At 43.0% G+C, this 57,671-nt stretch carries 44 protein-coding genes; 29 read left to right on the forward strand and 15 right to left on the reverse strand.

The genetic code is table 11. The annotated features are described in order from the left end of the window. Positions 1–409 precede the first annotated feature (409 nt). Positions 410–1,402 (forward strand): family 43 glycosylhydrolase, encoded by a 993-nt coding sequence (locus V7R42_RS12645; protein ID WP_334020625.1) that lies wholly within the window; start codon positions 410–412, stop codon positions 1,400–1,402. A 163-nt stretch (positions 1,403–1,565) separates the two neighbouring features. On the opposite strand, the gene V7R42_RS12650 is transcribed toward V7R42_RS12645, so the two are convergent. The 4 genes from V7R42_RS12650 to V7R42_RS12665 form a co-directional block, all read right to left on the reverse strand. Beyond that, entirely contained in the window at positions 1,566–2,330 is a 765-nt protein-coding gene (locus tag V7R42_RS12650; protein WP_334020626.1) for a transporter substrate-binding domain-containing protein, read from the reverse strand. Between the two features lie 593 nt (positions 2,331–2,923). Beyond that, on the reverse strand, positions 2,924–3,712 hold the full coding sequence (locus tag V7R42_RS12655) for a TIGR03915 family putative DNA repair protein (RefSeq protein WP_334020627.1): 789 nt from the start codon (positions 3,710–3,712) through the stop codon (positions 2,924–2,926). A 51-nt stretch (positions 3,713–3,763) separates the two neighbouring features. Beyond that, entirely contained in the window at positions 3,764–5,005 is a 1,242-nt protein-coding gene (locus tag V7R42_RS12660; RefSeq protein WP_334020628.1) for a putative DNA modification/repair radical SAM protein, read from the reverse strand. Between the two features lie 338 nt (positions 5,006–5,343). Then, the gene (locus V7R42_RS12665; RefSeq protein ID WP_334020629.1) at positions 5,344–6,984 is read right to left on the reverse strand and encodes a response regulator; all 1,641 of its coding nucleotides are present in this window, start codon (positions 6,982–6,984) and stop codon (positions 5,344–5,346) included. Between the two features lie 120 nt (positions 6,985–7,104). Between V7R42_RS12665 and V7R42_RS12670 the strand changes: the two genes are divergently transcribed. The 3 genes from V7R42_RS12670 to V7R42_RS12680 all read left to right on the forward strand — a co-directional run bounded on the left by V7R42_RS12670 (position 7,105) and on the right by V7R42_RS12680 (position 9,085). Continuing rightward, positions 7,105–7,659 (forward strand): VC2046/SO_2500 family protein, encoded by a 555-nt coding sequence (locus tag V7R42_RS12670; protein WP_334020630.1) that lies wholly within the window; start codon positions 7,105–7,107, stop codon positions 7,657–7,659. A 129-nt stretch (positions 7,660–7,788) separates the two neighbouring features. Continuing rightward, a complete protein-coding gene (trhO, locus tag V7R42_RS12675; RefSeq protein ID WP_334020631.1) occupies positions 7,789–8,784 on the forward strand; it encodes an oxygen-dependent tRNA uridine(34) hydroxylase TrhO in 996 nt (331 codons plus the stop codon). Between the two features lie 52 nt (positions 8,785–8,836). Then, positions 8,837–9,085 (forward strand): EF-hand domain-containing protein, encoded by a 249-nt coding sequence (locus tag V7R42_RS12680; RefSeq protein ID WP_334020632.1) that lies wholly within the window; start codon positions 8,837–8,839, stop codon positions 9,083–9,085. A gap of 174 nt (positions 9,086–9,259) precedes the next feature. Here V7R42_RS12680 and V7R42_RS12685 read toward each other — a convergent pair whose 3' ends face one another. The 5 genes from V7R42_RS12685 to V7R42_RS12705 form a co-directional block, all read right to left on the reverse strand. Beyond that, on the reverse strand, positions 9,260–10,819 hold the full coding sequence (locus V7R42_RS12685) for a hypothetical protein (RefSeq protein WP_334020633.1): 1,560 nt from the start codon (positions 10,817–10,819) through the stop codon (positions 9,260–9,262). Positions 10,820–11,118: 299 nt separating this feature from the next. Then, positions 11,119–11,652 (reverse strand): hypothetical protein, encoded by a 534-nt coding sequence (locus V7R42_RS12690; RefSeq protein ID WP_334020634.1) that lies wholly within the window; start codon positions 11,650–11,652, stop codon positions 11,119–11,121. Between the two features lie 231 nt (positions 11,653–11,883). Continuing rightward, positions 11,884–13,209, reverse strand: a complete 1,326-nt coding sequence (locus tag V7R42_RS12695) for a DEAD/DEAH box helicase (protein WP_334020635.1) — start codon at positions 13,207–13,209, stop codon at positions 11,884–11,886. 246 nt (positions 13,210–13,455) lie between these two features. After that, the gene (locus tag V7R42_RS12700; RefSeq protein WP_334020636.1) at positions 13,456–14,109 is read right to left on the reverse strand and encodes a CoA transferase subunit B; all 654 of its coding nucleotides are present in this window, start codon (positions 14,107–14,109) and stop codon (positions 13,456–13,458) included. Further along, positions 14,109–14,816 carry a CoA transferase subunit A gene (locus V7R42_RS12705; RefSeq protein ID WP_334020637.1) on the reverse strand — a complete coding sequence of 236 codons (708 nt, stop codon included), beginning with the start codon at positions 14,814–14,816 and terminating at the stop codon, positions 14,109–14,111. Before V7R42_RS12705 ends, V7R42_RS12700 begins: the two co-directional genes overlap by 1 nt. A 123-nt stretch (positions 14,817–14,939) precedes the next feature. On the opposite strand from V7R42_RS12705, the gene V7R42_RS12710 reads away from it, so the two are divergent. Continuing rightward, positions 14,940–15,824, forward strand: coding sequence for a LysR family transcriptional regulator (locus V7R42_RS12710; protein WP_334020638.1), 885 nt, complete (start codon positions 14,940–14,942; stop codon positions 15,822–15,824). A gap of 34 nt (positions 15,825–15,858) precedes the next feature. On the opposite strand, the gene V7R42_RS12715 is transcribed toward V7R42_RS12710, so the two are convergent. Both V7R42_RS12715 and V7R42_RS12720 read right to left on the reverse strand, forming a co-directional pair. Beyond that, complete coding sequence (locus V7R42_RS12715; RefSeq protein ID WP_334020639.1) at positions 15,859–16,617, reverse strand: hypothetical protein; 759 nt, start codon at positions 16,615–16,617, stop codon at positions 15,859–15,861. 95 nt (positions 16,618–16,712) lie between these two features. Further along, positions 16,713–17,417 carry a sensor histidine kinase gene (locus V7R42_RS12720; protein WP_334020640.1) on the reverse strand — a complete coding sequence of 235 codons (705 nt, stop codon included), beginning with the start codon at positions 17,415–17,417 and terminating at the stop codon, positions 16,713–16,715. A gap of 208 nt (positions 17,418–17,625) precedes the next feature. On the opposite strand from V7R42_RS12720, the gene cysB reads away from it, so the two are divergent. Continuing rightward, positions 17,626–18,600 carry an HTH-type transcriptional regulator CysB gene (cysB, locus tag V7R42_RS12725; protein ID WP_014949524.1) on the forward strand — a complete coding sequence of 325 codons (975 nt, stop codon included), beginning with the start codon at positions 17,626–17,628 and terminating at the stop codon, positions 18,598–18,600. A 114-nt stretch (positions 18,601–18,714) separates the two neighbouring features. Here the strand turns inward: cysB and V7R42_RS12730 are convergent, their stop codons facing one another. The 3 genes from V7R42_RS12730 to pabB form a co-directional block, all read right to left on the reverse strand. Further along, positions 18,715–20,088, reverse strand: coding sequence for an L-serine ammonia-lyase (locus tag V7R42_RS12730; protein ID WP_334020641.1), 1,374 nt, complete (start codon positions 20,086–20,088; stop codon positions 18,715–18,717). A gap of 160 nt (positions 20,089–20,248) precedes the next feature. Then, entirely contained in the window at positions 20,249–20,821 is a 573-nt protein-coding gene (locus tag V7R42_RS12735) for a CoA pyrophosphatase (protein WP_334020642.1), read from the reverse strand. Between the two features lie 54 nt (positions 20,822–20,875). Continuing rightward, positions 20,876–22,315, reverse strand: coding sequence for an aminodeoxychorismate synthase component I (gene pabB / locus V7R42_RS12740; protein WP_334020643.1), 1,440 nt, complete (start codon positions 22,313–22,315; stop codon positions 20,876–20,878). 268 nt (positions 22,316–22,583) lie between these two features. On the opposite strand from pabB, the gene V7R42_RS12745 reads away from it, so the two are divergent. Then, a complete protein-coding gene (locus V7R42_RS12745; RefSeq protein WP_334020644.1) occupies positions 22,584–24,113 on the forward strand; it encodes a fumarate hydratase in 1,530 nt (509 codons plus the stop codon). Positions 24,114–24,322: 209 nt separating this feature from the next. Continuing rightward, positions 24,323–25,612 (forward strand): DNA recombination protein RmuC, encoded by a 1,290-nt coding sequence (gene rmuC / locus V7R42_RS12750; RefSeq protein ID WP_334020645.1) that lies wholly within the window; start codon positions 24,323–24,325, stop codon positions 25,610–25,612. 42 nt (positions 25,613–25,654) lie between these two features. Here rmuC and V7R42_RS12755 read toward each other — a convergent pair whose 3' ends face one another. Beyond that, on the reverse strand, positions 25,655–29,632 hold the full coding sequence (locus tag V7R42_RS12755) for a S8 family serine peptidase (protein ID WP_334020647.1): 3,978 nt from the start codon (positions 29,630–29,632) through the stop codon (positions 25,655–25,657). A 518-nt stretch (positions 29,633–30,150) separates the two neighbouring features. On the opposite strand from V7R42_RS12755, the gene V7R42_RS12760 reads away from it, so the two are divergent. From V7R42_RS12760 to V7R42_RS12860, 21 genes are all read left to right on the forward strand, one after another. After that, the gene (locus V7R42_RS12760) at positions 30,151–31,338 is read left to right on the forward strand and encodes a thiamine pyrophosphate-dependent dehydrogenase E1 component subunit alpha (RefSeq protein WP_334020648.1); all 1,188 of its coding nucleotides are present in this window, start codon (positions 30,151–30,153) and stop codon (positions 31,336–31,338) included. Beyond that, the gene (locus V7R42_RS12765) at positions 31,338–32,315 is read left to right on the forward strand and encodes an alpha-ketoacid dehydrogenase subunit beta (RefSeq protein WP_334020649.1); all 978 of its coding nucleotides are present in this window, start codon (positions 31,338–31,340) and stop codon (positions 32,313–32,315) included. The genes V7R42_RS12760 and V7R42_RS12765 overlap by 1 nt, the downstream gene beginning before the upstream one ends. Before the next feature lie 16 nt (positions 32,316–32,331). Beyond that, positions 32,332–34,032: a dihydrolipoyllysine-residue acetyltransferase gene (locus tag V7R42_RS12770; RefSeq protein WP_334020650.1), complete on the forward strand. Its 1,701-nt coding sequence runs from the start codon at positions 32,332–32,334 to the stop codon at positions 34,030–34,032. Between the two features lie 146 nt (positions 34,033–34,178). Then, entirely contained in the window at positions 34,179–35,057 is an 879-nt protein-coding gene (locus tag V7R42_RS12775; RefSeq protein ID WP_334020651.1) for a 23S rRNA (adenine(2030)-N(6))-methyltransferase RlmJ, read from the forward strand. Between the two features lie 84 nt (positions 35,058–35,141). After that, entirely contained in the window at positions 35,142–37,022 is a 1,881-nt protein-coding gene (locus V7R42_RS12780) for a protein kinase domain-containing protein (RefSeq protein WP_334020652.1), read from the forward strand. Continuing rightward, on the forward strand, positions 37,015–37,875 hold the full coding sequence (gene tesB, locus V7R42_RS12785) for an acyl-CoA thioesterase II (RefSeq protein ID WP_334020653.1): 861 nt from the start codon (positions 37,015–37,017) through the stop codon (positions 37,873–37,875). The genes V7R42_RS12780 and tesB overlap by 8 nt, the downstream gene beginning before the upstream one ends. Before the next feature lie 10 nt (positions 37,876–37,885). After that, the gene (locus tag V7R42_RS12790) at positions 37,886–38,410 is read left to right on the forward strand and encodes a gamma carbonic anhydrase family protein (RefSeq protein ID WP_334020654.1); all 525 of its coding nucleotides are present in this window, start codon (positions 37,886–37,888) and stop codon (positions 38,408–38,410) included. Between the two features lie 520 nt (positions 38,411–38,930). Beyond that, positions 38,931–40,052, forward strand: a complete 1,122-nt coding sequence (locus tag V7R42_RS12795; protein WP_334020655.1) for a pyridoxal-phosphate-dependent aminotransferase family protein — start codon at positions 38,931–38,933, stop codon at positions 40,050–40,052. Between the two features lie 274 nt (positions 40,053–40,326). Further along, a complete protein-coding gene (locus tag V7R42_RS12800) occupies positions 40,327–41,058 on the forward strand; it encodes an SIMPL domain-containing protein (RefSeq protein ID WP_334020656.1) in 732 nt (243 codons plus the stop codon). Positions 41,059–41,070: 12 nt separating this feature from the next. Beyond that, entirely contained in the window at positions 41,071–41,526 is a 456-nt protein-coding gene (locus V7R42_RS12805) for a GAF domain-containing protein (RefSeq protein ID WP_334020657.1), read from the forward strand. A 2-nt stretch (positions 41,527–41,528) separates the two neighbouring features. Then, on the forward strand, positions 41,529–41,819 hold the full coding sequence (locus V7R42_RS12810) for a hypothetical protein (RefSeq protein WP_014949541.1): 291 nt from the start codon (positions 41,529–41,531) through the stop codon (positions 41,817–41,819). Positions 41,820–41,835: 16 nt separating this feature from the next. Then, on the forward strand, positions 41,836–42,504 hold the full coding sequence (gene proQ / locus V7R42_RS12815; RefSeq protein WP_334020659.1) for an RNA chaperone ProQ: 669 nt from the start codon (positions 41,836–41,838) through the stop codon (positions 42,502–42,504). Between the two features lie 3 nt (positions 42,505–42,507). Beyond that, positions 42,508–44,550, forward strand: coding sequence for a carboxy terminal-processing peptidase (gene prc, locus V7R42_RS12820; RefSeq protein ID WP_334020660.1), 2,043 nt, complete (start codon positions 42,508–42,510; stop codon positions 44,548–44,550). A gap of 82 nt (positions 44,551–44,632) precedes the next feature. Further along, positions 44,633–45,967, forward strand: coding sequence for a sodium-dependent transporter (locus V7R42_RS12825; RefSeq protein WP_334020661.1), 1,335 nt, complete (start codon positions 44,633–44,635; stop codon positions 45,965–45,967). 71 nt (positions 45,968–46,038) lie between these two features. Further along, on the forward strand, positions 46,039–47,514 hold the full coding sequence (gene nhaC, locus V7R42_RS12830) for a Na+/H+ antiporter NhaC (protein ID WP_334020662.1): 1,476 nt from the start codon (positions 46,039–46,041) through the stop codon (positions 47,512–47,514). A gap of 47 nt (positions 47,515–47,561) precedes the next feature. Next, positions 47,562–50,171 carry an aminopeptidase N gene (pepN, locus tag V7R42_RS12835; protein ID WP_334020664.1) on the forward strand — a complete coding sequence of 870 codons (2,610 nt, stop codon included), beginning with the start codon at positions 47,562–47,564 and terminating at the stop codon, positions 50,169–50,171. After that, entirely contained in the window at positions 50,158–50,400 is a 243-nt protein-coding gene (locus V7R42_RS12840) for a DUF2835 family protein (RefSeq protein ID WP_334020665.1), read from the forward strand. The genes pepN and V7R42_RS12840 overlap by 14 nt, the downstream gene beginning before the upstream one ends. A 327-nt stretch (positions 50,401–50,727) precedes the next feature. After that, the gene (locus V7R42_RS12845; protein WP_334020666.1) at positions 50,728–52,800 is read left to right on the forward strand and encodes a DUF1302 domain-containing protein; all 2,073 of its coding nucleotides are present in this window, start codon (positions 50,728–50,730) and stop codon (positions 52,798–52,800) included. 11 nt (positions 52,801–52,811) lie between these two features. Next, complete coding sequence (locus V7R42_RS12850; RefSeq protein ID WP_334020667.1) at positions 52,812–54,179, forward strand: DUF1329 domain-containing protein; 1,368 nt, start codon at positions 52,812–52,814, stop codon at positions 54,177–54,179. Positions 54,180–54,258: 79 nt separating this feature from the next. Beyond that, positions 54,259–55,305: a WD40/YVTN/BNR-like repeat-containing protein gene (locus V7R42_RS12855; RefSeq protein WP_334020668.1), complete on the forward strand. Its 1,047-nt coding sequence runs from the start codon at positions 54,259–54,261 to the stop codon at positions 55,303–55,305. A 15-nt stretch (positions 55,306–55,320) separates the two neighbouring features. Further along, on the forward strand, positions 55,321–57,639 hold the full coding sequence (locus V7R42_RS12860) for an efflux RND transporter permease subunit (RefSeq protein ID WP_334020669.1): 2,319 nt from the start codon (positions 55,321–55,323) through the stop codon (positions 57,637–57,639). Positions 57,640–57,671 lie beyond the last annotated feature (32 nt).

Genomic DNA, 57,671 nt, shown 5'->3' on the forward strand with positions numbered 1-57,671 from the left:
TCAATGCATTAAAACAAGCGAACAGTAAAATTAAACTACCCGCAAATATTTGGGCTTACGAACAGTCCCGCCCACAGTGGGCAAAAGAGGTGAGGAAAAAAATGGGCCTTGACGAATGAATGTGATATGTGTTGTTGTCTTGCAGTAAACAGGCTAAGCACAAGTGGTTTATGCGTGTTTGACACTATAACGAGCAGATTTAGACAACCCCAGGCAGGCGGCAATTCACCGTTTAACTGATACCCTATGAAAATAGATTTCACTATCATTTTAACCCCATCAATGTTGTAACCTAGCGCGCTCTAATATTCTTATTTGAATATTTTTGAAAGAATTTCTAGAAAATATAGCTGTTTAGTTAGCAAGTTGTTAGCGTAAAAATTCTCTATATCGTTAGGAGTCTCGCAGCGTGTTCAGGAAATTCTGTTTCGGGTTGCTCATTGCTACTTCATTTATTACTTTCGCTAAAAATCCACTTCAATTAGGTAAAGGCTTAAGAACCGCAGATCCGTCCGGTCATGTGTGGGAAGATGGAAGAATGTATCTGTACACGTCTCATGACCTTGAGTGCCAAGAAGATTTCTGGATGAAGGATTGGTACACCTTTTCGTCTGACGATTTAGTAAATTGGACCAATCATGGGCCGAGCTTGTCAGTTGATGATATTTCATGGGCAGATAACTATGCGTGGGCTCCTGATGCGGCATATAAGAATGGGAAGTATTATTTGGTTTTTCCCGCTGGTACAGGTCACAAAGACAGAGTAAACCCAGAAAACAGCACAAAGTGGATGGGAATTGGTATAGCTGAAAGTGATTCGCCTACAGGACCTTTCAAAGACGAAATAGGCAAGCCATTATGGAGTGAGCCCTATGCTAATGATCCTAGTTTATTTATTGACGACGACGGAAAGGCGTATTTGTATGTTCATGCCCAAGGCTTCGATTATCACGTGGTAGAAATGTCTGATGACATGCGCGGTATTAAAGGAACGCTAGAAAAAATGGACATGGGGGGATACGAGCCAAAAATGGAAGGTCCTTGGGTATTTAAGCGCAATGATCTTTACTACTTTACCATGCCTGAAAACAACCGCGTGCTTACCTACTATACGAGTACATCTCCAAAAGGCCCTTGGACATATCAGGGTAAATTTATGGAGCAAGAAGCTAACAGTAATAATCACCACTCTATTGTTCAATATAAAGGACAATGGATTTTATTTTATCATCGATGGCTGGATATAGATTCGGCATGTGGGCGACAGCGGCATGTCGCAGCCGAATACCTTTTCTTTAACAGTGATGGCAGAATAAAGCCAGCTATCAGAACACAAGATGATGTTGCCGATTTTGCTGAAAGGGCAGAAAACAATCAACCGGTGTCACCAAAACCAAACTAAAAAAGACCTATTTGAAAAATCGTAATCGAGTTCTTCGTTACTCATCCACATCCAGGTCATCAACGAGTATCGCGGCGATTTAAATTAGAACGTAAACATCGACATCGCGGGCAGTGGTTACCGTAATGTCTGACTAAGAGAAAATTTGAATACAATGACCTTTTCAGAGCGTATTTTCAACAATACGCTTGAGCTGAGCCCACTCGTCTTCTGACATGTACTTTTTCGCGAAATTGACGAACTCACCAGATTGATAAAGTGACGCTAGAACATCATTAAAAGCGTTGAGAAAAGCGCGGCTCCCTTCTAAATCATTACACATTAAATGGCCTGCTTCATAAGCGGGGATACCGGCAATTCCATAGCTGCGTAAGTTTTCCATCTCCGTGATACTCCTCATAATGCTGGGGTAAGATAGATAAAAGTCTACTCGGCCTTTGGACAACATTTCGAGCATTGAGAAATAAGGATCGATACCGTGTCTGATATACAGGCTATCGCGAGGAATATTCGCGATAATATCATCTAAGAAATCTCCGTATGAATGGTCAGCGCCTAGAAGTAAAGTGTATTCTGATGAAGATACCAACATGTCCACTAAATCTATGACGTTTCCACTGCTGTCGAGAAATTTTTGATTAAGAGGCTTACTACTTTTGTGCTGATAAAGTCGTCGGTTGAAAAAGAAATCTGTGGGGTGACTAAACACATAAACCTTTTTTCTGACCGCTGTCTTTAACCTTTGCGGAACGCACATAGGATCTTCTCCAGACATTAGCGTAGCGATACGTTCATGAGGAGCAAACAGCAATTTGTCTACGGATAATTGAGTAAGAACCTTGTTGTAGACTTCTTCGGGAAAATTTCTAGGGGGGGTATTATGCGCAATGACATCGAACATATTTTTAGTGTCGGTTACAATGGTCACTGCTAAACTCAGGGGCGAACAACCGAGTGTTATTAGTAGCCAAGCCCAAAAGAACAACTTAAGCATCATCCTTTTTTACCACTCAAATTTGGAAACCAAAATAGCACCGTCTCTAAGCATTTTTACTTCTCGCTAATTTAACATTAAATAGAGGCTCAAAGTGCCCAACGTCTTGCGTATTGCATCCTGACAATTTTATGTTTTTTAAAAGTTTATTATACCTTATGTGAACTTGACTAACTTCTCAAATATAAATTACCAAATATCACTTTATGCTTATTCAACAGCTTTTGGGGCAAAAAATATGGTCGCTATAGGCTAGTTAATAGTACAGCTTTTTATTAGCCGCGCCATTAATAAGTAGGGGGCTATTGACACTGACGGCGTTTTCAAGCCTGAGTATTTAAGCGTGAATATAGGGAGTTCAATAATCTGCTGCTTTTCAGGTGGAAAAACGCTTTACAGGAAGTAATCGCAGTACCTAACACGAAATAGCCAGCATTGATTTAGCTATGTAATTAAATATATAAGAGCAAATGATGACAAGCACAGCTTAGTCGCAAAAGTGCTTATAGCATGAATTGCCATCAGTATTAATCTTCGTTACTGATCATTTTTCGCACCCGAGCGTCTGATTGTTTAATCATATCGCCTATTAACGACGTTTCAGGCATATTTTTCCAATACTTCTTAGGCATTTGATTAAGCATTGCATTTGTCTTAATGCGAGCGGGGTTAAATATATTTGCATAATAGGTCAACCAGTACTTTTCAATTCGGTCTTCATCGGGAGCTGCACTTGAATCTGGATTATCTTCTAGTACAAGGGTTTCAGTATCCCAATGAGCAGCACGATAGGGAGTCAAAATGGACCACCGCATGTTCTTAAAGCGGGTTTGGAAGAAACTGAGGTTAATCTCTAAACTAAAGTGCTCTGGTTCATACCATGCAACGAAATGCTCTTGGCCCGCCAATTTTACTTCTCTAAATCTCAAAAACGCACTCATTTTATATGCATCACGTTTGACTGCTTTCGCCATGGCATAGAGCTGAATTACATCTCCGTCAGTTTTCAACTGAATTAGTTTTTTGTTTTCGTAAACAACACGCCACAACACCCGGTAACACAGTGAAAATTTACTATCATCTGTATGACACAATGCGTATTTTATAAGCGTTAAGACTGGTTTAGGGATAGTATGGTTACGTTGTACCTTTTTTTTCTCAGCGTTTTCTCCCATGTCACCAAAAAGGTCTTCTTGTAAGGTATGTACGCTTTTCCAAATAATATCTTCAGGCGCTATGTGTTGAGATAAGCATTCGCGAGATGCTTCTCGCCATTCATCAAAACCAGGTACCGAAGTAATTGCAATAGATTTCATTTTAATACCGCTTTTACACTACTTTTAATACAACCTATGCGATTAGCACATTTACGCGCTGAATAACTCGAACTGTTTAGGCTCCTTAAACTGAAGTTCGAAATTATTGCTATCGAGTAAATGTATATCGGGGAAGTAATCTCCCACTTTGACAAATGGCTTTAACTTCTTGAGTGGAAGGCGCATCTTTGTGAGGTCAACCCAATTTAATTTTGTATTGCGTCTGATAGACAAGATTTTTTGTACCGTGCGCGCTCCAAGGCCGGGCACGCGCAATAGAAGCTGCTTATCCGCTGTATTGAGATCAATCGGAAATATGTGACGATTTCGCAAAGCCCATGAGAGCTTAGGGTCGTAGTCCATGTCTAACATGTCATCTTGCAAGATTTCATCCAAGCCGAAACCATAGAAACGCAAAAGCCAATCAGCCTGATAAAGACGGTGCTCCCTTAGTAATGGCGCAGGTTTAAGTGGCAAAACGTCTGAAGCATCAGGAATAGGGGAAAAAGCAGAATAGTAAACTCGGCGTAGCTTTTGTTGGCTATATAACTTAACGCTTGTTCCTAATATCGTTTTATCGTTCGAACCATCGGCTCCAATGATCATCTGCGTAGATTGGCCGCCTGGTGCAAAACGAGGAGGGCGTTTTCCCGAATATGTTTGATCAACTTTATGTTCTGCAATTTTGTCTTTTAGCACATTCATCGAGTCGTGAATATTGCTAAGATCTTTTTCAGGTGCATACCTGTTTAACGAAGACTGAGTTGGCATCTCTACGTTAATACTGAGCCTATCTGCATACAAGCCAGCTTCGGCTTGTAATTCTGATGACGCGTTCGGAATGGTTTTTAGGTGTATATATCCTTTAAACCCGTGGTCTAGCCTTAAGGATTTCGCAATACGAACCATGCTTTCCATGGTTATATCGGGAGAACCAACAATACCTGAGCTTAAAAACAAACCTTCAATGTAATTACGTTTATAAAAATTCAGGGTTAAATCTATCGTTTCCTTCACAGTAAACCGAGCACGTTGAACGTTGCTGGATACTCTATTGATGCAATAATGACAATCGTAAATACAATAGTTGGTCATCAGAATCTTTAACAAAGAAACGCATCGACCATCAGGTGTGAAGCTATGGCATATTCCCGAGCCACCGGTAAGAGAACCTATACCGCTTTTATCGGTTTTACCCGGTTGACGTTTTCCTGCTGAACCACTTGCGCATGAAGCGTCATATTTTGCTGCATCGGACAGGATTTCGAGTTTTTGTATCAGTCTATCATGCATCGCAGATGATAATTTCCTATAAGCAATCACAATCAAACAGCTCATTAGAACCCCCATTCTTTTTAAACGGAAGTAACAAACTACGTTAAAGCATGTATAAATATACAGTTGTAAGGGTGAAGTTGCAAAAGGGGGGGAGCGAAATTTTAATGTAAAAAAACTATAGAGAGAAAACACCGCGTCTTAGCATAAACACATAGAGGTTGCAGGCGGTGTTGTTCCGCTTATTATTTGGAGTCGTTGTTTAAATAGATCGAGAAGTATTGCGGTTTGAAAAGCTGAGCCTAAAGGTACATTATAAAAAGCTCTCTGGTTAGAAAAATGCAAAAGATAAAATTTTAAAACCCTATATATTTAGAGAGCTCCTCTCTTAAGCTAGTGTATTTCTCTTTATAAGGTTGCTTGAGTGTCATGTCGTCAATCAATTTGAACAATCGCTTACATTCGTTGACGAGTTTCATTTCTGATTTACCTTCCTTAATTGCAATTTGCAGAAGACATTGAAGCAAATTGAGTGCAACGCCCGTATTTACAGGGGCAAAACCTTGAGCTAGGGCAAACGAGGCTTTTGCTCGCTCGTAATCTTGATTTTGATAGTGCTGTATGCCTTCCCGGTTAAACTGTTGATAACTTGCTAAACTCTTTCGAGTGTTTAACGCCTGTGCATTGAGCATGTTTAAACTGTTTTGGTCGAGTTCCTCTTGTCTTGAGGTTAAAAGTTCACCTAACTGTAATGCATCATCAAATTCTCCTAACTTGTACATAACGTTTATGCTGTCAGGAATAAATGCAGTAGGAACCTCGGTGTACTTTTCGTTAAGAAGCGTTTGTGACGTAGTTAGGTGACGTTTAGCATCAATCAGTTTACCGTCAATAGCGCTAATTCTAGCATTCACGATTGTACCAAAAATATCTACGTCAAAATCTCGGTCTATTTTTTGAAGGTGCTCATCAAACTTTCCTCGTTGCAACGTAAGTAATGCTTCTTGTTGAAACTTATTGCGTTGCCGTTTATCGTCTGCAAACTCTGCAACGTCTAACAGGCTGCGAATAATACCGCACCAGTGCAAACTGGTTTGATGAACGGTTCGTTTAGATAAATCCCAAATCGCATGGCTTGAGTTGGCCGCGAGCACTAAATCACCGTTCTGTCTACCTATATCACAAGCTTTAAAATGCCTGGGTATAGAGTAGGGGGAGAGCTTAATTGCTTCTTTTATTGAATCTAAGGCTTCCTCGCCTGCCGACATGGCCTGATGAGCTTGTGCAAGAATATCGTGTGCATCAGCATTGAATCGGTTGCGCTTTAGTGTCCTTTTGGCAATTGATATCGCTTTTTCATGTTCCTTTAAAAGCAAGTAGGTTTTTCCAATTGCTATTTGTGCCCACAGCACCGGTTGTTTATCAATATAATCACTTAGCACATCTAACGCTTTATGTGGCTGCTCAATGCGCCAATAGAGTTCCACTAATAGCTGTTCACAGTGCCCTTTATAATGGGAAGGTGCGTCTAGTAACGCTTCAATATGATCGATAGCACTATTTAATTCACCCTGTTCAATAAAATTCAACGCTTTTTGAAGAAACTGTCGTTTTTGCCATGCGCGAACAATACGAGACTTCAGCTGTACTTGAGAAAAGGGTTTAATGAGAAAATCGTCTGGTCGGCGCTCAATACTGCCTAAAACTACAGGCCGAGCACTGTCGGCACTAATTAGTATGAACACTGAAGTTGGACTGATGAGCCTGCGAATGCGCAACTCTTCAATGAGCTCATAGCCGGTTTTATTGTCAGCCCCTAAGTGTAAATCACAAATAACAATATCGAACTTGTGTTTTCTACACAGCGATACCGCTTGTTCGGCAGACGACTTTGTGACTACGTCAGACGCGCCCATTGAATGCATTAACCCTTTTAGAAGAAGAAGGAAAGGACGTTGATCTTCAACAATCAGTACTTGTTTGTTGCTAAATTGCATTTCACATCCATGAGTAAGCGCGCGAATATTGTATAAGAGTATATCTAATTTTTAATAATAAGCTTAAGAAAAACATTGTCTTGCCGAAAACATAATATGGAAAGATATAAATAACAATGAATGTCATCTGATACAGCTATAGTGAACGAACAGACACCTATTGACCCCAGTATTTACTGGGAGCGTAGTGGTGTGCTTGCTCGCGCTTCGGCACAGGGCGCGATATTCTCTTTGTACCTGGCCATGCAGCAACACAGTGTGGCTGAGCCGTTCGAAATTGAAGCGATAACTTCAGATACTGAAAATAAGAATAGCATTGAAGAGCAGCTAGCATCGTTAAATCATTATAGGCGCCCATCGTTAGCGATAAATGAAGGCGATTGGGACAGGATACATGTTTTGTCTACGTTAGTCTCTCAAGACTATACAACGGCTAGGTTATACTTAAGCATGAATCCCACACCGCTATCACAGACTGATAATGCAAAACGATTACCTAATGAGGTGCTAGATAACTGTAGCTTGGCAACACAAAAGCGGTTAAAAAAACACTATGCAAACACCGTAAAGGAAGACAATACGCTGTTTTATGATATTCTCGCGTCGCGAGACGAAAATAGAAATAGAGAACAAAATAACCCACAAGGCTCCACATCCTTTGAAAATACTGCCTAGCGCGTGTTAATAGTCCTATTGGCGTGCCCTCGTTAATTATATCCACCCTAGTTTTTACCACTCTTTTTTGTTATATTGCGCGCCGCATTTTTGCACTGGTCTTACGCTCCAATCAGCAAAGGTTAAAATATGTCTAAATATATTGTATGCGCAATGTATAAGTTCGTTGCGCTTGAAAACTTCAAAGAAATTCGCCAGCCGCTTCTAGAAACCATGGAAGCTAATGGTATCAAAGGTACACTTCTTCTTGCCCACGAAGGCATCAACGGTACCGTTTCTGGCACTCGAGAGGGCATCGACGCGTTGCTCGCGTACTTAAATAGCGATGAACGCATCAATCCTATTTCTTATAAAGAGTCGCTTCACGATGAACAGCCGTTCTATCGCACTAAGGTGAAACTTAAAAAAGAAATTGTGACAATGGGCGTAGAAGGTATCGACCCGCGCAAAACCGTAGGTACCTATGTTAAACCTAAAGACTGGAATGCATTGATTAGCGACCCAGACGTGACGGTAATTGATACACGCAACGGTTATGAAATTGAAATTGGTACGTTCAAAAATGCTATCGACCCTAAAACGGACACGTTTCGCGAGTTTCCTGAATACGTAGCGAAAGAGCTTGACCCGTCAAAAAACAAAAAGGTAGCGATGTTCTGTACAGGTGGAATACGCTGTGAAAAGTCTACAGCTTATTTGAAAGAGCAGGGGTTTGACGAGGTTTATCACTTAGAAGGCGGCATACTGCAGTATCTCGAAGATGTACCGAAAGAAGAGTCATTGTGGGAAGGCGATTGCTTTGTATTTGATAATCGCGTTGCAGTAAACCATGACTTAGAGAAGAGTCAATACGAGCAGTGTTATGCCTGCAGACTTCCTATTACTGAAGAAGATAAGCAAAGCGATAAGTATGAGCCTGGCGTAAGCTGTCCACACTGCTTTGGTACGCATACTGAAGAGCAAATAGCACGCTTTAGAGAACGTGAAAAGCAAGTTCAATTGGCCAAAGAGCGCCAACAAGAGCACGTAGGCACCGAAGCGCGTTTGACTATGGAACAAAAGCGTAAAGAAAAAGCAGAAGCTCAACGTTTACGCGCACTTAAAGCAAAAGAAAATCAAGCGTAGACAGCTAGAAAGAAGGGCGTTACACTCGTGTTTATTGCAGTTGAAAAAAGGAATGCGAGTGAGCACTCAACTTTCAGAATCTAAAATTGAAGAAATTAGAAAAGACTTCAGCTTTTTTGATCGTGATGGTAACGGCCAAATCGATTTGCCGGAGTTCATTGAGCTTCTAACCGTTATTTCACCAAAAACGAAAGCGAGCCACGTACATGAAGGTTTTAAGCTTATCGATAGTAACGACGACGGTTACATTGACTTTGAAGAGTTTTTGGAGTGGTGGCAAGAAGGATGGTGGGAATACTAATTTTATAATTGGTAAAACGCATCGATCATTGAATTTTTTCTACGCTTTGCTAAGTGTATGAGTTTATAACTAAGCCGCGCGAAAGAATAAGTGAAAACGAGTGCCTCCAGGCACTCGTTTTTTTATGTCTTGAATGGCGCTTAAGGCTTCACTGAATCTTGTCGCCTAGTCTTTCTAATAAGAATTTGAATGAAATACGCCATTATATCGGCGTTTATCATCTCGCTTCCAAAACTCTATGGCAGGAACTTGGTTTTCCCATACATCAGTTGCATTCCATGTGTACTCGTTCTTATATCGCAATAGGAAAAGCTCGGAGTCGTAATGGCTGTCTTCTCTGCATTCTTCAAAGAAGAGATTGGACTTTTTAGAAATGATTAATTCAGTTTGGCTTAAAAACTGAATTTGTCTGCGCGTGATAATTTTGCATATTGGTTCATCAACATTATCAGGATATAAAGACGACACAATTGCTTTCTCTATTTGCCCTGATTCTTGTTGAATGACATATAAACCAGAGCCTAAAGGAAAACGGCCTACCATGTTCAAAAATGCAGTCACATGTTCTGCACGGTAATGCTTGTCGACTCGACCCTGATCTAAAATATCGTAGGCTCGATAAATTTGTTGATAATCAAAATCTTCCTTTGTAGAAAGCAAAAATGATGCGTAGGTCATAGGAATTCGCAGTAAATCGCCTAATTCATGACGCTCTGCTTTCAGCGATTCCAGTATTTGAAGCATGAAATCGAGCTGTCTTCTTTCATGGCTATCGAACACATCTTTGTGCGCTCTACTGACGTATTTAATGGTTGGGACGCCCACACCTAGCTTAATGTAATCAGCCGTTTTCTTTTCGATGATAGCTAATAGTTTTGTTCGTTCTTTATGATTGAGTTTGCGATAGCGATCATCACCCAGTAGTTGGCTAGCTTCAGGACTATGCATGCCTATTGATTGCAGCAATGCCGCTTTTGCGATGGGCTTCAATACGTTTTCACGATAAGCCATTTTAATGTCGGCAGGCATTGGGTTAAATGTGAGATTACTTGCACCATTCAAACCTTTATCGACCATCAGACTAAAACGCTCACCTTTGGGAAATAGCTTGTCGAGTTCCTCTTTTAAATACTGTGTTACAAAAGTGGACTTTAGGCGCAACTCTTCAAACAAAGCAATGGTTAACGCCGTAATATAAATCGGCTTGTAACGCTCATTTCTGATGTGCCTCACTTTTTCTTTTGGCGACGGTGTTGAAAGTGCAATGGTACCTAAAAATTGGCTAAACGTTCTTTCACCGTTAAGTAGGTTGAGCATGTAATCAGTAAGTTGGTCTAGATGCTCATAGCGCTCGTTACTTTTCACGCGCAGCTCGTCTTCTAACGCGCGCAGTTCGTTGTCACATTGTGTTTGCTGAGCTACCAAACGCGCCATGTAACGCTGAACAGAAGGTTGGCCTTTTATCGAAGGGTATTTTCCTTTATCCTTTCGATAATTCTCTATGTACTCAATTTGACCTTGGTAAGTTTTCACCTTCCGTTTGAGCGCGTTAAGTTGACGGTAGTTCTGTGGGTAGTCCTCGAAAAACACTTCTGCATCTTTAACGAGCTCAAGATAACTTTTTCGATACTCTGATATTTTGCGTGAAATGTCACTCACCATAGTGGGAATTTGAGACAGTTTTTCCTCCGCCCACGAAGGTTTATTGTTTTTTGATTTGCTATCAATCAACATCTATATTCACACTTTTAATTCAGTGATCGTTTCCGTCACTCGTTATTATTGGCAGTCTACGATATTAATGTTCACTATTAGTAAGCACGTGAAGTATCCAAGTAAGACTAAAGCTCTTCATCGTTCAGAATAAACACAATATTTGGATAATTCAATAGGTTAGGTGAATACAATATTGTTCGCTTGTATAGCATCGCTTGTTTTGACAGGTGGGCTCTAACTTCCGTTCCTGTATAGAGTCTTCTTATGCGAGAATACAAAATTGGTATCTATTAAAAGCAAACGAAGCTGTATGTGGTTTACCAATCGGCCCTGTATCTTTTATTAGCTTTAGCAGCTTCCACTTCTAACGGTGCGTCATCGTATCCATACTGTGCCATATCGAAAAAATGTTGGGTAACAACTTCACCTAAACTGGCTCGCTCAATTTGTAACACATGTACTAATTCATGGGCTAATTTAGGTCTATTGAGCTTAAAATCTTTGCGAGCGTAAATTGAATAGCCAAAAACTTGTGCGTTGTTTATGATGCCTTCGCCAACAAGACCCACGGTCTCGCCAAAAACTTTCAAGGCAAAATTTTCGTAGGGGTAGGGTACTTCATCGACATAAACAACTCTAACTTTTGCTGGGTATTTGATGCCTATCTTTGCTGCTAGCGCCATTTCTTTTTCGTTCAACGGCGTACCTATTTCCAAACCTTTTTTATCTGTTTCATGCGCCCAGTTTATATATTGTGGTAGCAAAACACTGGCTATTACTTTTTCATAAAAAAATACCAGAAATATAATCATGACAACCAGTGTTAAAGAAACAAGCTTAAACAATTTCATGTTTTTAAAATCCATTTTAAAAAGGCTTAGATAGTCTTGAAAACTATCGGGATAAATCCATAAATCAGAAGGTTAACTGCTTCTTATATCTACACATTAAAGCACATACCGAAGAGTATAAAAAGAACTTGAACGTAAGAAAATGAGCATTAAAACGGAGGGGGCCGTTGTTTACCGCTAAACAAAGCATAGATTAGCGGCAACAAAGGTTACTCACCGAACAATAATTATCTACTCGTCATCATTCGACGGCGTCTGTCTCGGTTTTCGTTTTATAGGAGCCATGCCAACATCCTCACCAGACATCGTATCTACACGTTTATTTGCGCCATGTTTTGCTGGCTTTACTACACGCTTCTTACCATTTTGAGCGTTTGCTTTTTTGGCCACTTTTTTCTTCGGCGTAAACCCTTTAAATGATGCCGAAAATTCGTTGTGCGCCGAACATTCTAGAGCATATTGAAGGTGGTTCTTTAGCCCTTCGAAACTGTTCCAATCGCGAGGACCAATTAGCGAGAAAGCTTCACCTTTTTGACCTGCTCGTCCTGTACGACCAATGCGATGAATATATTCATCTGCATTTTTGGGAAGGTCGAAGTTAACGACTAACCCCACCTTAGACAGATCCAGTCCGCGAGATGCAAGATCTGTGGTAACCAGAATACTGTGTTGACCGCGTGCGAATGCACTCATAACCGCCGCACGTTGATTCTGTAACATATCACCACGAAGGGCAATGGCTTCTAAGTTCTGTGCGTTCAATAGGGTTGCAATTCTGTCAGTGTCTTCACGGGTGGCTGTAAAAACAATAGCTTGGTTGTATGTACGATTGATCAGTTCATACTGCAAAATTTGGTCTTTGTTATCAACGTTGTCAGCAAAAAAACAGTGTTGAACGATGTCACCATGTTCTGCCGTCGAATCACCTACAGCCACACGCACTGCGCTTTTGGTGAGCTGGGTCGTCATATGCTTAAGCTCAATGTTATCGAGCGTGGCAGAAAACAGCATGGTTTGGCGTTTTCTGTGATCAGCATAATCATTAATCATTTTAAGCTGCGCAGAAAAACCCAAATCTAACATACGGTCGGCTTCATCAAAAATAAGCAACTCTAAACCGTTTAAATATACACTTTTATCTAAAAGGTGGTCAGCTACACGACCTGCGGTACCTACAATAATATGTGGGTTCCTACGAAGGGCTTTAACCTGGTCGTTATAGTTCTCACCACCGACGATGAGTGAGCAAGTAAGATTCAAACCCGTACACATTGATTTTGCTTCAATGAAAACTTGTTTGGCTAGTTCGCGGGTTGGTGCAAGAATAAGTGCACGTGGGTCTTGTCGGCTAAGCGCTTTTTGCGACATTAGCCTATTAATAGCTGGCACTAAAAAGGCGAAGGTTTTACCTGACCCAGTTTTTGATGACGCAATAATATCCTTGCCCTGAATTGCAGGCAGCATAGTGCGCTCTTGAATTTCGGTTAGCGTCGAAATGTTTTTTGTTTCGAGCTTTGAAATAATTTTGTGGTGAACTGGTAAATCAGTAACTAGCAAGAACGGGTAACCTTATTAAAATAACATTCGGGCGCATTATCCCTTAATGCACGTTTCATTTAAAGGTTTATTGGGACAGGCTTAAATATTTGCGAACTGAACGCATGTGCTTATGGCGCTAGCGACTAACAAGCAAAAAACAACGTTAAAGTTTAAGCGTGAGGAGACTAAACCACTCGCGCCTACCCCAAAATAGCGTTGGCAACGGGTAAGCGCGACTCGACTAAGCATAATTAAACGTGATGGCTAAAGACGCATTTCTGTAACATCTTCCGGAATGACAAGCTTTCCTCCGGTTTTCTCTTTTATTTCGTCCACGCTTACACCTGGTGCACGCTCTTGCAGAACAAAAGCGCCACCTTCAACACATAGTACTGCTAAGTCAGTAATTATGCGTGTGATACAGTTCACACCGGTTAACGGTAATGAGCATTTGCTAAGCAGCTTAGGGTTACCATGTTTGTCGGTATGGGTCATGGTAACGATTATGTTTTTTGCGCCGGCAACTAAGTCCATGGCGCCGCCCATACCTTTAACTAATTTACCTGGTATCATCCAAGAAGCAATATTGCCCGATACATCAACTTCAAATGCACCAAGTACAGTGAAATCTACGTGACCGCCTCGGATCATAGCGAAGCTTTCAGCGCTGCTAAAGATTGACGCACCCGTTATGGCCGTTACTGTCTCTTTACCTGCGTTTATCATGTCAGCGTCAATTTCACTTTCAGTCGGGTAACGCCCCATACCCAACAGGCCATTTTCTGACTGCAACATTACGCTAATATCATCGGGTACATAATTAGCCGCCAGGGTAGGGATGCCTATGCCCAAATTTACGTAGTCACCATCTTTGAATTCTTGTGCTACGCGCATTGCTATTTGTTCTCTACTAAGCATTACACTGATTCCTTGCTAACGACTCGACGCTCAATACGTTTTTCGAATGAACCTTGAATGACTCTGTTTACATAGATGCCTGGAGTATGGATTTCGCTCGGGTTCAACTCGCCAGGCGCTACAATTTCTTCCGCTTCTACAACAGTGATTTTGCCAGCCGTAGCCGCCATAGGATTGAAGTTTTGCGCGGTATAGCGATAAATACAGTTTCCGAAAGTATCTGCTTTCCATGCTTTGACAATGGCAAAGTCTCCAGTGATGGCGTGTTCAAGAATGTACGGGCGACCGTTGAATTCTTTTACCTCTTTACCTTCGCCGACCGGCGTGCCGTAACCTGTTGCGGTATAAAATGCGGGGATACCGGCACCACCAGCACGCATCTTTTCGGCCAGCGTACCTTGTGGCGTAAGCTCCACTTCTAGTTCGCCATCAAGCAACTGCTTTTCAAATAGCGCATTTTCGCCAACATAAGAAGACACCATTTTCACTATTTGTTTGTCTTCAAGTAAAAGCCCTAAGCCAAAACCATCTACGCCACAATTATTTGAAACGACAGTAAGGCCGGTCGTCCCCATTTTTTTTATTTGTGCTATAAGACCTTCTGGTATTCCGCATAAGCCAAATCCTCCCGCAATGACTGTCATACCATCTTCTAGTCCAGCCATGGCTTCGTTGTACGAGGATACAACTTTGTTAAACCCTGCCATTCTTTATCTCCAATGATTTTGTTAAAAATAAGTATCAAGGTTGTTGTGTTATTTGTAAAATCGAATTAATCTTCCAATTAATAAATAATGTTTATCAATAGTTGGAGCCATACACATAAGCTTATGGATGTTTCTTATCGTCAAATAAAGGCATTTGTAGAAGTGGCCAAATCTTCAACTTTTGCTGAAGCCGCGGTTAACTTACACTTAACTCAGCCAGCACTTTCATCTGCTATTAAGAAAATGGAAGAGCAATTGGGCGGTAAACTGTTTCAACGTAACACACGCAATGTAAGCTTAACGCCAGAGGGCGAGGTTTTATTTCCAAATGCTTTAAGGCTGCTACATGATTGGGACAACACTTTCTCTGACATTCAAAATCTATTTGCTATGGCGAAGGGAAAGCTTACGGTATGCGCTATGCCGTCATTTGCAGAGTCTCACCTACCGGATATCTTGTCAGTTTTTCACCAACGTATTCCAAACGTAAACTTACGAATAGTCGATGTAGTGATGGAGCAGGTCATCCATGAAGTGACGACTGGTCGCAGCGAAATCGGCTTTTCATTTGAACCAGAGCGTAAAGATGGTTTAGTGTTTAAAAGTTTGTTTGCTGATGAATTTGTTGCGGTGGCCAACCAAACGCTATCATCTCACTTTGTTAACGATTTACATTGGAAAGACTGCCAACAACTTCCGTTAGTAATGATGAATAGGGGATCTGCAGTGCGCCAATGGACCCAATCGAAGCTGGCACAGTATGGCGAGCTAAATATTATTGCTGAAACGGGCCAACTCTCTACGATCGGCAAGCTTATTCAAAATGGTTTAGGCATATCTATCATGCCAGCTATTTGTAAGGCTCAAATGGAAAGCTTGGGGCTAGTGGCCAAAGAAATTTGTGATGAGCCACTTGTAAAAAATATTGGAATAATCAGACATGCGCGAAAAGGTCTGTCGTTACCCGCTCAGTCCATGTGGGACTTGGCGGTTGCGCATTATGCGTGAGCCACAATGCGCACTGTTTAATAACCGTTGCGACTTACCACTTTTTCTTCGGCGCGAATAACTCGTCCAACTCGTCTCTCTCTTCCTCCTGTTTCTTAGCACGATCTTTTTCGTTCACGCTCTTAAGATTACTTTGTATTTCGTGTAGCAATTCATTGAGGTAAGCGAGTTTTGACGTAGAATAATCGTCTTGTTGGTTTTGATTTTCTAGTGCGTTTTTTGCTTTCTCAAAGTACTGCCTTGCTGATCCAAGCATATTCGTTTGAAGAGCAGCGCGGCCACGTTTTATCAGTGTTTCTACGTTCACTTTTACCTGCAAACGTTCAAGCTGTTTATCTTCTTCCATGAACACTTTTGAATCGATTTGCCCTTTGCTATATTCAGAACGAAGAATAATGCGTAATTTTTTAACGGCCTGAATATACTGAATAATCATCTTATCGCTGTCAGGTAGCGAAAAGTCACTAACAGTGCCGCTGTTGTCTGAAAGCGCTGCGGCCGTCGCTTGTTCACAGCTTGAAATCCGTTGCTTTAAATCCGCTGTACTAGATAACTCATTCATTACTTTCAAGGCATTGAGAATGCGGTTGTGAAGTATTCCCATAATGCGAGATGAAACCGGCATGTTTACACAGGCGCTGATAACGTTTTCAGTTTCGTCAACAATCGTACGTTGCTTGGCGAGTTCTGTTCTGCGCTCAGCTTCCTGCTTTTGACGATGTTGTTGCATTGCATTGATGAAGATAGCTGCGATTAGCAACACAACAATTAATATAATAATAATCACGTACATGCGTGTGTTTCCGTCTGTTTTTTATTTTTTATAACGTTAACGTATTACTACGTGCGAGCGTTACTTTATGTATTACCCAATGTTATCGGTCAATCTTACGGTATTTTCACTTCAAATACACTTCCACCGAGACTTCCACCATTTGAAAGAGCGATTGAGCCAAATTTTCCCCCTTGCGAATGTGCGTTTGCTATTAACTTAGCAAAAAATAATCCCAGGCCAGTTCGCCCTTGACTCAATTCAAAGTCACGAAGTTTTTCGTGGCTTTTTAATAGCATAGCTTGGGGGTAGCCATGACCGTCATCTTCGACTTGGATCGTCATGAATTCATTTTCGTCGACATTCGCGCTTACAAGTATTTTAGATGTGCCATAACGCATAGCGTTAATAATTACATCGTTCAATAACAAATAAATTAATTCACTGTCTAAATACCAATTGAGGTCATCGTCAATAGCTACACTGATCTCAATATTCTTTTGAGATACGTATAACGCATTAGAGCCCACAACATCCTCAACCAGGTCTTTAATGAAACTTTCATCGACAGTAATTGGCAAACTTTCTAGTTCTGCTCGGTATAAAGAGAGTATTTGGACCAGGTTTGTATTGAGCCTAGATGCTTCATAATGGACACTTGCGACCTGTTCTCTGGCCTTCTCGTCTTGAGGGGAAAGTGTATCGCTTAGCGTTTCAATAGATTGAATAAGCAAAAACAGTGAGTTTTTCATGTCGTGTACTGCGGCTGCTAATACCGAAGAAAAATCGATTGTAGATGTTACTTGTTTACTGCTACTCATTGTCTATTAAACACCGTGCTTTTTAACCACCTATCCATAATGTAGAAGAAAACGGACAAAGGCGAATAATTACCACTCGAAAATATAAAAATTCAATTATTTTCAACTTTATAATGCCAATTTAGTAATAGCAACTAGTAAAAAGAGGTGGTTTTGGTTATAACGAACAAAGTATAGTGTCAGTCTATCGCATAAATCGGTGTAAAATATGAAGCTACAGCAACTACGGTATATTGTAGAAGTCCTTAACAACAATTTGAATGTGTCGGCAACAGCAGAAAGTTTATATACCTCACAGCCAGGTATTAGTAAACAAGTTCGTATGTTGGAAGATGAACTAGGCGTTCAGATTTTTGGCCGTAGTGGCAAGCATTTAACCCATGTCACAGACGCGGGTAACGATGTAATTAATATCGCCCGGGAAATTCTGGCGAAAGTAGAAAGCATAAAAGCGGTAGCTAGGGAACATACGCTTCCAGACCAAGGTAAGCTCAATATCGCGACTACCCATACGCAAGCCCGCTATGCGTTACCCGATGTGATTCAAGGATTTATGAGCAAATACCCAAAAGTTTCTCTACACATGCACCAGGGTACGCCTTCTCAAATTAGTGACTTAGCTGCTAAAGGTGAAGCTGATTTTGCTATCGCCACCGAAGCGCTTCACCTTTACAACGATTTGGTCATGCTTCCATGCTATCACTGGAACCGAAGCGTCATCGTAAATAAGGACCATCCACTGTCGAAAAAGGGCACCATTGATATTTCAGATATTGCTAAATATCCATTAGTCACCTACGTTTTCGGTTTTACAGGGCGCTCTGAGTTAGATCAAGCGTTCGAAAGAGCAGGACTAACGCCCAAAATTGTGTTTACAGCAACAGATGCAGACGTTATAAAAACCTATGTTCGCCTAGGTGTAGGTATTGGCGTTATAGCGTCGATGGCGGTAAGTGAAGAGTTAGATGATGATCTTGTTAAAATAGATGCAAGCCACCTGTTCGATTACAGCACCACAAAAATTGGTTTCAGAAAAGGGTCGTTCTTAAGAAGTTATATGTACGACTTTATTGAGCGTTTTGCACCTCACCTGACTAAGGACAAGGTTGAGAAGGCTATGATGCTGAAAAATAATGAAGAGGTGGAAAAAATGTTTAAAGGCGTAACGCTTCCTGTAAAGTAAACGCGGCGCTCAATGAAACCCTTGATGAGTTCTGGTATACGCTGACACTTTTTTGTTAAAAAGGGGTTATCAGCCCCTTTTTAACTTAACACCATGTCAATTACGAATGAGCCGCTAACATTCGATAATATTTACTGCGAGTCCGCCTCTCGCCGTCTCTTTATATTTCGTTTTCATATCATTACCAGTATCACGCATGGTCTTAATGACCTTATCAAGCGATACTTTTTGATCACCAGTTCCGCGTAGCGCGAGTCGCGATGCATTAATAGCTTTAATGGCGCCCATGGCATTACGCTCAATACATGGAACCTGAACAAGACCACCTACAGGATCGCAAGTAAGACCAAGATTGTGCTCCATACCGATTTCAGCGGCATTTTCAACCGATGCAGCTGTACCCCCCATAATTTCTGCAAGGGCACCTGCTGCCATTGAACAAGCAACGCCAACTTCACCTTGGCAACCTACTTCAGCACCAGAAATCGACGCATTTTCTTTATAAAGAATACCGATAGCACCTGCGGTGAGAAGGAAACGGCTCGCTACCTCTTCATCAACAGGTCGAATAAATTTATCTACGTACTGAAGAACAGCCGGAATAATCCCCGCTGCACCATTTGTCGGCGCGGTAACAACACGGCCGCCAGCCGCGTTTTCTTCATTTACGGCTAAAGCAAACAAGTTTACCCAATCCATAGTTTGCATTGGGTCGTTGGTATGCTCAGTTTGAAGGCGGCGGTATAAGCCTGGTGCGCGTCGAACAACTTTCAAACCGCCGGGTAAAATGCCTTCGCTTTCAATACCGCGCTGTATACAAGCTTTCATTACCATCCAAATGCTGTGAAGCTGTTGCTTCACTTCGTGTTTAGGTCTGAATGTTGATTCATTACGTAACATCAAAGAACTGATGCTTAAGCCGTTCGTTTTACACAACGTAAGAAGGTCACCTGCTGTTTTGAAAGGGAAGGGCACTGAAGCCTGAAGACTAGCAGCATGCGCTTTGGTCGCATCGAAGTCTTCGTCTTTAATAATGAAGCCACCACCAATACTGTAGTAGGTTTGCTGTTTAACAATCTCATCTCTTGCGTACGCATAGAACGTTAAAGCATTTGCATGCTTTGGAAGCGTTTTACGGCGGTGAAACACAATGGCATTTTTGTTGGGAAAGCGCACCAATTTCTGATTGTTGAGGCTGAGCTTTTCAGTGTTATGTATTTCCTCAAGTTTTGCCTCGATACTGTCTACGTCAATAGCATCTGGCAACTCTCCCAGTAGGCCAAGAATAACGGCTTTTCCAGTGCCGTGGCCAATACCTGTTTGGCCAAGTGAGCCAAACAACTCAACCTTTACGCTATCTACAGATTCGAAAAGCGCAGTATCCTCAGCAAGTTCAGAAACAAACTCGGCGCCCGCTTTCATGGGACCTACGGTGTGCGAACTTGATGGACCGATGCCCACGCTGAACATATCAAATACACTAATCATAAACTTTCAAAATTAAAACAAAATAATAATGTGATCATGCATCCGCCATGTGAAAACCACAATACAGAAAAGCTAATATAGGGATTAGTTTTGCTAATATGCTGTAAAGTTTACTTTATAGTGAAGGCAAAAGTGGTTTGGTAGAAAATAATAATAAGGATTAAGGGTGAATATGATGGGAAAGGTTTCGCAACATCGCCGCCGTTGCTCCCCAAATCATGCGGCTTTTCCACGGTATAAAATAAATAGGAAAGGCTTTTTTGTCACGATGTGTGGTATGAACTAAGTGATTTTTTCTATTTAATACGTGCGCTAGCGGCACTTCAAAAGCACTCTCTACTTCATTTTTATCAATAACCGGCGTAAAGTCAGGGGCCACGAAGCCAACAACAGGCGCAATTTCATAACCACTAATTGTTCGGTATTTTGGCAGCATTCCCACTACTTCAACGTAACTGGCGGGCAACCCAACTTCTTCCTCCGCTTCGCGAAGCGCAGCATCGAAAAAGGAATTGTCAGTATCATCAACCGCACCGCCAGGAAAACTTATTTGGCCAGGGTGGTGCTTGAGGTGGTGAGCTCGCTCTGTAAGCAATAATTGAAGCGAATTGCCATAATCTATCAGTGGAATCAGAACCGCAGCGGGCCTGCCTGTTTTCCTCAAAGGAAAATCTGGCTCGATGAGCGGCTGCCTTAAATGATGAAACTGTGATAGAAATTCGTTCTTTGTCATTACTGTATATTCACAACCGAATTGATTACCCTGTCAGTGACCTTACTGCAAATGCTATTGATTAATAGATTCAAGTACCGGAAGTATTTTAGACACTTTATCAAGGGTCTCTTGATACTCCTCGCTTGGAACCGAATCTAGCACAATACCACCACCTGCCCAGCAATGTAACTTATGGTTTTCAGCCAAAACGGTTCTTATACAAATACTCGAATCCATATCTTCACGAAAGCCCATATAAAACACGCTGCCACAGTAAATATTGCGGCGATGTGGCTCAAGTTCATCAATAACTTCCATGGCACGTATTTTAGGTGCTCCAGTTATAGAACCACCGGGAAATGCCGATGCAAGTAATTCTAAGGGCGATGAAGCCTTATTTAATTCGCCCGTTACTGTACTTACTAAATGGTGGACGGCTTCATAGCTTTCAAGCGCAAAAAGTGCAGGTACCTTCACCGAATGTGGCCGACAATGCTTAGAAATGTCGTTGCGTAGAAGATCAACAATCATAAGGTTTTCTGCACGGTCCTTTTCTGCGACAAGCAGACTTTGCGCGCTTTCAGCATCTTTTACTTTGTCTTTGAAACGAGGGCGGGTTCCTTTGATGGGTTTAGTTTCTACAAAGCCATTCTTAACGCGTAAAAACCTTTCTGGCGAAATGGACGCAATACTGCCTTGGGGAAGATTAAAAAAAGCAGAAAACGGCGCTTGGTTTTGATCGCGTAGCTCACAATAAGCTTGCCAAAGGTTACCTTCAAAGCCTGCACTAAAGCGCTGCGCCATGTTCACTTGATAGCAATCGCCTGCGCGCAAGTAGGCGTGTATTCTATCTAAACAAGCTTCATAGGCGTCTTTCGACAAATTTGATTCAAATTGAGATGTTAGCTTAAAAGGAGTTGATGAACTTTGGTTTTCGAATGAAGAGAAAACATGATCTAGTGGGCGGTTATCAGCAGAGCAATAGTAAATATACCCTGTTTGTGTGTCTTCAATAAACGAGCAAAGATAAAGGCCGACTGCGAAATCAGGTGTGTTGTAGTCGTCTTTAGCAATGTTGGGCATTGTTTCATAAAATCGGCCAGTGTCATACCCAGCCATACCTGCTACACCAACAATAAAAGGGAGGTGTGCGGTATCAAAACTGGCGTGCAATTTCACATTTGATACGCGTGCATATAATTTGGCTTGAACCGCCTCAAAGGGGGGTAAAGCAAGCGCTTGACGTGTTGAGTTTTGTACATCTATAAGTTCAACTGTGCCGCCTTTAGCTTCTATAACCATGGTTGGGGAAAAGGCCATAATGTTAAAACGGCCTTCGCTTTTCGACGAGCCTGAAGTATCTAATAAAATCGAATAAGGTAGGGCAGATACGCGTTCAAACAAAGCGTTAAAGACAGGTGCATTTTGCTGCCAGTTTATTGGTATTGCATTGACTAACGCCTCTGGGGTGTAACGGGAAATATGAACGTGAATGGTGTCTGCGTTTGACATAGGTATTTTCTGAACTTCTTTTTATCATGGGCGTTTTGCGCTTGTAATAAGCGAAATTTGCCTTTTATTTCTTACAGGTACTAATAAACAAGGACTATTTGCAGATAGCGTCAGGCTAGCTGTTTAGGTATTCCACTTACATAGTTTCTAAAAATAACTGGAATTATCCTCAAGCACATGGTTTTACTTGGTGCGTTGTCACTAGATGCGCTAGTATACGCTTTTTTAGTTAGCTAAGACCACGAAAGCCAAATAAAAAGAGGATGCCATGACCGTTATCCGTCAACAAGACTTCATTGACAGCATTGAAGATGCCCTGCAATTCATTTCTTATTATCACCCCCTTGATTACGTGAAAGCCGTAGAAGAGGCCTATAAAAAAGAACAAAGCCAAGCCGCAAAAGACGCGATGGCACAAATTCTTATTAATTCGCGTATGTCGGCAGAGGGTAAACGCCCCTTGTGCCAAGACACGGGCATTGTGACGTGTTTTGTTAAAGTTGGTATGGGTGTTACGTGGGACAAGACTGACATGACCGTTCAAGAAATGGTCGATGAAGGTACACGTCGTGCATATCTAAACCCAGATAACCCGCTACGGGCATCAATTGTTGCTGATCCTGCGGGCGCGCGTAAAAACACAAAAGACAATACGCCATCTGTTGTACACATCGACATGGTAGCGGGCGAGAAAATTGAAGTGATGATCGCCGCTAAAGGCGGTGGTTCAGAAAATAAATCTAAAATGGTAATGCTAAACCCAAGTGATGATATTGCGGATTGGGTAGTAAAAACATTGCCGACCATGGGTGCAGGCTGGTGTCCGCCAGGAATGCTGGGTATCGGTATTGGCGGTACTGCTGAAAAAGCAGCGGTACTTGCAAAAGAGAGCCTTATGGACCCTGTCGACATTCAAGAGCTTATTGAACGCGGCCCACAAAACACCGACGAAAAGCTTCGTTTAGAAATTTTTGACCGCGTTAACAAGCTTGGTATCGGTGCCCAAGGGCTAGGTGGTTTAACGACCGTTGTTGACGTTAAAATTAAGTCTCTACCTACTCATGCTGCGTCGAAGCCAGTTGCAATGATCCCTAACTGTGCAGCAACCCGTCATGCGCACTTCTATCTTGATGGTTCGGGCCCAGCGGAGTTAACGCCACCAAAACTAGAAGACTGGCCTGAAGTAACCTGGGAAGTGGGTGAAAACACCCGCCGCGTTAACCTTGATGAAGTAACCAAAGAAGATATCCAAGAGTGGCAAGTTGGAGAAACGGTATTACTTTCAGGAAAAATGCTTACGGGTCGTGATGCGGCGCACAAACGCATTCAAACCATGATGGAAAACGGTGAAGGGTTACCAGAAGGCGTTGACTTAACTAACCGTTTTATCTACTACGTAGGTCCGGTTGATGCGGTCGGTGACGAAGTAGTTGGTCCTGCTGGCCCAACAACGGCTACGCGTATGGATAAGTTTACCGACATGATGCTTGAGAAAACAGGCCTTATTGGCATGATTGGTAAAGCAGAACGTGGGCCAGCTACGGTTGACTCCATTGCTAAGCATAAGGCAGTTTACCTAATGGCAGTGGGTGGTGCAGCCTACCTTGTGTCAAAAGCAATTAAGAAATCTCGCGTTGTTGCGTTTGAAGATTTAGGTATGGAAGCAATTTACGAGTTCGACGTAGAAGATATGCCGGTAACCGTTGCCGTAGACAGCACGGGTGCCAATGCTCATAAAAATGGCCCAGCCATTTGGAAAGCAAAAATTGAAGAACTTGATGCCTCGCTTTCTAAATAAAGTTCAAGAAAGAAGTCTATACATTTAAGCGCTTTATTAAGCTGTTAAAACGGGTGTGAAAGCACCCGTTTCTATTTTTACACTTCAATCAATTTTACGTCTTATCTGCTCACTGCTTCACTTCTTGGTCATTCAACCAAAACACGAATTGGTATCTTTGCTTAATTTTGTTTATAGTGCTGTACAAAATAACAGTATGAATCTGCACTATGTTAACCAACTTCATCACTAGCGAACCCATTGCTTTTTTAGTCACCTTTTTCAGCCTGTGTGCTTTTGCAGTCTTTTTGTTTGTCCGTGGCCAAGTTATTTCAGCAAAGTTGTCGCAAATTACCCATTATAGTAACCAATTAGAAAATGAGCTGAATAACGAACGCATTACAAACGCCAAACTTCAAGCGCAAAATGAAGCTCACCAAGCAAGAATTCAAGCACTTCATGCCGCTCATGAAGATAAGTTGGCATCGATGAACGCATCGGAGCAGCGCCTGCAAACTCAATTTGAGAATCTAGCAAACCGCATATTTGAAGAAAAGCAGCAGCGTTACACTCAACAAACTAAACACAATATAGAAGCGGTGTTAGCACCGTTTAAAAATGAATTGGATGGTTTCAAGCGACAAATATCAGAGCAGCACATACGCGAGGGGCAGGAGCGAGCGTCTCTTAAGACCGAAATATTAAGTTTAAAGGCTCTGAATCAAAAAATAACCGAAGAGGCAACGGCACTAACCAACGCGCTTAAAGGCGACAATAAAAAACAAGGAAATTGGGGAGAAGTAGTGCTTGAACGTATCCTAAAGGAATCAGGTTTACGTGAGGGACACGAATTTGAAACACAAAAGTCAGCAACATCTGAACATGGTAAGCGTTTTCAGCCAGATGTCGTGGTGCACTTGCCGAATGACAAAGATGTGATTATTGATTCAAAGGTAAGTTTGGCCGCCTATGAACGGTATTACAATTGCGATGAAGAAACAGAAAAAGCACAATTTTTAAGTCAGCACGTGGCTTCAATAAAAGGACATATTAAGGGCTTGGGTGCAAAAGATTACCAAACACTAAAAGGCCTAAAAACACTCGATTACGTGTTGCTGTTTATTCCTATCGAGCCAGCCTTCTTGATAGCAATTGAAGAAGAGCCTGATTTAGTCACTATGGCGCTTAACCACAACATTATGCTGGTTAGTCCCACTAACTTGTTAGTCGCGCTTCGAACGATAAACAATATATGGCAGTACGAGTATCAAAATCAAAACGCGCAGCTTATCGCAGAACAAGCGGCCAAGCTGTATGATAAGTTCGTTGGTTTTGTATCTGATATGGAAAAAGTGGGTAAATCAATGGATTCCGCCCACGCTAACTATGAGCAAGCTATGAATAAACTAACCAGTGGGCGAGGAAACCTAGTTAGGCAAATAGAAAAATTCAGAGAATTGGGCGTCCAACCCAGTAAGCGCATGTCGCAGCACCTACAGCAACTTTCTCAAGACGATTAAAAAAAGGCCGCATTTGCGGCCTTTTCTCTTATTGAGACAACGTTATGAACGTTTCATACGTCTACGCAAGTAAACTGCTGGAGCTAGCAATAATGCAATCCAGCCCATTGAACCACTTGACTTATCGTTCACCTGGATAGTTACGTTTTCGGTCGTAGTTTCAATACCATCGGTAGCCGTTACTTGAACCGTTATGCTACTTGATTGCTCATGGCTAGGCGCTTGCGCCGTGATTGACGTTGTTTCTATACCATTGATAGTAATGGTCACATCGTCACCGTCAGCATCGTTAGCGGACGCCGTTACCGTGTATGAGTCTCCCTCGGTTACGCTTGATGGAGCCGATACAGAGATGACGGGCGCATCCTGTATGCCTGCAACTGCTACGGTCACTGTACCTTCGCCAACGATATCACCTTCGACCGGCTGTTGGTTATCATCAGTTGTACCTTGCACACGTACTGTGTACGTGAATGAGTCTTCACCAAAGAAATCTGCATCAGGCGCATAGGTTACGGTGCCGTCGTCGTTTACTGTTACAGTACCGTTTGCAGGATCTGTAGTAACTTCTACGGTTGAAGGATCGACAGGCGCTTTGTCAATGGTTATTGGCGAGAAAGTACGGAAGTTCCCTGAAAGAGAATTCATCGTAAACTTATTTAGGATAGTGTCATCCATTTCGTTTGCGAGAATGTTTGCTGTAATTGAAGCATCTTCGTTTACCGTCAACATATCATCCATGTATTCGCTTGCTGGGATAACCGTTCCACCGTAACTAACAGTTACCTCATCACCAGCACTAGAAGTTAACAGATACTCATCGCCCTCTACTGGAATGATTCCTTGCTCAACTTCATTCATATATGAACCCAATGTAATACCTACGCTACCCGAGATATTTTCAGCACCGATAACGGTATCGTGAATTGGTGCGCTCATTGGACCATAAACAAAACTAACGTTCCCAGTTTCATACTCAAACCAAAGTTGGAAGTTTACGCTTGTACCATCGTTATCCCAAATCTGTGCATTTTCCCACTCAACAACAAAATGGCCGGTTGCTCCAGCAAGATTAGCTGTCCAGATTCGTCCAGTTCCAGTTGCTCCACCTTCTAAATCAAGATCAGTCCAAAATGGTGCGATAACGTTGTTTGGCTCATTAAGATCAGGAAGTATATCTGGGTCGCGAGAAGTAGTACTACCCGAACTTGTACCTAATGACACAAAACCATTCGATGATATTTGCATCGTTGTATACTCACTGCCAAGGTAAGTGATAGGGCGGGGTAAACCTATCTCAATAGAGGTATCATCACAATCAGTTGAACATTCTAGCGGTGAGGTTCCTCCTACAAATTGCATGGAGAGATAACCTGATATATCAAAGCCCGCTAAAGCATCGCTGATAGCCGTGTCAGGCGTCATAGCAAAAGACGCTGTATTCAATGCACCTTCCCAGTGGACTGTTCTGCTATCAGCATCGTAAGTAACCGGTTCCTGATTTCCATTTTTGACTGCGGAAATGGTTGATGGGTCTATCGCATATTTGCGGTCAATTTCACTGGTAATACTAATCATGCCAGTGACTTCAGTATTTGTAGCGTAAGCCTTAGTAACTACAAATTCGCCTTCTTCTGCAATTTGACTGCTGACCTCACTATCAAATAACGTAGGTTCATCGCTGCTAACGGGATAAACAGCAACCGGAATGAAATAGTCTGTGGTTAAATCATCAGTGTCGGCCCAATTAATTCCACCAAATGACCATTGCGCTGAAGTCGCAGTCGTTACATCAAGGGCTAACATGATTTCAGCCGAAGCACCAGCTGGTAGCGTTGCGACCTTAGGTGTCACTTGGGCTACTATTGCAGGATCGTTGAACATCGCAGTAGCATCAACTGTCACTTCCTCGTCGCTAGTGTTTGTAACAGTGATAGACATCTCGCAATTAAGGTAGCAGCTACCATCAACAAGACTCAAATCGCTGTAAGTAAGCTCAACTGTAGTTGCACGTGGTAGATCCAGACGACCAGCACCCATATCGAAGTTATCAGCTGGTGTTGCCGCATCCTCTTTTAACACATCACGAACAGAAGACGTAACTAGCGCGCTTTTTATTTGTTGCGCAGTCCAATCTGGGTGCATTTGCTTAAGCAAAGCAGCCGCACCGGCTACGTGTGGCGAAGCCATCGAAGTTCCGCTTTTAAATGAAAAGCTCTTATCAATATGTCCAGGGGCGTCAGGAGATTCGCCAGAAAAAATGCGTGTTCCCGGCGCCGCGATATTCGGCTTAAGGAACGTCGGATCGCCATTTGGACCTCGCGAGCTACTTTCATTCATAATATCAGCAAGGCCTTCCGATACTACGCGAACAATATCACTGCCTATTGTTACGTTTAGTGGCGCATCGGTTGCCACCGCTAATTCAGCTAGCGCTTGTCCCGATGTCGCAGGAAGCATTAATGATGGAATGGTTTGTGTATCGGATAGCCCTCCCATCGGGATTGGCGCCTCGCCACGGCCGTCAACATTGTGAATCAAAACCGCTGTCGCACCAGCAGCTTCTGCATGTTGTATTTTATCTCTAAAACCGCATGTACCGCGGCTGATAAGTGCAATAGCACCTTCAAATGCGCCGTCAGCAAAAGGATCACACCCCTCAACATTCGCTGTGTCGAGTTCACTCGCGTAAATGATGGGTGATGTAATATCGCTGTCGAATACGATGCCTGGGTTTCCTACAGTGTAAATAGCTGGAATTGCGCCAATTTCAGTATCACCCTCAATTGTAACTTCGTTTGCAAACAGTCGATTTGTTGTCGTGTTAGCAACAGTGAGTACATCATCCGAACAACCGGGACAGCCAATTGTGCTTACGCCTGGGCCATCGTTACCTGCAGCAAATACGGTTACAACGCCAGCATCGTGCATAGCTTCCAATACATCTTCGTAAATAGAGCCATTTGGATTACCGCCAGCGCCACCGCCCCATGAGTTGTTTACGATATCAGCGCCGTCAGTGAGCGCGGCTTCAAGCATCGAAAGAAGCATTGAAGAAGCTCCACTCGAAGAGGTAGGGTCGTCTGTTGTAGCATAGAGTCCCTTGTACACCATCAGGTAAGCAGCAGGGGCAACACCCGAAATTTCGGCTTCTGCACCATCGCGCTCTGCCATTACACCGTAATTACCTACTGCAGTACCTGCAACGTGAGTGCCATGTCCGTTAAACCCTAATGGGCTTTCGTATTCTTCTTCAACTACAGGGAAACCTTCGACGATATCTGCCGCTCGAGCAACAATAAGCTTATTGTTACAAAAGCCTTCTACTTCTGAACAGTAATCGTCAGTAGGTAAGGATTCAGCAGGGAGCGCAGCAAAGTTGTCGCCGCTAAACAAAGGGTTCTCTGGGCGAATACCACTGTCGATGATAGCAACTTTTATTCCTGCCCCTGCGTTTTCTTTACCACCAAATTGCTCCCACGTCTCAATCGCACCGATTAGGTCTAAACTCGCATCCATTTGCGCGTGATGAATTAAATCCGGGTATACCGCTTTAACCGAAGGAATACTCGAAAGCTTGTCTAGTGCACTTTTTGAAACAACACCGGCAAAACCGTTGAAAGCTGCGGTGTACATAAGATCAGCTTTAAAAGACTTGTCAAATGACTTAATAGACTGGATTACAGACTGCTGTTGTGTTTCTAGAAACGATTTGTATTCTTTTGCGGCGTTTGACTTAAAGTTAACCTTTTGCCCTTGGTGGGCAGCCATGCTACTAATTTTGGGGTTTACGGCGCTAAATTGCGCCATTGGCGCATCGTTTAACTGGACAATTACTCGTACACTATCGCTACTTGTTTTAATAGCATTTGCCAGAATGTTTTTCTTGTTATACGTCGCTTCGATAGCATCCTTTTGTTCAACGCTGTACCCAGAAATTGGTGTGGATGTTGCTAGAGCACCGAACGCTGAGCCAGCAAGTGCTGTCGCTACTACCGTACTAATTAGTGTTTTTTTCATAATTATTCTCGTGTGAATATTTCCCTGGAGCCCAACGATTTATTTTGTTTGCGTAAAGGTCATTCGCCTTTATTAGAGTGCAACGTATCGTTGTGACCTGTTTATTGTTAGCACAAAAAAAATGGTTATGTAATGTGTATTTCGAAAATACATAATTTACATATTTTGTAACATTTCAGAAGCCGTAGTGAGTGTTATAAGTCTAGACTTAACCACTGAGAAGTGGGCTTTATTTGCATTTTTTATGATCTGACTAAATAGCTTTTCAGGTTGATGTGAGCAAAGTTGCTCTAATCGTTTACTGTGATGAAAGCTCTATCCTACTGTGTTTTCATTATGTTTACATATGTTTTACTTTTTTAGGAGGATTATCCTTTTTTATCTGGTCATATGAGTATGGCTATTTCTTCCTACTATAAAAAGCGCTTCGAATAAGGAAGACGCTCCTTCATTTTCTCAACTAGCATATTGTCATCACTATCAGTTGCAAATAACCCTCATAATTAAGGGGAACAAACGTGAAAGACAGAAATCATTTGGCCGATGTAAAAACAACAAATAAGGTCGAAATAATCTCTAAAGGGGTTGTAGACATTCCTATGCTACAAATTCTCTCTGCTGAAGGAAAATTGATTGAAAAAGCTGTTGAACCAAATATCGATAAACTCGAAGCATTAAAAATATTTAATACAATGCATTACATTCGTGTATTGGATGAACGCATGGTCGGCGCTCAGCGTCAAGGTCGCATCAGCTTTTACCTAGCGAGTACAGGTGAAGAAGCAGCTTCAGTGGCAAGCGCTGCTGCGTTATCCGACGACGATATGATAATGTCCCAATACCGTGAACAGGGCGCCTTAGCTTACCGCGGATACACCACAGAACAGTTTATGAACCAAATGTTTAGTAATAAGGACGACCCGAACAAAGGACGTCAAATGCCTATCCATTATGGTGACAAGCCACTCAACTTTATGACCATATCATCACCGTTAGGCACACAAATCCCTCAAGCATCTGGTTACGCTTATGGCCAGAAAATGTCGGGTAAAGATGTCGTCACCATCTGTTACTTTGGTGAAGGTGCTGCGTCAGAAGGAGACTTTCATGCAGGGTTGAATATGGCGGCGGTACTCAACTGCCCAGTTATCTTCTTTTGCCGTAATAATGGCTATGCCATTTCAACACCAGCAGAAGAGCAATTCGTGGGTGACGGCATTGCTTCTCGTGGCTTAGGTTACGGTATTAAAACGATCCGTGTTGACGGTAACGATGCGCTAGCTATTTATGCAGCTACAAAGGAAGCCCGTCGTATTGCCATTGAAGAGAAATGTCCTGTACTTATTGAAGCCATGACTTATCGCTTAGCGGCGCACTCCACGTCAGACGACCCAACAGGTTATCGCTCTCGTGAAGAAGAAGATAAGTGGCGTACAAAAGATCCTATTGCTCGTATGGCGAAATGGTTAGAAAGCAAAGGCTGGTTTGACGAAACTGAGAATCAAAAGCGCGTCGATAAAGCAAGACAAGACGTATTAGCAGCAATGAAGAGTTGTGAAAAGACAGACGTATGTGCCATTGAAGACATTGTCGAAGATGTATACGACACACCGCCTTGGCACTTAAAAGAACAACTCAGTGAACTGAAAGCGCATATTAAGAAGTACCCGAAGATGTACCCTAAAACAGCTGGGAGAGTAAAGTAATGGCTAAGATGAATCTACTTCAAGCGATTAACAATGCACTCATCACAGCCATGACCGAAGATGAAAAAGTAATGGTCTTTGGTGAAGACGTAGGTCATTTTGGTGGCGTATTCCGTGCGACCAGTCATCTTCAGGAAAAGTTCGGAAAAGCACGTTGCTTTAACACGCCACTTACTGAGCAAGGCATTATCGGCTTCGCCAACGGGTTGGCATCACAGGGCTCTGTACCTGTTGCTGAAATTCAATTCGGTGATTACATTTTCCCTGCGTTTGACCAAATTGTGAATGAGACGGCTAAATGGCGCTATCGTTCAGGCGGTCAGTTCGATGTAGGTACGCTTACCATTCGTACACCTTACGGAGGAGGTATTGCTGGCGGTCATTATCACAGTCAATCACCAGAGGCGTTTTTCGCTCACTGCCCGGGATTAAAAATTGTTATTCCTCGAGACCCATACCAGGCGAAAGGTCTGTTGCTTGCATCTATTCGCGATAAAAACCCCGTATTATTTATGGAGCCTAAGCGTCTTTACCGCGCTTCGGTGTCGGAAGTTCCTGAAGAAGATTACGAACTACCGTTAGGTAAGGCAGATATTGTTCAAGAAGGTAGCGATATCACGTTACTGGGATGGGGCGCGCAAATAGAAATTCTGCAAAAAGCTTCAGAAATGGCTCTTGAAGATGGCGTGTCGTGTGAAATCATCGATTTACGCAGCATATTACCGTGGGACGTTGAAACGGTTATGCAATCTGTAATGAAAACAGGCCGCCTACTGATAAATCACGAAGCTCCGCTAACGGGTGGCTTTGCGAGTGAAATTGCTGCGAGCATTCAGGAACGTTGTTTCTTATACCTTGAAGCGCCTATTGCTAGAGTGTGTGGTTTAGATACGCCGTATCCTTTGGCGCACGAAAAAGAATATATGCCAGATGAAACGAAGACGTACGAAGCCGTAAAACGTACGCTTCACTATTAAGCCGGGGGACGATGAAATGACAATTGAATTTATCTTACCGGACATTGGTGAAGGTATAGTTGAATGTGAACTTCTGGAATGGTTAGTTTCTGAAGGTGAACATATTGAAGAAGATCAACCTGTCGCGGAAGTAATGACCGACAAAGCTACCGTGCAAATTCCCGCAATGCATGCGGGTGTGGTTAATAAACTGCATTACGCGGTAGGCGATATTGCTAAAGTGCACGCGCCGCTTTTCTCTATGACGCCAGATGATGCCGACGCTAACTCAGATACTCAAGAAGGCGCGCAAGCAGTAGTAAAAGACAATGCGTCTGAAGCAGAGACAGCGAATGACAGTGCCTCTCCAGGCGCTTCAAACGGCAAGCACATCGAAGACTTTATTCTGCCAGATATTGGTGAGGGTATTGTCGAGTGCGAAATTGTGAAATGGAACGTGGCCGAAGGTGATGAAATTAAGGAAGACCAAGCCGTTGTAGAAGTGATGACCGACAAAGCCGTGGTAGAGATCCCTGCTAAAAACGCAGGTACCGTGCATCGTCTTTATTACGCGCAAGGCGATATAGCGAAAGTACATAGTGCATTGTTTGCGCTAGAAGTTGCCGGTGAAGCCACAACTACTAGCGGTTCTAATGACGAATCACCATCGGCAAACAACAGCGCTTCAAGTGTTGCATCTCAAAGCTCGGTGAACACGCAAACAAACGGTTCAAATCAGCAATCAACGCAAGTTGCTCCGTCAAAATTCACCGACGGCGAATACGAGCCACCTGTTGCTATAGAAGGTAAGGTGTTGGCTAGCCCCGCGGTAAGACGTGTTGCAAGAGAAAAGAATATCGACCTTTCTTCTGTGGAAGGCTCTGGTAAAAAAGGGCGGATCCTTAAGTCTGACGTGTTGAATATACAACATTCGAATGTTGACACGTCGTCTCAAAATACGTCATTTTCTGCGCCAAGCTCATCTACCGCAGAAAAAGGTGATTCGAATAGCACAAGCCCTGTGCTTAAAGGCAGCGTTAGAACAGAAAAAGTACGCGGTATTCATGCAGCTATGGCGAAGCAAATGTCGGCTTCGGTCTATACTATCCCGCACTTCACAGTAAGTGACGAGTTGGTAATGGACAACCTGATAGCGCTACGCAAGCTGCTTAAACCTGAATTTGAAGCGAAAAACGTAAAACTCAGCTTTATGCCTTTTTTCGTTAAAGCAATGTCATTGGCACTTAATGAGTTCCCTGTAATTAACAGTCAGCTTAACGAAGACGCCACTGAGATAAGTTACTTCGCAGATCACAATATTGGTTTTGCAGTAGACGCTAAAATTGGTTTGCTTGTACCGAATATTAAGCGTGTACAAGACCTCTCGCTTTTAGATATTGCTGTTCAGATGCAGGATATTATCGAGCAAGCTAGAGCAGGGCGCGTGGCTGGCGAGCATCTAAAAGGCGGTACGATTAGTATCTCTAATATTGGTGCAATAGGCGGTATTACCGCTACGCCAGTAATCAATAAGCCAGAAGCTGCCATTGTTGCTCTCGGTAAAACGCAGAAACTTCCGCGTTTTGATGATGAAGGGAACGTTCGCGCGCAAAGTATCATGGCGGTAAACTGGTCTGGCGACCACCGTATTATTGATGGTGCGACTATGGTGCGATTCAATAATCTATGGATGAGTTACCTAACACAGCCAGAAAAAATGTTAATGCACCTTAAGTAAAACCATTCAAAGCAATTTAAGTTGCACTAGTAATAATTTAAAAGGGCCAATAGTAAAACTATTGGCCTTTTTTGTTTTGTATACCTCAAAGCGCGATGGCGTTATTATATCGCACTATAAACAAACAAGAATTTTACTGAGGTTTTGTGCTTAGTTATCAACACGCCTTTCATGCGGGTAACCACGCTGATGTTATTAAACATCTTTGTTGGGTTGGCGTAATCAACGCATTAAAGAAAAAAGATAAACCTTTCACGCTTTTCGACACGCACGCAGGCGCAGGCGCGTACGATTTAACCGACGCAATGTCGTCAAAAAATAAAGAGTACGAGACAGGTATTTCTCGTTTACTTATAGATGACAAAAGCGCCCAGGAATTGCCAAGCTTGTTGGCCGACTATCTATCGTTGTGTGAACCTTTTTTAGCGCAGCAGCAATACCCGGGCTCACCGGCAATAAGTGCAAAGGCCAAAAGAGATGGTGATAACTTACACCTTATGGAACTTCACCCTGCGGAATTCGATAAATTAGACAACAACGTATCCCGTTTACGCACCCTTAATAGCCACGTACATAAACGAGACGGATATGAAGGGCTTCGTGCACTCACGCCACCTAAACCCAATCGCGGTGCTATTTTAATCGACCCTCCTTATGAGCGCGTGAATGAATATAGCGACCTTGTTAAGGGTGTGGAACAGGTATTTAAACGCTGGCAGCAGGCACAAATCGTAGTGTGGTATCCACTATTGTCAGAGAGGGCTGGCGCCAAAAGTGGTGCAAGTGAAGCTATGTGCGAAAAGCTTGCAGCATTAGGTAAACCCTGTTTTAAAGCAGAAATATGCGTGGCAGAAAATACCGCTGATGCCGGAATGTATGGTTCGGGCGTATTCGTTTTAAACCCGCCTTGGCAATTAGATGCTAATTTAGAGAGCGCGTTAGAAAGCGTTGTTGGTATGTTAGGTGCCGATGAAACGGGTTATCACGCTACAGCGCATGTTACCTGGATAAACGAAGATAATTGATTGCTGTGCAGTTTAACAATGGTAAGCGTATTGTTGCTGATTAATCCGTTTCAAATGAGTCACTAAAAGCGTGAAGTAAAAAACATGTCGCAACTCAAAGGCCTAAAACATTTCTATATCCCTGACGAGCAATCGATATATTTGCTCTCGCACGCGGATGCAAAAAAATTAAAAGACTGGGTAAACCTGTGTATTTCTCAGCTAGAAGGGTTGGGGTACAGTGACATCGAACTTTTAGGGAAAGGGGCCTTTGGTTTTGCGTTCGCAGGAAATGCGCCTAGCGGTGAATCACGGGTATTTAAGTTTTCCCGAATAACGTTGCCGCAGCACGTGCAGGACAGATTAGAAGAGGAAGCGTTTATGCTTTCTCATGTTAATCACGAATTTGTACCCCGATTTATTGAGTATCAACAAATACGTAAACAATCTATCTTAGTCATGGGGCGCGCACCTGGCGAAGACTTAGAAAAAGTCAGCTTGAAAACAGGCCCACTATCGCCCCGCATTATCGTCAAAATTGCAGTGCAGGTCGGCGAACTTTTATCCAGTTTTCGCCAATACAGTGAGAATGGAGAAATTAAACCTATTGTGCACGGAGACATAAAACCCTCGAATCTGGTTTGGGATGCTGAAAAAGAATCGGTAGGGTTGATAGATTGGGGCTCTTCAGTGTTCGCACAAACCGACATTACCGGACAGTATGTGGGTAACAACGTGATGGATTTAATGTCGGGTGAATTGCATCAAACCAACGCGCGACTTGGCGATGTTTATTTTATTGGCGAGGAGCAGCTTAATGGCGCACTTTCCAGCCCGCGTTTCGATGAACAAGGCTTGGCCAGCACATTATATGCATTGGCATCAGGGCAGTCGTGTCGTTACGGAAGCAAAGTTATTACGCCATCATCCCTTGGCCTTCCCAAAATGCTTGCTAATATCCTTGAGCACATGCTCAGTGAGGATGCGGTAAAAAGAAGACAAGGCGGAGATTACCTGTTTAATCACCTGCACGTTTTGAAGAATATGGTTTTCACACAAGACAAGCCAGCACTGTACACACCGTTAATACCTACATGGCTGGCCCACACACAAAACCGTGCTGATATTGAAACCGTTGTTTACAGCTCTCGAAAATCTTACTTACGTCAACAGGCCAGACTGTCTGATTCATTAGATGAGAAAGACGTAGAGGAACTTCGCTATATAGATGATGCGCAATTTGACCGCTATTACAAAAACTATCTACAAGGAATGGGCGATACCGAAAAAGCATTTGTTTCTGCAATAAGCAGACTCGGCCGTTACCCTGTAGTTGGCGGTATGGCCGTGCGCTGGGAGCCAGAAGGTATATATGTCGATTCAAGCTTGAACTTGTATGATGAATCAATGAAAGCTGCGTTTGATTTAGCAGTTAATAATGTCATTAATTTAGCAAGGGCTATTCACAAGCCCGCAGTCTTCAAGTGTTGTATGTTTAACGCCAAAAACACCCTGCATATTGAGCGCGAAAGTGAATATAAAGACTTTAAACCGGTCGGCGGTATGTTTATTCCCTATGAGCTATCACGGATTTCTGCACAAAAAGATGAAAGCCGAACTCACTCATACTTTGAAGATGGCGATGATCCGGATGAATTACTTAAGCTGCCTCAGGAGATAATCGACACCATCGTCCAACTTAATACAATACATCACACTGGTTGTATTATATTTGAAGCATTACCAAGGCATTTGAAAATCCATAACTATTACACCTTGCTTGATCACAACCAAAAAGAGCGCTTCCAAACATTATTAGCGCAACTCGTTCAGAAAATTCCCAAAATAAAAGGGTTAGGCATTTCAGGGTTTATGAAGTTACCCTATAAAGATACGCGCTTTTTTGAACATAAAGCAAAGTTGCCTGAAAAGTATTATCCGCGAAACCCAAAAGCAGTTATTGAAGAGAACGCACAACATGTCTGAAATAAAACTATCGTCACTTTTTGAACTTGAAACAGTGGAAGCTGGTATTTATCGGGGTCAAAGCTGGGATTTAGGCTTTAGAGCGTTGTTTGGTGGACAGGTCTTGGGTCAAGCATTGGCAGCAGCATATGAAACGGTAGAACCAGGTAGAGTGGCTCACTCTTTTCATACCTATTTTTTGCTACCCGGCGATGCTAAAAAGCCAGTGGTTTACGATGTTGAAGTAGTGCGAGATGGTAGAAGTTTCTCTGCACGACGAGTAAAGGCCATTCAGGATGGTAGAAATATTTTCTATATGACCGCGTCATTCCAAGTGCCGCAAGAAGGTATGGAACATCAAAACCCAACAATGCCAGATGTGCCTGTGCCAGAAGACGTGCAGTCCGATATAGAATTCTACGAAGCTAATTTTAACAAAATTGCACGGCCTATGCAGGAGGCACTAAGTTACCACAAGCCTGTAGATATTCGTACCATAGATGCGGCTAATTCGTATCATTCAGCCAAGCGTGAGCCGACCCGTTACATCTGGTTGAAAGCAAGAGACACGATGAATGCGTCACTTGCCATTCATCAAGCTGCGCTCGCTTACGCATCAGATTACCATTTTCTTAGCACATCCCTTCAGCCACACGGTGTTGCAGTCACGGATAAATCACTTCGCATTGCGACCATCGATCACGCCATGTGGTTCCATCGTCCAATCAACATGAATGAATGGATGTTATATGCGATGGAAAGCCCTTTCAGTGGTGGTTCTAGAGGATTGGTTCGTGGACAAATTTTCAGCCAAAGTGGAGAACTCATAGCATCAACTATGCAAGAGGGGCTCATGAGAAAAGTAGACGAATAAGGAGAGCGTTATGCGCTATAAGTTAGGCCCAACGTTGCCGCAGGTCCACGACGATACATTCATAGCGCCTGGCGCACATGTTATCGGCAATGTGGAACTAAAAGCGGGTACAAGCGTCTGGTTCAATGCGGTAATACGTGGTGATATGGACAAAATAATCGTAGGTGAAAATACAAATATCCAAGATGGGAGCGTATTACACACCGATGCAGGTATTCCCTTAGTGCTTGGGAAAGGGGTAACAGTAGGTCACAAAGTTATGCTGCATGGTTGTGAAATAGGTGACTATTCGTTGATAGGCATTAACGCTGTCGTTTTAAACGGTGCAAAAATTGGAAAGTATTGCATTATTGGCGCTAACGCCTTGATAACGCAGAACATGGAAATTCCAGATTACAGTTTAGTTGTAGGGGCGCCTGGTAAAGTTATCAGAGAATTGGATGAGAATGTCGAACTAAAACTGAGAGCGTCTGCTGACCACTACGTCAACAACGCTAAGACCTATAAGTCCTCATTAAAGGCAGTAGATAGCTGACACTTTAAACTTGCCCTTTCGAGACATTTTGATTCCCCATAAAAAATGCCCAGAACAAACGTTCCGGGCCTAGGGGAATGGCTCATTGCTGAGCCGTGCGCTAACTTTTACACAGGAGAGTTTAAATAAAATCTTTTAAACGAACAATGAGTATAGAATACATCTGTTCAAATTATAAACAGTTTCTGTGTGAATTTTATCTTACACCCTTAGTAAAAGTTAAATTGTAGAACTATTGTCTTAGTAATCAATTAACTACAAACTGGTCCGACGTGATCTCTTTCGGGTAAATGTCTGTACAGTTTACACCCACACCTTGTGCATATTTTATCCACTTTATAAATGATGAGTGTGGTATGCCTTTATTAAATAAATAGAGATACTTTCATTCATATTAGTTATGTTGAAAACAGGCGGTTGTGCCATGCCATTATCCTTGTAGTATGTCGAAAACGTTCATGCTTAACATGCATGATACTGACTCTAAAAACAGGCTCTTACATTGATACGAGGATGGACTATGCAATCATTTTCTACTTTTATTCCCCCTGAACGCACATTAATGGGTCCTGGGCCATCCGATGTCAACCCTAGAATTCTAAACGCTATGGCGAGACCCACACTTGGCCATCTCGATCCATTATTCATTGAGTTAATGGACCAAACCAAACAGCTTTTACAATACGCATTTAAAACTGAAAATGCCTTAACTATGCCTATTTCTGCTCCGGGCTCAGCAGGAATGGAAGCATGTTTTGTTAATCTTATAGAACCAGGCGATAAGGTACTTGTGTGTATTAACGGCGTATTTGGTAATCGAATGGTCGAAAACGTAGAGCGTTGTGGTGGTGAAGCCATTACCGTCAACAATACATGGGGCGAGCAAACTGACCTTAATGTGGTAGAGGACACCCTTAAGGCCAATCCGGATATCAAGATCCTCGCCTTTGTGCATGCCGAAACATCAACAGGCGTACGCAATGAAGCCAAAGCGCTTTGTGAACTAGCCAAAAAGTATGATTGCCTGAGCATTGTAGATGCAGTTACCTCACTTGGTGGTATCGAGTTAGACGTTGACGCTTGGGGCATTGATGCTATTTATTCAGGATCGCAGAAGTGTTTAAGTTGCGTGCCGGGTATCTCTCCCGTTTCATTTAGTGAAAACGCGGTTAACGTTATCCAAAACCGAAAAACAAAAGTACAAAGTTGGTTTTTAGACATGAACTTGATTGTTGGTTACTGGGGGCAGGGCGCAAAGCGTGCTTACCATCATACTGCACCTGTCAACAGCATGTATGCCATGTACGAAGCACTTCTTATTTTAAAAGAAGAAGGTCTGGAAAACGCGTGGCAGCGTCATGCATTGGGTCACGAAAAGCTTGCGCTGGGCTTAAGTGAACTTGGGCTAGAACTAATGGTAGACAGTGCTTATCGTTTGCCTCAGTTAAATGTAGTGAAAATTCCAGACGGCATAGATGATGCTGCCGTACGTAAGCAATTGCTTGAAGATTTCAATTTAGAAATCGGCGCCGGTTTAGGCGAGCATGCAGGTAAAGTGTGGCGAATTGGTCTTATGGGTTATGCGTGTAAGCCAAGAAATATTGATCACTGTCTTGCTGCATTGCGTACTGTGCTTAAATAAAAAAAGCATAATTACAGCCAACACGTTCAGTAATGTGCTCGACTGAACGGTTGGCTCTTAACCACTTAGCACATCACTCTAGTTCAATTTTCTGCTTCGAACTGTCTCAATGTGGGCCTTGGCTTAAAAAAAACGTATCTCGGCGAAGTTATATCTGTTCTTGCCTCCGAACAGTGTTAAGGTTTCACTCGTTGTATATATTCATAAACTGTTCAGTTCTAAACATTTAATCTTTAGGTAACGTATTTAAAGGCGCCATTAAAAAGGAAACACTATGAAAATGTTTACGCTTGCCAAATCTCACATAACGGAAAAAAGTGTATTTGTAAAAGCACTTCTGGCCTCATCAATCATTGCTCTTAGCACACCAGTAGTTTCTGTACAGGCCGCACAAGATGCGGTTATCAATGTTCAAGGCGTAGGTGCGGTAGAAGTGACACCAAACGCCTATTCAGTAACGCTCGTTGTTGAAGAAGAAGGAAATACAGTAGGTAAATTGAATACTCAACTAGATTTGGACTTACGCTCTATTGTCAAATTCTTGCTTAATCAGGGTATAGAAGAAAAGCATATTCAAAGTATGCAAGTACGCTTACAACCCCGCTATATCAATACACCTCAAGGCCGCCAGCAAGAGGGCTTCACGTTGTCACGAGATATAACTGTTACTTCTACTGAGCTTGAAACTTACGACAAAGTATTAGATGGCGTGCTGAAACGTGGTGTTGATCGTATCCAACAATTTAATTTTATATCAGTTGGCGAGGGCGATGCTTACCAAAAAGCATTGATTGCGGCTGTTAAAGACGCAAAGCAACGTGCACAGTTATTAGCAAAAGAATTAGAGGTTGAAGTAGGTGAAGTTGTTGCAATCTCAGAATCTGGTGGCAATATGCCGATTCCAGTAATGCGCGCAGAAGCTTTTGCCAAAGACATGTCTATGTCTTTACCTGGCCAAGAGCGCATCGAAGCGCGTGTTAATGTGTCTTTTAATATTGTTCAATAGCAGGAAATTCGTTTGAAAGAACAACAGTACGGTCAGTTAATAAACCAGGCAAAGAGCTTGATTTCTGGCGAACACGATCTTATCGCTAACATGGCAAATATAAGTGCGCTGCTTTTCAATAGCCTCGAAGAGGTGAATTGGGCAGGTTTTTACCTATTTAAAGAGGACCAGTTGGTACTCGGTCCATTTCAGGGGCAACCAGCCTGTATTCGCATCCCGCTCGGTAAAGGTGTTTGCGGTACGAGCGCAAGCAGCAGAACTGTTCAGCGTATAGCAGACGTTCATCAGTTCGATGGTCACATTGCCTGTGATGCTGCGTCAAACTCTGAGATTGTGGTTCCGCTAGTGCTAAACGATGTGCTGATTGGCGTACTCGATATCGACAGCCCTGTTTTTGAACGCTTTACCGAAGAAGACGAAAAAGGGCTCGTTGAAATTGCTCAAATTCTCATGGATTCGCAGAAATAATTATGAAATCCAGTGTTGATATTCACGTTGTTTTATCCACGTATGAAGATATGGAAGACTTTCACGATGACCCAGATGAGGCATCTGAACGTTTAAATTTTATCTTACATGCGGTGTACGACAATGCAGAAGAAGATATTGAAACACAGCGTTTAGAGCAAATTTTGCACTACGCATGGGAATCTTGGCAACAAGATAAGCATTTATTAGAAATAGATGACGACGAATTGCTTGATTGGGTTGACCACACGCTGGCAACTTGGGATGATGCAAGTAACGACGAAATCTCCTGAATAATTTAGAAAGTTAATGGAATCACCAGAGAAGTTTACCAACAGTAAGGAAGTGATAGCTTTCCTTGCAGAGACCTTTCCGAAATGTTTTAGCATTGAAGGCGAGGCACGCCCACTTAAGATCGGTATTTTTCAAGATCTTGCCATACGTTTAGAAGAAGAGGAACGCGTTAGCAAAACCTTACTTCGCTCTACACTTCGACATTACACCAACAGCTGGCGCTATCTTCATAGCATCAAAGAAGGTGTAAATCGTGTAGATTTAGACGGCGTTGAAGGCGATGCAATTGAAAAAGAACATGCTGATCATGCGCAGCAGCAGTTAGCAGAAAGCAAAGCGAAGGCGGCTGAAAAGCGTAAAGCTAAGCTAGCTCAGCAGCCTAAGCGAAAAGATAAACGTCAATTCAATCGTCCAAAAGGTGAAAAATCTGCAAATTCGGACCATGCTGATACTAAGCGCGGAACTAAACCGAAAAATAACAGACCAAACAATACACCACCTGCGAAATTGACAGATAGTGATTTACAGCAAGGTACGCAAGTTACCGTTAAGTTAGGTAAAGCACCTATGCCTGCAGTAATTACCGAAGTAGCTAAAGATGGCATTCACGTTCAATTAGACTCAGGCATGGTAGTGAAAGTAAACGCAGACACTTTACGTTTGGCACGCTCCAAGAGGTCGTAAAATATGAGAGACATCCTTCGAATTTCCATCGCCAGTGCTTTTCTTACCGTTGGGGTAGGAGCAGGCGCCGTTACGTCAACACCTGAGGTAGACGAGCTTCCTATTTTACAACAGGAATCTCAACACAGTGTTGCAGCTAAGCGAGTAAGCGCACTCTTCACCAGGGCGCACTACAAGGAAATATCGTTGGATGATTTACTGTCAGCTCGAGTTTATCAGCGCTTTATCGATTCACTAGATCACAACAAGCAAGTGCTATTGTTATCAGACGTAGTTGGTTTTGAGAAATACCGCACGTTATTTGATGATGCGCTGAGTAAAGGCAACCTCTCTGTTGCCTATGATATGTACAACGTAAGCGCGAAACGACGCATTGAGCGTTATGAATTCGCACTTGCGCTGTTAGAGAAGGGGCCGTTTGACTTTGAAAAAGAAGGCGATAAATTCTTTTACGACAGAGAAGATGCGGAATGGCCTGCTAATAAAGCTGAGTTGGATGAAATTTGGCGTCAACGTGTTAAATACGACGCGTTGAATCTAATACTTGCAGACAAAACGTGGGAAGAGGCAAAAGAACTTCTTACCAAACGCTATACGCGAGCGATTAAACGTACCAAGCAAGCAAAGAGCGAAGATGTTTTTCAAACTGCAATGAATGCATTCGCACGTACAATTGAAGCTCACACCAGTTACTTATCTCCGCGTAACGCTGAGCGTTTTCAAATGGACATGAACTTGTCGTTTGAAGGTATTGGTGCGGTATTACAAAGCGAAGATGATTATACTGTAATCAAAAGTGTTGTACCTGGCGGTCCTGCGGACGAGTCTGGCGCAATTAAACCAGAAGATAAAATCGTTGGCGTAGCGCAAGACGACGAAGAGTTCGTCGATGTGATTGGTTGGCGATTGGACGAAGTGGTTGAGTTAATTAAAGGCCCGAAAGGGAGTACCGTTCGTTTACAAGTTGAAAAAGGAGCGACTGACGCAAAAACCACGTCAGTTGTTAGCCTTACTCGCGATAAAATTAAGTTAGAAGATCGCGCAGCCAAATCGGAAGTGTATGTGCCAGAGACTGGCCCTCACGCGGGTGAGCCTTTAGGTGTAATCACCATACCAAGCTTTTACAACAACCTTAGTGTGGATGTTGCTAAAGAAATTGAAAGCTTGAAAGCGCAAAACGTTAAAGGCGTTATCGTAGACCTACGTGGTAATGGCGGTGGTTCTTTAACCGAAGCAACGTTACTTACAGGCCTATTTATCGAAAAAGGCCCGGTAGTTCAAATTCGATACGGTCAAAGCAAAGTGAGCGTTAACCGTGATACAGATGGCGAAGTGGCTTACGATGGCCCGTTAACCGTATTAGTTGACAGATATAGCGCGTCTGCTTCAGAGATTTTTGCGGCAGCGATGCAAGACTACAACCGTGCTCTGATCGTAGGTGAACAAACCTTCGGGAAAGGGACAGTACAGCAGCATCGCGGTTTAGGCAAAATTTATGACCTTTACGATAACCCATTAGGTAGTGTTCAGTTTACTATTGCCAAGTTTTATCGCATCGATGGCGGCAGCACTCAGCACAAAGGGGTAATTCCAGATATTCTTTATCCATCAGCAGTAGAACCGGCTGAGTGGGGGGAAAGCCAAGCGGAAAATGCATTACCTTGGGATAGCATTAACCGTGCTAACTATACAACATTCGCAGATGATACCGCTGCACTTGATGTGTTAACGGCAAAACACAACAAGCGAATTTTGCAAGATCCTGAATTTTCGTATATTCAAGACGACATAGAAGAATATAAAGAAAACAAAGATAAAAACTTCATTTCCTTGGTGAAGTCTGTCCGCGAAGCAGAGAAGAAAGAAGCGGAAGAGAAGTCGCTTGCACGTGCTAATGAACGTTTACAGCGAATGGGCATGGAAACTGTCACAACATTGGACGACCTACCTGAAGATATGGAAGAATTAGATCCATTCTTGGACGAGGCAGCCAACATTACATTCGACATGATCGAAACAGGTCGTTACGCTATCACAAGAAACTAAGTGATTAGAAAAAAGGGCTGGTCTAGGGCCAGCCCTTTTTTTGTGTCTATAAATTATTAAAACAATAATAAAGGGAAATAACATGGCTATCAGAGGCGAATTTTCCTCTCGAATAGGGTTCGTGCTAGCGGCGGCAGGCTCAGCAGTAGGACTAGGTAATATTTGGGGCTTTCCTACAAAGGTAGCAAGTAATGGCGGTGCAGCATTTGTTCTCGTATATTTACTTCTTGCTTTCGTTCTCGCTTATCCCGTACTTATGGCAGAACTTATTATCGGACGTAGTTCCCGTTCGAATATGGTTGATGCGTTAGGTAAAATATCAGGTAATTTCGTCGGAAGGCTCACGGGTATTTGGGGCTGTGTTACTGTGTCACTTATCCTCGCGTTTTACGCTATTGTAGGCGGATGGATGTTGGTTTATTTTGCCGATGCAGCCGTTAGCATGGTGGGATTAACCAATGCAAGCGATTGGCTACTCACATCATCAGTTACGCGTAACGTTATTTTTTGTTTCTTTTTTATGGCGCTAACTGCATTTATTGTGGTGGGTGGCGTTAAATCAGGAATTGAAAAATGGTCAGTGCGACTTATGCCCACTTTGGTTATTCTTATCCTTGCATTGATTGTTTATGTGAGCCTCCAACCTGGTGCCGTGGAAGGTTGGTCAGCATACTTAGTGCCTGACTTCTCTCGTGTTCTAGACCCAGACTTGTTAATTAACGCCATGGGACAAGCATTTTTCTCAATGTCGCTAGGTGTAGGTACCATGTTGGTCTATGGCTCATATCTGAGTAAGAGTGAAAACCTTCCGAGTATTGGCGCATCTGTAGCGCTAGTAGATATCGGTGTTGCGGTTATAGCGGGTATGCTTATCATTCCGGCCATGTACGTTGCATTAAACAATGGCGTTGAAATCTTCACACCAGATGGTGCATTAATCCAAGGTGACACGCTTATTTTTAAAGTACTACCAGCACTGTTTGATACCATTGGTAGCGTTGGCCTTTTCGTTGCCTTTACCTTTTTCGCGCTAATGGCGATTGCTGCCGTCACGTCTTCAATTTCAATGTTAGAAGTTCCCGTTGCGTTTATGGTAGAAAGTAAAGGTCTTCAACGTAAAAAGGCCGTGTTATTTATGGCATCGGTCATCTTTGTATTAAGCTGCATCATCATTTTAAATTTTGAAACCTTGTTTGGTTTTGTTATTGCATTAACCACTGAGTATAGCCAACCTTTACTAGGGCTAGCCTTGTGTATTTTTGCGGGGTGGGTGTGGCGCAGAGATGCGATACTTGAGGAACTTAAACAAGGTGATCAGTTTGCTGAACACAGCATGTTCTGGAAAATTTGGCCTTGGTATGTACGCTTCGTGTGTCCTGTTATCATTGCGCTAATGTTCTATCGCTCAGTATTTTAAAACACTCTGACGAGCGCGGACAGTACGCTTAACGCGTTACGAATACAATAATAAGGTTTTTAAAAACGACAATGACGAATAAAGAAATAAAAACGCCGTCACTTCTCGATGCAATACTTCCTATCTTAGCGCTAGTGATTATGATGGGAAGCGCAGTTTATTTGTTTGCCGATAACTCTTCTTACGGTCCAAACCAAATTGCATTACTTTTGGCTATGGGCTTAGCCGCCATTATCGGTATGAAAAATGGCTATAGCTGGAAAACAATCGAAAAAGGCATTGTAGACGGTATCTCAATGTCTTTAGGCGCCTGCCTAATCTTGCTAGCCGTGGGGTCTCTCATAGGGACGTGGATGCTTGCTGGAACCGTACCCACGCTTATTTATTTTGGTTTAGAGTTGCTTAACCCTTCTTTTTTCTATGCGGCTGCGTGTCTTATATGTGCGGTGGTCGCCATGAGTATTGGCAGTTCGTGGACTACCGCGGCTACGGTGGGTGTAGCGTTAATGGGTGTTTCAGCGGGTATGGAAATGTCAGCCGCTATCACAGCTGGGGCAGTGGTTTCTGGTGCGTACTTTGGCGATAAAATCTCGCCTTTATCTGAAACTACAAACTTAGCACCTGCCGTCGCAGGTACCGATTTATTCGAACACATTCGCTACATGCTTTGGACGACTATTCCAAGCTTTGTTATTGCGCTTATTCTATTTACGGTACTTGGCTTTAGCGAAGTTGGTGAAGCCAAAGCAGAGCGTATTGAGCAGATGCAGCTCTTGCTTAATCAGTCTTTTGACTTGGGTTGGCATTTGCTTATTCCTCTTGTTGTTTTGCTCACCTTAGCGATTAAAAAGATGCCGGCTTTCCCTGCAGTTTTTATCGGCGCACTTTTAGGTGGTATATGGGCGGTAGTATTCCAGTGGGAAGTAGTTACGTCTATGGCAAGCAGCGAAGATGCAGCAAATGTGGGCGCGCTTAAAGTGGTATGGACCGCGTTGTTTGACGGCGTGAGTTTTTCAACACCTGATGAGAATTTAAATAGTCTCCTTTCTCGGGGAGGTATGTCTTCCATGTTAAATACCATTTGGCTGATAATTTGTGCCATGTCATTCGGTGCAGTATTAGAGCGTGTTGGGCTATTAAAGCGTGCAGTTTCAGCCATACTCGTTGGCGCGAAATCTGCCGGGGATATGGTAAGTCGAACTATTCTTACCTGTTTTGGTACTAACTTGGTTACTGCCGATCAGTACATTTCAATCGTGATGCCTGGCCGTATGTACAAGGAAGAGTTCAAAAAACGTGGCCTAGACCAGTTGAATCTTTCTCGCAGCTTGGAAGATGGCGGTACATTGACGTCTCCACTAATTCCTTGGAACACCTGTGGTGCGTACATGCACAGTGTCTTATTAGTAAATCCGTTCGATTACGTATTTTATGCTTTCTTTAACGTAATTAACCCGATCCTTGCTGTCGTTTATGCGTATTTAGGTATAAAGATTCTAAGAATTACGCCCCATCATGTAGAAATAAACAGCAAAGGTACAGTTTAATAAAACGTTCCATATAAACCCACGTAGGCTTTCTTCTAGGAGGATCTATGTCAGTTCAAGCTAAACGTCGGGCGGATTATCAGCCGCCCGCTTTTTCAATAGCGACAGTTGACCTACATATAACGCTACACCCAACGCAAACCAAGGTTATTAGCACGTTGTCCGTCACTCGTAATGGCGCGCACGATAGTCCATTAGTACTTGATGGCGATAATTTATCGCTAGATTCTATTTCTATTAACAGTACGCATCTATCTGATGATGAATACACGGTAACAGATAGCGCTTTAAGCGTAGTTACCGAACTTGATGAGTTCGTCTTAGAAATTGCCAATACCATTGCCCCTGAACAGAACAAAGCGTTGGAAGGCTTGTATTTATCTGATGGAGCTTATTGCACGCAGTGCGAAGCAGAAGGATTTCGCCGTATTACCTATTTCATGGACCGCCCCGATGTTTTAGCAGTCTACACGGTAACCGTGGTAGCCGATAAATCAGTTCCTATGCTACTTGCTAACGGTAATCCTGTAGAAAAAGGCGACATAGACGACAATGCACATTTTGTTAAATGGCACGACCCACATCCAAAACCTTGCTACCTTTTTGCTCTAGTTGCCGGTGACTTCGATTTACTTACCGATAGCTACACCACCACTAGCGGCAAAGAGGTTGCACTAGAACTGTATGTTGATAAAGGCAAAAAGTCTCAAGGTGTCTTCGCATTAGAATCGCTCAAGCGGGCGATGAAGTGGGACGAAGATGTGTTCGGTTTAGAGTACGATTTAGATATTTACATGATTGTTGCCGTCGATTTCTTCAATATGGGAGCGATGGAAAACAAAGGTTTAAATGTGTTTAACAGTAAGTTCGTTTTAGCCGATCAAAAAAGTGCTACCGACGATGACTTTTTCAATGTTGAGTCGGTTATCGCGCACGAGTACTTCCACAACTGGACCGGTAACCGAGTTACTTGTCGGGATTGGTTCCAGCTAAGCCTTAAAGAGGGGCTCACTGTATTCAGAGACCAACAGTTCAGCGCTGATATGACGTCTGCGTTAAGTAATCGTATAAAGCACGTTCGTGTTATGCGAGAACACCAGTTTGCAGAAGATGCGAGTGCAATGAGTCACCCAATTCGTCCAGAAGAAGTCATCGAAATGAACAACTTCTACACGGTGACGGTTTATGACAAAGGCGCTGAAGTTATTCGCATGTTCCACACATTATTGGGGCCAGAAGGCTTCAGGCGTGGCATGGACGAGTACTTTAGAAGACACGACGGTCAGGCGGTCACCTGTGATGATTTCATTTCAGCCATGCAATCTGCCACTGATTTAGATTTGACCCAGTTTTCGCGCTGGTATAGTCAGTCTGGTACGCCGGTTATCTCTGTAGCACACAGTACTGAAACTGTTGAAAGTGGTAGTGTTAAGCATAGCTTTACACTGTCACAAAATACGCCTTCAACCTCCGATCAGAAAGTAAAGCTCCCTCTATATATTCCTGTAAATATCGAGATTATTGATGATGATGGGAATAGCTACACAGATAACGAGTCGCTAATTCAAAACGGCATGATTATCTTAAAAGATGCTTCTACGCGTTTTACTGTAAATGCAGAAACCGCAGATTTAACACCTGTAGTATTAGGTAACTTCTCGGCGCCAGCGAAAGTGGATAACCCATTGGGGACAGACGCTTTACTTACCATCTTCAAATATGCGAAGGACCCATTCAACCGTTGGGATGCAATGCAGACGTTGTATGACCGTTGCGTGAAGCAATTGGAAGCGTCGCCGGGTTCTGCGATTAGTAACGACATTTGGAACGGTGTTAAACAAGCTATTGCCCAAGAGCAGAATAATCTTGAATTGCTGGGTGAATGTTTAGTCATACCTTCGTTTGAAACTCTGTGCCAAAGCAGAAGCAACATAAACGTTTCCGCACTTTCGAAAGCGAGAAAAGCGTTTTGTGACCAGTTTGCTCGCGCACTCGAAAAAGAGCTAATACAAGTCTTCGAAAATATTGAGAAAGGTGCGTATTGCTACACGCAGGAAGCAGTGAATCAACGTCGCTGCAAAAATGTCGTGCTTGCACACTTAGCGCGGTTACCCCAGCACGAGCATATTGTGGTTTCTCAGTTTGAAACCGCTGATAATATGACGGATACACTGGGTGCACTTAGAAGCGCGCAACACTGTAGTGCCTCGACATTCGACAGTTTGATGGCTCATTTCGAGGAATCGTGGAATCACGACCCGCTTGTTTTGGATAAATGGTTCGCACTTCACGCTACACAAAATCGAGACGACATCTTTGCAACTATCACTATGTTGTGTGAGCACCCGCAGTTTGCAATGAGTAACCCAAATCGCGTTCGCTCGGTTATTGGCAGTTTCGCTTTCTACAATAGTGAAAGATTCCACGCAGTGGATGGCAGTGGCTATAAGTTCGTCACCGATTATTTACTTAAATTAGATGCGGTCAATCCTCAGGTTGCAGCTCGCATTGTAACTCCGTTAACCCAATGGCAGGGATATGCAAGCGAACACCAAGTTCACATGAAACAGCAACTTGGTCGGTTACTTAACCACAAAGGATTAAGTAAGGATCTATTTGAGAAAGTAAGTAAAAGCCTTGCTTATGACAAGCACTAATCATACTGACACGGTTTTTTACTTTTCTGTTAACGCACCTTACGAGCAATGTGAGGTGCTTTACATCCCGTCTATGCCTGATGTAGTCATGGTGAGTGAATCAGGTCTAAGCGTCCAAGTGCCAACCAACCGGCTAAGGCCATTTGTTAAACCTAATGGTATCAAAGGTCGTTTTAAGATGGTTGTTGATGCTAACAAGAAAATTAAATCTTTCGAAAGGCTCGCTTAGCGCCTTTTCCTACACAAAGTATTCTCTTCTGAAGCCGGCCACGATACCCGCGGTGGCGATAACGCGTTTCCTTAAATTCGTCTAAAGCCACTAAATAACCTACACAATATTTTTCCAATAAATCTGTGCATTTTTTCTGCAAGTTTATAAATGCCTTTTATACTCACAATAAAGCAATAACTATTTGATACGTCTAATGTTGTAAATTTTGTTAACTGGTAGGATTAGTTCTTGCGGTTATGGCAAAATGATGTAATGATTTTGTTAATCGTTATGGTTGGTCATGATGTCACGTATTAAGTCACATCGACTTGGGAGTATAAAAATATGAAAAACGGGCCTAGCGCTTTTAAGATATCACCGGTAGCAGCGGGAGTTCTCTCTCTGCTTGGTGCTGCTGCAGTACCAGCACACGCTGCAAACTGGCAAGTAGGTGATGTAAATATTTCTTTAGATTCGACATTCACATTAGCTACGAGTATTCGAACAGAGGCAAGAGATTACGACCTAATAGGTAACAGTAACCATCCTCAGTTTGACTGGAGCGGTTATCATGCAGCTTTCAATCCTTTATATTCAAGTGGCGATGTGTGGGGGTTAGCAGATGGCGGCTACTCTACTAATGGTGACCTTGGCAACTTAGCGCACGATCCTGGAGATGCATTTGCAACACAAATTTCAGGTACTCACGAATTAGACATCAACTTTGGCGATTATGGTTTCTTCGCCCGTGGTTTCTGGTTCTACGACTTTGAACAGATGGACGGCGACCGTCCATACTCTAACCCAATTACGGGTAACCAATACGACTTGTGTCAAGATCCAGAAGCAGAGGATTTACTTTGTACAGACGTACGCCTATATGATGCGTTTTTCTACGGTGACTGGTGGATTGGAGATAAACCACTCACACTTCGTGTAGGACGTCAGGTTATCAGCTGGGGTGAGAGTACGTTTATCCAGCACGGTATTAACACAACCAACCCGGTTGACGTGACTCGCGCCCGAGCACCGGGTGCAGAGCTGCGTGAAGTTTTCTTACCAGTAGGAATGGTATACGCTTCACTTGGCTTGACAGATACGGTTAGTGTTTCTGGCTACTACCAGTATGAGTGGCAAGAAAGTTGGCTACCAGTATCAGGCAGTTACTTTGCCGGCAACGATTTTGCGGGCGAGGGCGGTCAGCGCCAGAACGTCCAGCTTGGTTTTAGTGGTAACCCTGATATTGATTTAAACCATCTATTGAGCGTTCTAAATCAGTACGGCGATTTAATGAATGCAGGAACTCCCGCTACCGATCTTATTGGCGCCTATGCTTTGTATGGTACGAAAGTCGCCGTTCGCGGTTTTTCTGATGAAGCGCATAACTATGCTGATGACCAGGGACAGTATGGCTTGAGGTTGACGTGGTTTGCTGAAAACTTAAATGAGACTGAGTTTAGCTTTTACCACATAAATTATCACAGCCAGCGCCCTCTCATATCTGGTGTTACATCAGATTTTTCATTTGCAGGTATTTCGCAGGATCTTGCTTTCATCCAAGCGAATGAAATAACGAGGGATAATATCACTGAGCTTGGAGTATTTACCCAATCTCAATTTTTCTACCCTGAAGATATTAAACTGTACGGTATGAGTTTCAACACCAATATCGGCACTACAGCGCTTGCAGGTGAATTTGCTTATCGCGTGGATGAACCTCTTCAAATTGATGATGTAGAACTACTTTATATGGGTATGCCTGAACAGTTAGCAAATTCAGATATAGCTGATCTACGTCGCCCAGATTTGCAAGGCATTTCACAGCTAAACAACATTGGTAGAACGGTAGGCCCTGGCGAGACAGCAGAAGGCTTTTTATTTTCCGATACGTGGCAGATGCAATTTACAGCCTCACATGTATTCGGACCTAAATTTGGCGCTGACAATTTTGTACTTCTTGGTGAAGTAGGTTATGTCAATATTGTTGATATGCCAGATCCAGACGTTATTCGTTTGAATGCACCGGGTACTGCTCGTACAGCGTCACTAGAGCCTATAAATGGCAATAATCGCGAAGGTTTACACCAAGCTCTTTCTGACGGGCCGGAGACAAACCCATTTGCAACTGACGATGCGTGGGGTTACCGCCTACTCGCAAATGCCGAATATAACTCTATATTCGCGGGTATGAATCTTCGTGTTCGTGCAACGTTCTCTCACGATGTAGAGGGTACCACACCAGATCCTCTATTCCTTTTCACAGAAGATGTTAAGTCTGCTGCACTTTCTTTTACGTTCGACTACTTAAGCAAGTGGTCTGCAACGGCGTCGTACAGCGCTTTCTGGGGCGGTATTGGTACTACTAATGCGCTATCAGACAGAGACTTCGTTTCATTTAACATCAAATATGCAATCTAAGAGTGGTATTTATGATTAGAAAAGTAGGAATTATCGCTGCGGCTATGTCACTTGCGTTGTCAGGTGCAAGTGCAATGGCCAAGGTGTCTGAGGCAGATGCTAACAAACTAGGTAACGAGTTGACGCCACTGGGCGCAATGAAAGCAGGTAATGCTGACGGCAGCATTCCAGCGTGGACAGGTGGTATTACCTCCGCGCCTGCCGGATATGCCGTGGGTGACCACCATCCAGATCCTTATCCAGAAGACAAGGTGCTGTTTGAAATTACTGCACAAAACTACAAAGAGTACGCGGACTTTTTATCTGAGGGTCAGAAAAAACTCTTTGAAGCATACCCCGACACTTTCCGTATGCCCGTTTATCCAACCCGTCGTTCTGCATCAAACCCACAAGCTATCTATGATGCGACCAAAGTAAATGCGACTCGTGCAGAATTACTCGATGAAGGTAACGGGATAAAAGGCGCCGTATTAGGTATTCCTTTCCCAATTCCTCAGAACGGATTAGAAGCAATATGGAATCATATCTTACGTTATCGTGGTGAAGCGGTTCAGCGTAACGGTGGTCAAGCTGCAGTAACAACTGGCGGAGATTACAACGTAATCGGTTTTGACGAGCAGCTGTTAATTAAGTACGCAGAGGAAGGAGCTACACCAGAGAAGCTGACAGACGAAAACGTGCTGTTTATGTTCAAGCAAAAAGTAACCCAACCTGCGCGTTTGGCGGGTACAGCTCTACTTGTTCACGAAACGGTCGATCAAGTTAAAGAGCCGCGTAAAGCATGGACATACAACACCGGTCAGCGCCGTGTACGTCTAGCACCAAACATTGCTTACGATACTCCTGGAACCGCAGCAGATGGTCTTCGTACTACTGATGACTTTGATATGTTCAACGGCTCACCTAACCGCTACAACTGGAAGTTGGTGGGTAAAAAAGAAATGTTCGTTGCGTACAACAACTATGCACTTCATTCAGATAATGCGAAGTACGATGAAATCTTAAAGCCAAACCACGTTAACCCAGACTTAACACGTTGGGAAAAGCACCGCGTTTGGGAAGTAGAAGCCACATTGAAAGACGGTTTCCGCCATATTTACCAGAAGCGTGTATTCTTCATTGATGAAGACAGCTGGCAGATTCAAGTTGCTGATATGTATGATAATCGTGGCGAACTTTATCGCGTTGGTGTAGCGTATGGTGTGAACTATTATGAAGTACCTACCCAGTGGTCTACGTTGGATGTGTACCATGATTTGAATTCACGTCGTTACCTAGCCATTGGCCTAGACAACGAAGAAGAGATGTACGATTTCACCGTACGCCCACGAGATGTGGAATTCACACCTCAGGCGTTACGACGAGAAGGTATGCGCTAATCGCCTTACACAACAAACGGTTGGCAATTGCCAGCCGTTTTTGTATGCAGACAATTATAAATAGGGGGAATGGTTAATTATGAAAAAAACCATTGCAGCGTGCATTGCCGCCACTTTCGCAGTTAATTACTCTACAACTGCATTCGCCGAAGAAGCATTCATGGCACCATTGGTCGAGCAATCAGTTCTTTTGGACATAGACGCTGATAAATTTGTCGTTATTGTCGGTGAACGCGGTCACGTGTTAGTTTCAGAAGATGGTGAGGCATTTAATCAAAAAGCCGTACCAACACAGTCAACGCTTACAGCGACTACCGTTGTGGGTGATAATATTTGGGCAGTAGGTCACGACGCTGTCATTCTTCATTCTTCAGATAAAGGCGAGACGTGGGAGATACAAAATTTCCAACCTGACCTTCAGCGCCCATTTCTAGACGTTTTATTCTTCAATGAAAAGCAAGGTATTGCTACAGGTGCCTATGGCTTGTTCTATCGAACCTTAGACGGTGGAAAAACGTGGACAGCAGAGCGTCATGCCAGTCTGCTTGACCCAATGGACCAAGAATATCTTGAGGATATTCGAAAAGAAGATGAAGACTTCTATCAGCAAGAACTTGAATCTATTTTACCGCATTTAAACCGAATTACCCTTGACGGTGATACGCTTTACCTGGCGGGTGAAGCTGGACTGCTAGCAAAAAGTAACAATATGGGCGAATCGTGGGAGCGATATTACGTCGACTATACTGGGTCTTTTTTCGATATTAAGCCGCTTGATGAAAATACCGTACTCGCCGTGGGCCTTCGCGGAAACATATTTGTAAACACAAATGAAGGTGAGTGGGAGTATGTACAAACCTGTTCCACTAGCACACTTAATTCAATTCTAATTGGTTCTGAGTCTAAGGTTTATGCATTAGGCAACAACGGCATGATGGTTAGCGCACAGCGACCGCTTCCTACGAGTATGCGAGACCCTTACGCATCCGTTTCGGATTGCGAGGCAGACGAGGGCATTGTAGTTTCTCAAATTAAAGACAAAGCCGCGCTTCTTAATGCAACACAGTTTAATGGTAAAAACATAGCCGTAACTGCAAATGGCATTAAAACGTTGAATTTAAAATAGGGCAGTATAAGAACAATGACCCATTTTCTTGAAAAATTAGTATTTGGAAACCGCAAGATTGTCGTGGCCCTGTTTGCCATAGCGACAGTGTTCCTAGGTTACCAAGCTTCTCAAATGCGCTTAGACGCAGGGTTTGAAAAGAATATACCGTTAAATCACGAATACATGAAAACCTACATTGAGCACCGCCAGGATTTTGGTGGAGCCAACAACATCTTGGTTTCGGTGTGTGATAAAAACGATGATATCTATAATCAAAACTTCTTCGATACCTTAAAGAATGTTCACGACCAGCTCTTCTTTATCAATGGGGTTAACCGTTCGCTAGTTATCTCGCTTTTCTCTCCTTCAACTCGCTTTACTGAAATTGTGGAAGGCGGTTTTGCCGGCGGGCCAGTCATTCCTGCGGACTTTAACTCTGCAAGCCCAGAAGCATTGGAGTTGGTGGCGGCGAATGTAGAAAAGGCAAATATAGTCGGAAGACAAGTATCTAGTGATTACAGCTGTGCAATGGTAACAGCGCAACTGCTCGATATAGACCCGCAAACGGGCGAGCCGCTAAATACCTTGGCGTTAGCCGCAGAGCTTGAAGAGCAGCTTCGCGGTCAATATGAAAATGAAAATACGTCTATTCATATCATTGGTTTTGCGAAAATGATTGGCGATGTGGCCGATGGAGCAAAAGATGTGTTGATCTTTTTCGCCATTGCTATCGCGATTACTGCCATCATGGTGTACTTCTTCTCTAGAAGTATCATGCTAACGCTATTACCTTTGATTTGCTCAATCATAGCCGTTATCTGGCAGTTGGGCCTGCTTACTTCAATTGGCTTTGGTATGGACCCCATGTCTATATTGGTACCGTTCTTAGTATTTGCCATCGGAGTGAGCCACGGCGTACAGATGATTAACGCAGTTGAAAAGCAAGCTGTAACCGGTATTGGCGCTAAACGTGCGTCTATGGCGGCATTCAGAAACTTGTTGGTTCCAGGCGGAATTGCCCTGTTATCTGATACGGTGGGTTTTATGACGTTATTGGTAATTGATATTGGTATTATTCGCGAGTTGGCAATAACGGCAAGTATGGGTGTAGCGGTAATTATTCTTACTAACCTGTTACTGCTACCTGTGCTGATGAGCTTCTTAAAACTTGATCAGAAATACGTTGAAAAATTCGCGGGTAAAGAAAACGCTAACTCCAAATTTTGGGAAGTCATTGCGGCTTGTTCACGAAAGAAGCCTGCGGCAATAATTCTACTTGTTACTGCTATCCTATTCGTATTTGGACATTTCCAAGCTCAGAATATGAAGATAGGGGACCTACACGCTGGCGCACCAGCTCTGCATGAGACGTCACGCTACAACCAAGATACTTTCCTTATTACCGACAAGTACGAAGTTACGGTAGATTACATTTCTATTTTAGTTGAAACCACACCAGAGGCCTGTACGTCACACAGCGTGATGAAAGCCATGGACGACTTTCAGTGGAAAATGGAAAACGTACAAGGTGTTCAATCGGCAGTTTCGTTGGCATCTGTAGCCAAAATCGTTAATGCAGGTTACAACGAAGGTAATGTTAAATGGCAAGTACTTCCGCGTAACCAGCAAACGTTGGTGCAGGCTATTTCCCGCGTACCAACGTCGTCAGGTTTGCTAAATGGCGACTGCTCGGTCATGCCTATTATTCTGTTTATGGAAGACCACAAGGCGGAAACCATTTCTCGTGTTGTTGATGCTGTTAAAGCTTATCGCGATGAGTATCAAACTGACGATATGAAGTTTAGTCTTGCTTCTGGGCCGGTAGGCGTAATGGCGGCAACCAACGAAGCGGTGAGTGCAGCGCAAGATCCTATGATGTTGTACGTGTTTGGCGCCGTCATTGCGTTGTGCCTAATTAGCTTCCGTTCTTTACGTGCTACACTTGTAGTGGTTATCCCGCTGTATGTTGTGTCTGTATTAGCACAGGCACTCATGACATACTTGCAAATTGGCCTCACCGTTTCTACGTTACCAGTTATCGCACTTGGCGTGGGTATCGGCGTGGACTATGGTATTTATATACTTTCTACTAAGAGCTTAATGCTGAAGAAAGGTGCCACCGTTCAGGAAGCATATTTTGCTGCGTTGAAAGAACGTGGAAGTGCTGTTTTATTTACCGGTATTACGTTAGCAATTGGCGTAAGCACCTGGGTATTCTCTTCGCTTAAGTTCCAAATGGATATGGGCATTTTGCTCACATTTATGTTCGTCGTGAACATGCTTGGAGCAATAATTGTACTGCCTGCACTAGCAAGATTCCTATGGTGGAACAAGAATGACCCTGATGCATAAAATATTTTTGCATAGCTAAGCATAAAAAAGGG

This window comes from Alteromonas sp. S015, from assembly GCF_036864485.1.
Taxonomy (GTDB): domain Bacteria; phylum Pseudomonadota; class Gammaproteobacteria; order Enterobacterales; family Alteromonadaceae; genus Alteromonas.

Bases quoted from the DNA above. Each gene is read 5' to 3' on its own strand.
- V7R42_RS12655 (WP_334020627.1), bottom strand. From the start codon at position 3,712: ATGAAATCTATTGCAATTACTTCGGTACCTGGTTTTGATGAATGGCGA.
- V7R42_RS12660 (WP_334020628.1), bottom strand. From the start codon at position 5,005: ATGCATGATAGACTGATACAAAAACTCGAAATCCTGTCCGATGCAGCA.
- V7R42_RS12665 (WP_334020629.1), bottom strand. From the start codon at position 6,984: ATGCAATTTAGCAACAAACAAGTACTGATTGTTGAAGATCAACGTCCT.
- V7R42_RS12670 (WP_334020630.1), top strand. From the start codon at position 7,105: ATGTCATCTGATACAGCTATAGTGAACGAACAGACACCTATTGACCCC.
- trhO (WP_334020631.1), top strand. From the start codon at position 7,789: ATGTCTAAATATATTGTATGCGCAATGTATAAGTTCGTTGCGCTTGAA.
- V7R42_RS12680 (WP_334020632.1), top strand. From the start codon at position 8,837: ATGCGAGTGAGCACTCAACTTTCAGAATCTAAAATTGAAGAAATTAGA.
- V7R42_RS12685 (WP_334020633.1), bottom strand. From the start codon at position 10,819: ATGTTGATTGATAGCAAATCAAAAAACAATAAACCTTCGTGGGCGGAG.
- V7R42_RS12690 (WP_334020634.1), bottom strand. From the start codon at position 11,652: ATGAAATTGTTTAAGCTTGTTTCTTTAACACTGGTTGTCATGATTATA.
- V7R42_RS12700 (WP_334020636.1), bottom strand. From the start codon at position 14,109: ATGCTTAGTAGAGAACAAATAGCAATGCGCGTAGCACAAGAATTCAAA.
- V7R42_RS12705 (WP_334020637.1), bottom strand. From the start codon at position 14,816: ATGGCAGGGTTTAACAAAGTTGTATCCTCGTACAACGAAGCCATGGCT.
- V7R42_RS12710 (WP_334020638.1), top strand. From the start codon at position 14,940: ATGGATGTTTCTTATCGTCAAATAAAGGCATTTGTAGAAGTGGCCAAA.
- V7R42_RS12715 (WP_334020639.1), bottom strand. From the start codon at position 16,617: ATGTACGTGATTATTATTATATTAATTGTTGTGTTGCTAATCGCAGCT.
- V7R42_RS12720 (WP_334020640.1), bottom strand. From the start codon at position 17,417: ATGAGTAGCAGTAAACAAGTAACATCTACAATCGATTTTTCTTCGGTA.
- cysB (WP_014949524.1), top strand. From the start codon at position 17,626: ATGAAGCTACAGCAACTACGGTATATTGTAGAAGTCCTTAACAACAAT.
- V7R42_RS12730 (WP_334020641.1), bottom strand. From the start codon at position 20,088: ATGATTAGTGTATTTGATATGTTCAGCGTGGGCATCGGTCCATCAAGT.
- V7R42_RS12735 (WP_334020642.1), bottom strand. From the start codon at position 20,821: ATGACAAAGAACGAATTTCTATCACAGTTTCATCATTTAAGGCAGCCG.
- pabB (WP_334020643.1), bottom strand. From the start codon at position 22,315: ATGTCAAACGCAGACACCATTCACGTTCATATTTCCCGTTACACCCCA.
- V7R42_RS12745 (WP_334020644.1), top strand. From the start codon at position 22,584: ATGACCGTTATCCGTCAACAAGACTTCATTGACAGCATTGAAGATGCC.
- rmuC (WP_334020645.1), top strand. From the start codon at position 24,323: ATGTTAACCAACTTCATCACTAGCGAACCCATTGCTTTTTTAGTCACC.
- V7R42_RS12755 (WP_334020647.1), bottom strand. From the start codon at position 29,632: ATGAAAAAAACACTAATTAGTACGGTAGTAGCGACAGCACTTGCTGGC.
- V7R42_RS12765 (WP_334020649.1), top strand. From the start codon at position 31,338: ATGGCTAAGATGAATCTACTTCAAGCGATTAACAATGCACTCATCACA.
- V7R42_RS12770 (WP_334020650.1), top strand. From the start codon at position 32,332: ATGACAATTGAATTTATCTTACCGGACATTGGTGAAGGTATAGTTGAA.
- V7R42_RS12780 (WP_334020652.1), top strand. From the start codon at position 35,142: ATGTCGCAACTCAAAGGCCTAAAACATTTCTATATCCCTGACGAGCAA.
- tesB (WP_334020653.1), top strand. From the start codon at position 37,015: ATGTCTGAAATAAAACTATCGTCACTTTTTGAACTTGAAACAGTGGAA.
- V7R42_RS12790 (WP_334020654.1), top strand. From the start codon at position 37,886: ATGCGCTATAAGTTAGGCCCAACGTTGCCGCAGGTCCACGACGATACA.
- V7R42_RS12795 (WP_334020655.1), top strand. From the start codon at position 38,931: ATGCAATCATTTTCTACTTTTATTCCCCCTGAACGCACATTAATGGGT.
- V7R42_RS12800 (WP_334020656.1), top strand. From the start codon at position 40,327: ATGAAAATGTTTACGCTTGCCAAATCTCACATAACGGAAAAAAGTGTA.
- V7R42_RS12810 (WP_014949541.1), top strand. From the start codon at position 41,529: ATGAAATCCAGTGTTGATATTCACGTTGTTTTATCCACGTATGAAGAT.
- proQ (WP_334020659.1), top strand. From the start codon at position 41,836: ATGGAATCACCAGAGAAGTTTACCAACAGTAAGGAAGTGATAGCTTTC.
- prc (WP_334020660.1), top strand. From the start codon at position 42,508: ATGAGAGACATCCTTCGAATTTCCATCGCCAGTGCTTTTCTTACCGTT.
- V7R42_RS12825 (WP_334020661.1), top strand. From the start codon at position 44,633: ATGGCTATCAGAGGCGAATTTTCCTCTCGAATAGGGTTCGTGCTAGCG.
- nhaC (WP_334020662.1), top strand. From the start codon at position 46,039: ATGACGAATAAAGAAATAAAAACGCCGTCACTTCTCGATGCAATACTT.
- pepN (WP_334020664.1), top strand. From the start codon at position 47,562: ATGTCAGTTCAAGCTAAACGTCGGGCGGATTATCAGCCGCCCGCTTTT.
- V7R42_RS12840 (WP_334020665.1), top strand. From the start codon at position 50,158: ATGACAAGCACTAATCATACTGACACGGTTTTTTACTTTTCTGTTAAC.
- V7R42_RS12845 (WP_334020666.1), top strand. From the start codon at position 50,728: ATGAAAAACGGGCCTAGCGCTTTTAAGATATCACCGGTAGCAGCGGGA.
- V7R42_RS12850 (WP_334020667.1), top strand. From the start codon at position 52,812: ATGATTAGAAAAGTAGGAATTATCGCTGCGGCTATGTCACTTGCGTTG.
- V7R42_RS12855 (WP_334020668.1), top strand. From the start codon at position 54,259: ATGAAAAAAACCATTGCAGCGTGCATTGCCGCCACTTTCGCAGTTAAT.
- V7R42_RS12860 (WP_334020669.1), top strand. From the start codon at position 55,321: ATGACCCATTTTCTTGAAAAATTAGTATTTGGAAACCGCAAGATTGTC.